Origin of the sequence: Alteromonas lipotrueae (genome assembly GCF_019249215.1) — a bacterium.
Lineage (GTDB): Bacteria > Pseudomonadota > Gammaproteobacteria > Enterobacterales > Alteromonadaceae > Alteromonas > Alteromonas lipotrueae.
Window position 1 is genome coordinate 57,672 of record NZ_JAESDI010000008.1, and the last position, 57,671, is coordinate 115,342.

Sequence of the window (57,671 nt, forward strand, 5' to 3'; positions counted from 1 at the left end):
ACGCTACAGTGGCTTGGCCTTACTTTATATTGTTTAACCCTAGTTGGGGTTATTAAACAAATTTCTGTTATAGGCCTAATGGGCGACAAGCACCAACAGCACCTGTTGTTTGGTAGCGCTGCCGCGTTGTTCGCGTTTTGGATCTTCAAAGTGGGCATTTTTGAAGGGCTAGATGTTCATTTTGTTGGTTTAAGTGTGGTTACACTCATGCTCGGATTTCGTTACGCCATTCTGGCCGGCACCCTTGCTTTATTGGGTGCTACCGCCGCTGGTTTTGCACAGTGGCACACCATAGGAGTAAACGGCGTATTAGGTGTTATGCTCCCTGTCGCGGTAACCTACTTTGTGTATTTAGTGTCGTTTCACCATCTCCCCCGCCAACTGTTCGTTTATATTTTTGTGTGCGCTTTCTTTCCAGGCGCACTCAGCATTGCTCTTAAAACCGGCGCACTTGCAGGTTATTACTTCATTGAAGGCATTTATACGTGGGATGTTATTTACGATAATTTTGTACTACTCATTCCACTTTTAGTGTTTCCAGAAGCCTTGCTGAACGGTATGGCAATTACTCTGCTCGTCATCTATCAACCCACGTGGGTTTACACCTTCCACGATAAGTTTTATTTCGATAACTAAGCAATAACTAAACAAGACACCCAAACTAAATAAGACACCCATGTTTTTTCGTCTCACCATTAACGAGACACCCATCATTAAACTCAACAAAATTACATGGACATCCACGTTTTTCGCCTGAGCGTTATGAAAGAACGTTACGAAGACACCCACCTCAAAACGTTAATGAATTATGTGGACATCCACCCTATTTAATAAACACCTTATAGAGACACCCACGTTTAAAGCGTTAAAAATTACGAAGACACCCACCCTATATTGATAAAATGAACGATGGATGTCCCCCCAAATTGCTTCGAAATAACATGGGTGTCTCGATAAAAGAATATCGAAATAACGTGGGTGTCTTAGTAAGAAGAATGTCGAATTAACGTGGGTGTCTTGATAATTACAGGCACAAAAAAACCGCCTGGTTGGCGGTTTTACAATGGGTGTCTTTGTAATAGCTAGCGCGTTGCGCTTACTTTTTGTCGAACAAAATATCCATAACGTCGGCTAGTTCACCTTTGCCTTCGCGAATTTCTTCTTCGCTTAACCCAGCGATTTCATGCGGGAATACTAACCACTCATCACTTTCGTTTACGTAGTAATCAGGCACAATATCAGTTGTGTTGTTCTGAGGCTTGTACCATGGACATGCAATACGAATGTCTTTTGGCATATTCAAACGCATCAATTTGCGAATTTGCTGAATAAGCGCATCTACACTGCGGCCCGAATCGAAAACATCATCAACAATAAGTAGCTTATGTTCTGCGTCTGCGTTTTCCACCAAGTAGTGTAAACCGTGAACACGAATTTCTTTAGATTGCTTATTAATGCCATAGTAAGAAGAAGTACGCACCGCAATGTGGTCGGTAGAATAGTCTTTAAACTCAAAAAATTCTTGTACCGCTATGCCGATAGGTGCACCACCGCGCCAAATACCAATGATGAAATCGGGGCGAAACCCGTCATCATACACCTTTGCTGCTAAACGAAAGGAATCCTGAAGCAACGCTTGCGAGGTGATAAAATTCTTGTTCATGACGTCTCACTGGCCGAAATTTAAAGACCGCGATTATAGTGAATTCTGCCGCAATTTGCACGGCAAATTCACTAACTTATTCGTTTTGAAGAGCTTGCGAAGGTTGCGTTTTCATGGCACGCCTAGCAGGGTAAATACTCGCAACAATGCAAAGTAGCAATGAAAATAGCGTTACAGAAACTATCTGCAACCAGTGCATATCAATAGGTAACCCTTGCCCGTCTGACGATAGCGCAATAGGTACATTCAAAAAACTCATGACGGGGTTTAGTAGTAAAGTCACCACCACACCAGCCACCAATCCTATACCCGCGCCCTTTACGCCATTGAACAGCCCATTTAATACAAACACCGTCATAATGGTGCTAGGCAACATGCCTTGGGTTTGAAGTACTGCAATGTCGCCTTGCTTTTCCGACACCACCATCACTAACGATGAAACCAAATTAAACGCTGCCACGGCTATAATTAACAGCAGCATTAGGAACATCATGTTCTTTTCCATTTTTACAGCGTCGAACAAAGGTCCTTGGCGCTCTCGCCATGTACGTACAGGCAAATCAGCCTCAACAATAGGCTTCAGCGTGTCTTGATACAAAAACGCATCGTCTAAAAATAATCGAGTGGCCGTGTTCTTACCTGAAACATCTCGCAGTAAACGGTTCACATCATCAAGCTGCATATAAATAACTTTGTCATCCATTTGCGAGCCCATATCGAATACGCCTGAAATAGTCACCAACCGTTGGCTTGGCATGCGGCCAAATGGCGTGTAAACACTGGCTCCAGCTACCATTACCCGAAGTTTGTCGCCAGCACGCACATTTAATTGCATAGACAACGCCCTGCCAATAATGGCGTTGTAGCTACCGGCAGTTAGGCTTGCAAAATTACCCTGCTGCATTTCGTGAGCAACCATAGTGTGCTGCAACATGCTGTCTGCTTGCACACCATGTAACTGTACACCACGTAAATCTGAACGAGACTGCACTACCGCTTCGGCTTCTCGAAACGGCATACTTGCCACCACATTGGGCAAGCCCATTACAACGCTTTCTTCAATAGGCGCATTAATTTCAATATGCGGCACTATACCCAAAATGCGCTGTTTCAATTGGGCTTCAAAGCCATTCATTACAGAAAGCACAATAATAAGCGCCGTTAGGCCAAGGGCAATACCTGCTACCGAAAAGCGATTGATAAAGGAAACAAAGCTATTTTGGCTAGACGACTGCGCCGGGCCAGATTTCGCATACCGATAAGCGATAAAAGCGGGAAGAGGAAAGTACATAATGCGCGCTTAGTCCAAAGGTGTGATGACGGGGCAATCTCAAAATAGTAAAGTGCGTATACTACGTGTAAGCTACTGGCCGTACAAGATAAGTGGCGGGAGATATGATGGAAAACCTAAGCCTAGAAGAAAAAAAAGCCCAGTTCGATGAATATTTCTCTATTCAGCACAGCGTTAACATTAACGTGAAGCCACTTGCTGAAGGTGAAACCGTGCCTTCTGAAGCGGGTTTAGAGCAAGCCATGCCCTACGCATTTCGTGTAGCTAGCGAAATGGCCAGCATTGAAGCCCAAGCACTTCGCCCGTTACGTCATTTAAGCGACCATGCTGAATCCTTAGCTGAATATTTAAATCACCAAGCTCGCAAAATAGATTTAATGATGTCATTTATTTTACACCAGCAAGATGAACCAGATCATCGTTTTAGCACAATAAAGCTCGGTGGCGGTGGCGTTATTATTAAAAGCCCAACTGCCATGGAAATTGGCAGCCAAGCTGAACTCAAATTATTTCTTGATACTGAAGCGGCCGCAATATTTTGCTACGGGGAAGTTATTACTTGCGAGAACGTCGAGGATAGCTACCATATAGCTTTTATTTTCAATAGCATCCGAGAGCAAGATCAAGAATTGCTTGTTCGTGCCAGCTTGCATTTGCAAACTCAGCAATTGAAAAAACGAGCACAAGAAAAGGCTACCGGAGCCTAGCGCTAAAGAAAAAGCCAGCAACACACTTAAACCGAATATGTAGTTTAAAGGACGACATGACAGCAACTCTTTTATCTTTGCCTTTGCCGACCCAGAAAAAATCTGCCTCTGTACAAGACCACAAGCAATGGGGTCAATTACAAGGTAGCAGCGCGGCACTTTGCATTACGCAAGCACAAGCTCAATACAACGGCCCCATTGTGCTGGTAACTGCCGACACACCTTCGGCGCTAAAATTAGAAAAAGAGTTAGCTTTCTTTATGCCCAATGCTGGCGCCAAAACCAGTGCAGAACAAAGCAACGTACCTATTACGGTTTTCCCCGATTGGGAAACCCTACCCTACGATTCGTTTTCACCGCATCAAGATATTGTCTCGCAGCGTTTAGAAACCTTATACCGCTTCACGCAGCAGGTAAATGGCATTTTCATTGTGCCGGTAAACACGTTAATGCAACGTTTGGCGCCTACTGATTATCTCGCCAAATATTTGCTAATGTTGAATAAGGGAGACACCCTTGATAGAGACCAATTCAGGCGAAACCTAGAACAAGCAGGCTATTTGCACGTTAGCCAGGTGATGAGCCATAGCGAATTTTCGGTACGCGGCAGTATTATCGACTTATTCCCCATGGGCAGCGACAAGCCATTTCGTATTGATTTGTTCGATGACGAAGTAGACTCTATCCGCTTTTTCGATACCGAAACCCAGCGTTCTGGTGATGCGGTTGAAAAGATAAAACTGCTGCCGGCAAGAGAATTCCCTACCGATAAAGAATCTATCACCCTTTTTCGTCAGCGCTTTTTAGAAAAGTTTGACGCAAACAACGCCTCAGAATCGGTATTTTCCCAAGTCACTAAAGGCACTATGCCCAGCGGGGTTGAGTACTACTTGCCGTTGTTTTTCGATAAAACGGCTACGCTCTTCGACTACCTACACCCCAAAAGTGTGCTGTTGTTACACGGCGATGTGCAAGATGCCAGCGAATTTTTCTGGGCCGATATTCAAGAACGTTACGAACAGCATAGATACAACCCAGCAAGGCCATTGTTGCCACCTGAAGATTTATTTTTACCGATAAATACCTTATTCGGTGCAATTAAACAGTGGCCGCGGGTAACCCTAACCCAAGACGTGATTGAAGAGAAACCCGGTAGCGTGAATTTAGGCTGCAACAAGCTTGACGACATTGCCATTAACACGCAAAAGAAAGTACCGGCTGAACAATTAATTGCCACGATAAACAACGCCAAAAAGCGCGGTGCCAAGGTACTGTTTTGCGCTGAAACCCAAGGCCGCCGTGAAGGGCTACTTACCGTATTGCAAAAAGCGGGCATTAAGCCCAAAGCGGCGGAATCGTTCAATACTTTTGTTAGTGGTAGCGACAATATCGGCATTACCGTGGGAATGGTTGAAAATAGCTTTAACTGGCGAAGTGACAGTGGTGAACTGCTATTTATCACGGAAACCGAGCTATTAGGTCACAAAGTTAGCCAACGCCGACGCCGCGACAAACGCTCCGCCACTGACGAAAGCGCCATTATTCGCAACTTGGCCGAGCTTACCACCGGCCAGCCTGTTGTGCATTTAGATCATGGTGTGGGCCGTTACATTGGCATGCAAACCCTAGATGCCGGTGGCGTTACCACCGAATACTTATGCATTGAATACGCTAAACAGGCCAAGCTGTATGTGCCTGTAGCTTCGTTACACTTTATTTCTCGTTATACGGGCGGCGATGCCGATCATGCGCCGCTTAATTCACTAGGCTCTGATGCATGGAGCAAAGCGAAACAAAAAGCCGCTGAAAAAGTACGCGACGTGGCCGCAGAACTGCTTGATGTATACGCACGTCGTGCCGCTAAACCAGGCTTTGCGTACAATATTGACTGGGACGAATACCAAAAATTCGCCGACAGCTTCCCGTTCGAAGAAACACCCGATCAGGCACAAGCCATTGCGGCGGTTATTCACGACATGGGCAGCCCGCAAGCCATGGACAGATTGGTGTGCGGCGACGTAGGCTTCGGTAAAACCGAAGTGGCCATGCGCGCGGCGTTTTTAGCTGCGAACCAAGGTAAACAAGTGGCTATTTTGGTGCCCACTACCCTACTTGCCCAACAGCATCACGAAAACTTTAAAGATCGCTTTGCCGCATGGCCGTTTGAAATTGAAGTCATGAGCCGATTTGTTAGCGCCAAAGGCCAGAAAGAAACCATGCAGCGCCTTGTCGAAGGCAAAGTAGACATTGTAGTAGGTACGCACAAGCTGCTGTCGAACGACATTAAATTCAGTGATTTAGGCTTGGTGATCATCGATGAAGAGCACCGTTTCGGGGTACGTCAAAAAGAGAAGCTAAAATCGCTGCGTGCCGACGTAGATATTCTGACCCTTACTGCCACGCCTATACCACGTACGCTGAATATGGCCATGTCTGGCATGCGCGATTTATCGATTATTGCTACCGCGCCAGCAAGGCGTTTATCCATTAAAACCTTCGTGCAACAACGCAACAAAGCTACTATTCGTGAAGCGATAATGCGGGAAATTCTACGTGGTGGACAGGTGTACTTCCTTCATAACGAAGTAGATACTATTGCCAGAACCGCTGAAGAAATTGCCGAAATTGTACCTGAAGCGCGTATTGCAATGGGTCACGGCCAAATGCGCGAACGGGAACTGGAAAGCGTAATGAGCGACTTCTACCACCAGCGCTACAACGTGTTGGTGTGTACCACCATTATTGAAACCGGTATTGATGTGCCCAGTGCCAACACCATTATTATGGACAGAGCCGATCATTTAGGCCTAGCCCAACTGCACCAACTACGTGGCCGTGTGGGTCGCTCGCACCATCAAGCTTACGCGTATTTACTCACACCCCATCCTAAACGCATGACCAAAGATGCGGCGAAGCGATTAGACGCCATATCGAAATTGGAAGATTTAGGTGCAGGGTTCGCGTTAGCCACCCACGACCTTGAAATTCGTGGTGCAGGTGAATTATTGGGCGACGACCAATCTGGCCAAATTGCCAGCATAGGCTTCAGCCTGTATATGGACATGCTAGATAGAGCGGTAACATCACTGAAAGAAGGTAAAGAACCTTCGTTAGACGACGCCATGGCAGGCCACACCGAAGTAGAGCTTCGCATTCCTGCTTTACTGCCAGATGATTATATTGCCGACGTCAATACCAGGCTTTCGCTGTATAAACGTTTAGCCAGCTGTAAAAACCAAGACGATATAGACGAATTCCAAGTAGAATGTATCGATCGTTTTGGTTTACTACCGGAACCCGCTAAAAACTTAGTAGAAGTAGCCGAAATAAAAATAAAAGCAGAAGCCATTGGCGTGCTTAAAGTAGACTTGTCATCACAAGGCGGTACCATAGAATTTAAAGATACCACCAAGGTTGACCCTGGCTATATTATTAAGCTTGTACAAACCAAGCCAAACACTTTCAAATTTGAAGGCAGCCAGAAACTGCGTTTAGTAAAACAGACTGATACTGCAAAAGCGCGTATTGCGTTTATTAGCGATATCATTGCCGACCTTGCAAAGGAGTCGCGATAACATGAGGTTTTTTCGTTGGAGCCCACTACTTGCTGTATTGGCTTCTACCCCGTTGTTGGCAAATGACGACTGGTGGTTCGATGTTGAAGTTATTGTTTTTGAAAGAAAGGTGGCAATGTCTGCCCTTGAAGAACAGTTCGATTTAGCTGATTCATTAGCCGTTCCTGCTACCGATGCCGATGTAATAGGCGCGGTTATTACCCCCGACATTAACATGCTAAAACAAGGCATAGCGGTTTGTGGTGAAACTAACACCCTTGAGTGGCCTGAATTCGATTATTTTGCCAATGCCTCAAGTGAAGCGAATGCACTATCAAGTTCTTCAGACTATGTATCTGGGCAATCGCTTGCGCAAGCAACAAACCAGACATCGAAGGTAATATCTGAAGATACCGATTCAAATCACCCCCAATCTACTCAAACCAACTTTGCCGATGAACTGGGCTCCCAATCATTAATGGGCACACAGGCTTCAACCGACGCGTTATCAAATGACGATTTATCAGGAAATGGCTTATCGGCAGAAGAAATTGCCGGTTATTGGGCAGAATTTCTGGGGTTAGATGAAACAGAAACCGTTACTGTACCTAACCAGCCGTATTGCGTGGTGCACAAACCCTGGTTAAGTTACTACGACAGTAAATGGCATATTCATCGCCCCGACAACCGTTTACCAGCGCCCAAAGAGCTGCCAATCACTCCTGAAGGCAGCGATTGGCCATTAGCTAGCCATGCCCATTTATTAACTAAGAACGCACAAGAAATGACGTCGTTGTCACGTCAAATTAGGCAAAACCGCGACCTAACGCGTTTGTTACATGTAACGTGGCGCCAACCTGTAAAATTTGGTAAAGACGAAGCCTTTAACGTTCGCCTTTTTGCCGGTAACAATTTTTCAGATGAGTTTGACCAAGAAGGCGTACAGCGCCCGCCGCAGCCACCACTTCGCTTTGGCAGCACTGCGTCAATCTCTGGCAGTTCTGGTTCAAATAGCCCTGGTTCAAACGGCTTTGATGAAAGCAGCTATCAAAATTTAGAAGATAAGATCCAAAGTCTAGACGCTAACACCAGTGGCACCAGTGGCACCAGTGGCGTTAGCGGCATTAGTGAAACTAACGGTTTAAATGATTACCAAGGTAACAGCCAGCCACTTGGACTGAAAGCCACCAGCACCGAAACCATAACAAGCGACTTCTTTTACGATTTAAATGCCCGGCTTGCTAGCCCAGCGCCCATATTGTTTAAAGATTTATTGGCGTTAGATAACGCCGATGTTATCGACGATGCTGACGAAAGTAATATAAGCGCCGCATTTCGCGCGCCTATTTGGAAAGTAGATGGCAACATGAAGGTATTTTTAAAATACATTAACCGTGTGCCCTATTTACATATCGATAGCGAGCTTTTCTATCGCCAGCCTATTCCTGTTGAAGGACAAGCGGCAGCCAGCTCATCTAGCTCTATTAGTAGCATAAACAGCAACAATGAAAATGTCAGCGCTAGCCATGTTTCCGCCAACGCTACGCCGGAGTATCAATTAGTGTCGTTACCCTTTAGTGAACAGCGCCGCGTAATAAGCAACCAGCTTCATTATTTTGATCACCCCTTATTTGGCATGGTGGTACAAATTCGCCGTTACAAACGCCCAACCGCGCCTGAAGAGTAAGCTTTTAGAAGCAAAGCTTTTTTATAGACTACGCTCTTGAAGACTAGGCTTTTAAAAGGCAAGAAAAAGGATTAAATACCAGCATGAAAATTTATACCCGTTCGGGCGACAAAGGCAGTACTCAGATTTATGCCGACAAGCCAGTAAGAGTCGAAAAAGATGATGCGGTAGTACAAAGCTACGGTGATATTGATGAACTAAACAGCCACTTGGGGCTATTGGCCGCTATGGTAGCCTTGCATTTAAAAGAAGATATTTACACTATTCAGCGAAACTTGTTTCAAGCTGGCTTTGCTATTTCAGCCAGTTCTACCCTAACGCAAGACGATGTTGTAAAGCTTGAAAGTGATATTGATAAAATGACGGCCACCTTGGGGCCGCAAACCACGTTTGTACTGCCTGGTGGCAGCAAAGCGGCGGCGCAAAGCCATGTATGCCGTGCTGTATGCCGACGTGCTGAACGGGCCGTAATAGTGCTATCTAAGCACTACGATGTACCTGCCGTAGTGCCCGCTTATTTAAACAGGCTGTCTGATTACTTGTTTACCTTCGCCCGCTTTTTAAATGCAGAAGCAGGGTTCGATGAAGTAGCCGTTTAAGTTCGCGTTAACAGCACACCAGCGGTGACCACAAACGCCACAATAATATTCAGTACTACGCCCTCGCGCACCATGGTTTTCACCGTAAGCTCACCACTGCTATACACAATGGCGTTTACGGGGGTTGCCACTGGCATCATAAACGCGCAGCTTGCACTGATGGCTGCTGGCATCATGAGAATAAGCGGATCGACCTCTATAGCCACCGCCGCGCTGGCCAATATTGGCATTAATAAGGTAGCAGTAGCCGTATTTGATGTAATTTCTGTTACAAAGCTTACCGACAAGCACAGCACTAAAACCAATAAGAATAAAGGTAATACGGCTAAGCCCGTTAAGCCCTGCCCCAGTAATTCACTTAAGCCCGACGCGGTAAACGCTTGCGCCAAGCAAATGCCCCCAGCAAACACCAGCAGCATTCCCCAAGGAATTTGCTGCGCGGTATTCCAGTCAAGCAAGTAGCCTTGTTTGCTGCCAGAAGGCGTAACTTCGCGCTCTCCGTTGGGAATAACGCACATTAGTACCACACCCGCTAAGGCTATGGTGCTGTCGCCCACAAAATCCATACCGAACCACGCTGTCCAATATGGCCTAAATACCCACGCCATGGCCACAAAACTAAATACCAATAGCACCCTCGCTTCTGCACTTCGCCAAGGGCCAACATCGGGTAACCCACCGGTTTTCTCGCCTTTTAAATGCCGGGTTAACCACAACGCCATTAAGGGCAATGCTACCAATACAATAGGCACTCCGGTTTTCATCCAGTTAATAAAACTAATTTCTGTGCCCGTGCTTTGCTGATACACACTCATAAAAATAATATTGGGTGGTGTACCAATAGGCGTACCCACACCGCCCACACTGGCAGCGTAAGCAATACCCAGCAACACAGCTACACCCAGTTTGGGCGAATTAGATGCATGAATAATGGCTAGCGCTATGGGCAGTAACATAAGCGTGGTGGCGGTGTTTGAAATCCACATACTTAAAATGGCCGAAGTAAACATAAAGCCAAATACCAGCCTGCGGGCACTGTTAGCCCCAGTTAACCGAATAAGGTAAACCGCTAAACGTTGATGTACGCCCGATTTTTCTAGCGACTTAGACAGCATAAACGCGCCCATCAGCAACAAGATAACGTGATTACCTAACGCCGATGCAGCTTCTTGATAGCTAATAACCCCCGCCATAGGAAAGGCGAAGAAAGGAATGAGTGCGGGCAACGCGATATGCAATGCCTCGGTAACCCACAGCATGGCCACCAGCACAGTAATGGCGGCACTAATGGCCATAATATGTGACAGACCTACAAACAACAGCACTCCATACAGAGCAACTGCGCTAACCAAGGATATTATTATTAGTTTCGGTTTAACCGGTTCCATAGCGCGACAACACCTTTAATGCGTTTTCATAAGCTGCACTGGCATGCACAGCTGGTTTGCGCCCGTAAAGTGAGGTTAAAGCCTCGAAAGTATCATTTGAATGCGGCAGAGCATCTAAAATAGACTCTGCCCCTTTCGGGTTATTACATGCCAACACCATATGGCAACCTGCCGATAATGCTGCCATGGCACGATCGACATAATTTCCGGCAACACTGGCACCGTGCATAGACAGATCGTCAGAGAACACTGCGCCATTAAACCCCAAGTCTTGCTTTAATATTTTTTGTAACCAGTGCTCGGAAAAACCGGCTGGCTTGCTATCAACTTGTGAATAAATAACGTGTGCTGGCATTACGCCATCTAGCAACTGTTTAGAAATTAGTCTTTCAAAAACAACCATATCAGTTTGTTTAATTTCTTCAAGCGGTCTTTCGTCTACCGGTAACGCCACATGAGAATCGGGGGCCACACTGCCATGCCCAGGAAAATGTTTTCCAATAGCTGGCATATTGGCAACCTGTAAGCCTTCTATAAGTGCTGTGGCTAAGGGAATCACCTTTTCTGCGGTTTCAGCGAAGGCTCTGTCGCCAATCACTTTCGATACACCGTTAATATCAAGTACAGGGGCAAAACTAAAATCGATGTCTATCTGCTTTAGCTCATGGGCCATAATTGTGCCGCAGGCTTTAGCTAGTTCTAGCGTGGCTTCGTTGACTATTGTCTCTTCTGCTTCCGGCTCTATTTCCAGTAAATCTGCCCAGTCGATATCTTTACCTGCTGCTTGCGCCTGTACCAACCCCGTTAACTTACCCATAGCAGGTAGCTTTGTAAAACCTTCACGAAAGCGTTGTACCCTGCCCCCTTCGTGATCGACCGCTATTAACAAAGGCCTTTGGGCACTTTCTCGAATTTCTTTTACCAACTGCGTAAGTTGCTGGCAATCGTAATAATTACGGCTAAATAGTATGACGCCGCCCACCACAGGATGTGCTAGTTTCTCTCTCTCTTCAGGCAATAAACGTTCTGCCTGACAGTCAAGCATTAACGGGCCCATCGTGTTTCTCGCAAACGTGTCATAAAACATCACTTCAAATTTGTGGGTAGTGTGGTTAGGATAGAGAAAAAAATGGAGTAATACACGTGTTAAATTGGATTAAGTGGTTGGTTTTTGGTGCAATTGCATTAGTCGTTTTAGCACTGGGTGGCGTTTACATGGCGTTGCACCTAAGTTTACCCACATTAGACGGTAATCACGCCACGTCTCGCATTACCGCGCCCGCAACACTTGCCCGCGACTCTATGGGTCACGCGGTGATTAATGCGCAAGATAAATTCGATGCGGCTTATGCCCTAGGCTTTGCCCACGGCCAAGACCGTTTCTTTCAAATGGATTTACAACGCAGAAGCGCGTCGGGTCGGTTGGCAGAATGGGTAGGTGATGTGGCGCTAGATATTGATAAAAATGCCCGTTTTCACCAGTTCTCAGAACGCGCTGCAGCCGTTTTCGATAGTCTGCCACTTACACAAAAACAATTGCTTGTGAGTTACTCTCATGGGGTAAATGCTGCGCTAGACGAATATACCGTGCCCCCCTTTGAATACATTGCAGCTGGGTTAACACTATCACCCTGGCAGCCTACCGACAGTATCTTGGTGGCCTACAGCATGTATTTAGATTTACAAGGCGGCCAAATTGAAATTGATTTAGCCCGCACGGCCTTAAAAGAAACCTACGGCACGCCGCTATACAATTTCATTACCCAGCCCAGCCGTTATCAAGCCGCATTGGATGGCAGTGAATTGGCGCTTTACCACGCCGACGTACCGCCTTATCCTATAATATCTGAGCCGGTTTTGTCTGAACCTACATTTGAGCCTTCACCTGAGCCTAGCCCATCTAAAAGTAGCCCATCTGAGCAAGCACCTAAACCTAGTGGCAGCAATTATAATTCTGGCCCCCCTACTATTTCAGAAGTATCACTACAGTCTTACAACGCTGAAGAGCTACCAGATATAGGCAGTAACAATTGGGCGGTTACCGGAAACCTTACGGCAACAGGCAGTGGTTTACTGGCTAATGACATGCACCTAGGTTTACGTGTACCTATTATTTGGTATCGCACACAGCTTAATTACAAAGACACACACCGAAGCTCGGTAGGCGACACCTACCCAAGCTCTGATTTATTGGCTAAAAGTACATCCGCTACAAGTGTGTCGGTAACCGGCGTATCACTCCCTGGATTACCCGGCGTGATAGTTGGCACCAACAACAAAGTAGCGTGGGGCTTCACGAATGCCAACTTAGACAACCTAGATTGGATAGCACTTGCCGACGATACCCCGACAAAAATGGTAGATGAGGTAATAGTAAGTAAAGCGGTGTCGCATACCTACACGCTAGAAATAAGCGAATACGGTCCGGTAAAACTCGTTAACGGTAAGCGCTACGCGTTAAATTGGGTGGCACATCATCCTTTTGCGGTAAACCTTGCTATTGTTGAAATGGGCACGGCGAATACCGTAGACGATGCTATTGCCGTAGGTAAAGATATTGCTATTCCTACCCAAAATATGGTGATCGTAGATGATTCTGGCAGCACAGCATGGTTACCCGGCGGCGCAGTAATGCATAGAGAGCAAGCTTCGTTTACCGCCGTTGACGAAAGCACCGTTGCGCCAATAGCGCCCTCACGCACCACCAACCTTCCGGTAGTGAAAAACCCAAGCAGCGACAGAATATGGACAGCCAATGCGCGGGTAATTTCCGCCAATGACGTAGCAAGATTGGGCGATGGTGGTTATGCCCTTGGTGCCAGAGGCCAGCAAATAAGAGATCGCTTATTTGAAAAAGATACCTTTAACGAAAACGACTTCTACGCTATTCAATTAGACAATCACGCACAATTTCTACTTCCATGGCAGCAGTTACTTTCTGGCTTGTTACTGAACGACAACATTGAATTTAAAGCCGACCTTGCTTACCTACGAAAATGGGGTGAATGCGCGTGCGAAGACTCTGTGGGTTACACCCTAGTAAAACATTTTCGCAAAGAAGTGGTAAGCCAACTGTTTGGTAAAATACTGTCTAGCATCGACAACCAAGGCGTACAAAGCCGCTCGCTACTTCGCGGTATAGAACCAGCAACATGGCAATTAATACACACCCAGCCCGATAGCTGGCTGCCTGAAGGTACTGAATCGTTTGATGATTTGCTTGTTGATGCCTATCGCCGCGCCAAGCATGCACTATTAGATGAGCACTCCCCTATTGAAGCCAATATGGAAGACTTACGCTGGGGCCGTGTTAACGCGCTTACGGTAAAGCATCCGTTTGCCGCACAAATTCCTTTCGTAGGGCATAAGCTTAATATGGATACCGTTGAAGGCTTTGGTGATACCTATATGCCCGCGGTTCAATCATCAACGTTCGGCGCGTCAGAACGCTTTTTTGTTAGCCCAGGGCATTTAGATGATGCCATTCTAACCTTGCCTGGGGCGCAGTCTGGTCACCCTCTATCACCCTTTTTTAAAGCAGGCTTTAGCGACTACGCCACACAAGCCGCTACCCCATTGCTTCCTGGCAAGCCAATTCATTTGCGCCAGTGGTATCCGAAGGACGAAGGATAACGTAATGACACCTGCTATTACCTTATTAAGAAAAAAGCACATTGCGCATACTATTTTAAAGTATGAGCACGACAGCAATGCGCCGTCTTATGGCTTGGAAGCAGCCGACAAACTAAGCCTTAACCCAAATACAGTATTTAAAACGCTGGTCGTGTGCGATGAAGCCAACAAATTAGCCGTTGCTTTAGTACCCGTAAACACGAAGTTAAGCGAAAAGAAGCTTGCCAAAGTACTAAGCGTGAAGAAAATCACCATGGCGCCAAACGACACGGTAACCGCCAGCACTGGCTATTTATTAGGTGGAGTGAGCCCTTTAGGGCAGAAAAAGCGCCTAGCAACCGTGTTACATGAGAGTGCATTAGAACACGACATTATTTACGTGAGTGCAGGTAAGCGGGGTTTAGAGCTAGAAATCCCCCCGCAATGCATCATTAACTTAACGCAAGGCAAAACCGCTGATATTGCTGCTGGCTAACAGAGTCAGACGATTACTGGGGCTCATCTATGCTTAGCGATAGCGAATCACCTTCGGCACGTGCCAGCCAGCGCTGTTTTGCTTCGTTTAATGCCGCGTCACTTGGTGGGTTAGTGCCCGATAAGGCTTGTGCCATTTGAACAATAATCGCATCGCGTTTTTCAAGCAAAGCTTCAGTACGTTCGAACAAGTCGTACGCCTCTGGATATTCATCTTTTAAGTTACCCATATCTTCAAGCGCATAATAACGGGCCTCAAAGGCTTCATTAAATAGCTGGCGCTTGGCGTTAAACACCACATAATCGTAGGCTTGCTGCGAATCTAAATATTCTATGTGGGTTTGCGCTAGATGGCCCGCTTCAGCCACTACTTGCGCTTGTTCCATCCACTGATTAATGACGTCTTTATCGCCATTTTTAACCGCTTCTTTTACCCCAGCTTGTAAATCACTGGCGTGCAGAATTTCCATTAAAGTGATAACAGGAACTTGTGCCGACGCTTGATCGCGCTGATTAGTATCTTCTGCCAAATAAACAAACCAACCCGCAACAGCAAAAACAATACACGTGAAAACAGCAACAATAATGAGAAGCGCTTTAACCACACTTTCCTCCAGACAAAATGAAATGAAACGCAGCAACAAGGTTACTGGTTTTGAATAGGCAATACAAAAAAGAGCGAGTTACCCCGCTCTTTTATCAGTATTGTAACGACCGGTAGATTACTGGTCGATAGGCGAAGAGTTTTCTACGCGACTCTTCAATTTCTGACCCGGGCGGAACGTTACCACCCGGCGCGCTTTAATAGGAATGTCTTCACCGGTTTTAGGGTTCCGGCCCGGACGTTCGTTTTTATCACGCAAGTCGAAATTGCCAAAACCTGACAGTTTTACTTGCTCACCAGCTTCTAAAGCGCCTTTTATCTCTTCGAAAAAAAGCTCTACCAGATCTTTAGCATCACGCTTGTTAATGCCCAACTTTTCGAATAGGTGTTCAGCCATCTCGGCTTTGGTCAATGCCATAGTTTACTCTCTTAACGCGGCCTCAAACTCAGATTCCAGACCTTTAACCACAGTATCTACAGCCTGCTGAATTTCAGCTTCTTCCAAGGTTTTTTCCGGATCTTGTAAGTGAAGTGACAAAGCAAGGCTCTTGTAACCAGGTTCAATTCCCTTGCCTTTGTACACGTCAAACAAGTTTAAGCCAACTAGTTGATTTACGCCAATTTCTTCTATGTAAGAAAGAATATTTCCTACACTCACTTCATCTTTCACCGTAATAGCAATATCACGGCGGTTCGATGGGAAGCGCGATACAGGCGCGGCAGACGGTAATTTACGTGCGACAACAGCTTCTACTTCAAGCTCGAACACAAATACCCGACCGTTAACACCCAACAACTTTGTAAACTGCGGGTGTATAGCACCAATATAGCCAACTTCTTCATCATTAAGCAAAATTTTTGCAGTCATACCCGGATGCAACGCACTATGCTGGGCACTTACAAAACTAAACTCACCGGTTTTACCCGTTAATGCCAGTAATGCCTCTACATCTGCTTTTGCATCGAAGAAATCTACTGGGCTGTCGCCTAAATCCCAGTGTTCTTCGTTACGACGCCCTGCTACTACACCACCAATAACCTGCTGTTGCAATACACCATTAGGCGTATCTTGTTGAGGAATAAAGCGTAATCCAGTTTCAAACAAACGTACTCTGCCCTGTTGACGCTTTTGGTTGTAAGCCGTTGCACCTAGTAACCCAGGCCACAAGCTAACACGCATCACAGACATGTCTGATGAAATAGGATGCGGCAATACCATGCTTTTCGCATCAGGAAATAGTGCACTTTGAATTTTAGGGTCAACAAACGAATAGGTAATCGCTTCATTATAGCCACGGCTTAATAATAACGATTTCATGGTGTTAATCGGCAACACCGCTTCTTGTGAAGGCAACATAGACAACGCAGCGGTTGGCGCAACATGTGGAATGTTGTTATAGCCGTACACACGCGCTACTTCTTCTATTAAGTCTTCTTCAATAGCAATGTCGAAACGATAGCTTGGCGCCTTCGCTTCCCAACCTTCGTTCGTTTGGACAACGTTTAAGCCAAGACGTTCAAGTATTTCAAGCACTTGAGCATCATCAATGGTTATACCCAACACGCGGGCTAAACGATCACGTCGTAATAAAACACTGGCCTGTTTAGGCAATTTGTCTTCTTCACAGGCTTCAATAACCGGCCCTGCTTCACCACCACATATCTGTAAGATAAGGGCAGTAGCACGCTCCATAGCGTTACGTTGAAGTTGTGAGTCTACGCCACGCTCATAACGGTGCGACGCATCGGTATGTAAACCATACTGACGTGCACGGCCCATAATGGCATCACGGCTGAAAAACGCACTTTCAAGCAAAATATCTTTGGTGTCTGAATTTACACCTGAATGTAAACCACCAAAAATACCCGCCATGGCTAACGCTTTGTTGTCGTCGGCAATAACCAAGGTGTCGTCGTTAAGCTTAGCTTCGGTTTCATCTAGCAACGTAAGGGTTTCCCCCTTATTCGCCATACGCACGTTTACACTGCCTTCAATAGCAGCAAGGTTGAACGCGTGCATAGGTTGGCCAAGCTCTAACAAGATAAAGTTGGTGACATCTACAATAGGGTCGATACTACGAATACCACAGCGGCGAAGCTTTTCGCTTAACCATAGCGGCGTAGCGGCTGCTACGTTAACGTTACGAAGCACACGGCCTACATAACGTGGGCACGCTTCTGGCGCACTTAATTTAATAGCAATGCTATCGTCAATAGTGGCCGCAACAGGGCTAATAGCCGGCTCGCATACATCTAGGTTGTTCAACACGCCTACTTCGCGGGCAATACCACGAATACCCAAGCAGTCTGCTCGGTTAGGCGTTAAGTCTACTTCAATAGAAGTATCGTCTAGGTCTAGGTATTCACGAATATTGGTGCCTACTGGGGCATCGGCTGGCAATTCAATAATGCCATCGTGATCGTCACTAATGCCTAGCTCAGAAAAACTACACAACATACCCATAGAAGGTTCGCCGCGTAGTTTTGCTTTTTTAATTTTAAAGTTACCAGGCAGTACCGCGCCTACTACAGCAACGGCTACTTTAATGCCTTCACGACAATTCGGGGCACCGCATACAATGTCGCGAAGCTCACCGTCACCAACGTTTACTTTAGTAACACGTAATTTATCGGCATTCGGGTGCTGGCCACATTCAACCACCTCCCCTACTAATACGCCGCTAAACTCGCCTGCAACAGGTTCAACACCATCAACTTCAAGGCCAGCCATGCTTAACTGTTCAGACAGTTCTTTAGCCGACAAAGCAGGGTTAACCCATTCTCTTAACCACTTTTCACTGAATTTCATGCTTACTCTCTGCCTTAGTTGAACTGTTTAAGGAAACGAAGATCGTTTTCAAAAAACGAACGCAAATCATTCACGCCATAGCGCAACATGGTTAAACGCTCTACGCCCATACCAAAGGCAAAGCCAGTGTATTCTTCAGGGTCGATATTTACGGCTTTAAGTACATTTGGGTGCACCATTCCGCAACCTAATACTTCTAACCACTGGCCGTTTTTACCCATTACATCTACTTCTGCTGAAGGCTCGGTAAACGGGAAGTAAGATGGACGAAAACGCACTTCAAGCGACTCTTCAAAGAAGTGATGCAAGAAGTCGTGCAATATACCTTTAAGGTCGGTAAAGCTAACGTTTTTATCTACCATCAAGCCTTCAACCTGATGGAACATAGGCGTATGGGTTTGATCGTAATCGTTACGATAAACACGCCCAGGTGAAATAATACGTAGCGGCGGCTGTTCAGCTTCCATAGTACGAATTTGAACACCCGATGTTTGGGTACGCAGCATCATGTCTGGATTAAAATAGAAAGTGTCGTGATCGGCACGCGCTGGGTGATTAGCCGGAATGTTCAAGGCATCGAAGTTATGGAAACCATCTTCAATTTCAGGGCCGGTTTTAACCGCAAAACCCAGCTCGCCAAAGAACGATTCAATACGCGCAATGGTACGGCTAACCGGATGCAAGTTGCCCGGCGCTTCAGTACGGCCAGGTAACGTAACATCAATGGCTTCTTCAGCAAGCTTCTTGTTTAGCTCTTCACTGCGTAAGGCTTCACCTTTTGCAGAAATAGCTTGCTGAATTTGCTGTTTGGCCACGTTAATTTTTTGACCAGCCGCTGGGCGCTCTTCGTTAGAAAGCTTCCCAAGCCCTTTAAGTAAGTCGGTAAGTTTACCTTTCTTACCCATGAATTCGACCCTAACTTGGTCTAATGTGGCTGCATCTTGTGCAGCGTCAATCAGTTCTTTTGCCTGATTGATAATAGCGTCAAGCTCCATGTTTTCCTCAATTGACATGATGACTGGATAACCACGATGCGCTATGCATTGCCCTGCAATAGGCTAAATATAGTGCGTTAAATTGTGGCTTGCCTGAATAAAGGCGACAGTTTACACGACTGATAGACATAACCGCTACCCTATATGGCTGATATTGGCAGATTTTTGTACCAAGCTAGAATAAAAGTTGCCGAATGCGGTGTTACTTAGGTGGCAAACAAGACTTTAGGTAGTTTTTAGATTGGGTAAATAAACCATAGAACAAATTTCATACAAGGCTTATTATTAAAACGCAGTATCGTTAAGCAGTGCTAATTCCTACCCAAGCCTTAACTCACATCGCGTAAAAAGGAGCTTTTATGCATTTCAAGATATTAGCTGTACTCTTATTATTTATTTCCTACAACGCGCATTCTGCGTTCATGCAATTCAATTTCACAGGCTTTGTTTCTAGTGTAGAGAACAACGCTAATTCTGAGTTTGACGAAGCCAGCTTGCTTGGCCAAACAATAAGTGGTTCGTTCACGTTAGATTTATCAACAGAAGTTTATGGCAGGCTTGAAACTAGCTGGTACTGGTGGGGGCAAGTTGAATCTGGCTTACCCGTACTGACTTCCCAATTAATCCTGGGTAGCAAAACATACAGCCTTGCTAATCAAGGTATTTACAACGCCTTTGAGGATGACTATTTTCCTGAAGAACATATTGAAATGTATAACGGCCCAGATTACGACGGCGGCCCCATTGGTGACGGCGAATATTTTAGCGATTTTGCTAGGTTTACAGAAGCTACCTCTAGCGGAGAAAGTATCTTATCCTATGCGTTAAGCATTTATTTTTTCGATATAATTAATGATTTTCTAGTATTCAGCGAAGAAACTGAACTATTCGACAAGCAGCCCGACTTCTCGCAACCGTTTTTCTGGGAAGATACAAACTTTACCGACAACAATCAGCAAGGCACTGGCTCCCTTCGTGTAAGAGAAAGCTTTTACCCTACGGCAGGCGGCTTTGAGCGCAATATTGATTCCACGCTCGGTTTTACGCTGGCTAGTGTTAGTGCTATTCGCGTGGATTCGCCAAGTACTTGGGTAATTATGATAATCTTTTTGAGTTTACTTATACGAAAGCGAGTAACTGTTAGTTAAACTGCACCAGCAAGTGGTGCATCGAGCATGGACGTTTGCTGTCAAACCAAATAATAAAAAGGAAATTTAGTGAAGAGAATTTTGTTTGTTATAAATTCTATCGGTTATGGTGGTGCAGAAAGGGCACTGGTAAATTTATTGAGTAAGCCGTCTTTATACTCTGAGTTCGATGTACATGTTGCCCTTTTAGATGATGAGCCCATCGTTCGCGCTCTTCCTGATAACATCACGCTACATCAATTAGAAAGTAAAAGAGGTTTAGTTCGTAGCTTTATTAATTTAATGCGCCTTCAGCGCGAGTGTAAACCTGATTTATGCGTTAGCTTTCTGGTTAGGGCTAATGTGGTTAACGCTACACTTAAATTGACTTCTAAAAACAGGAAGGTCGTTTTATGTGAGCGCATGCATTTAAGTAGTCACCTCGACGGGCAGTTTAAAAACATGAAGCGGGTGTTGGCGGGTATACTACCCAAATTGACCTATCGTCTTGCTGACGCTGTGATTGGGGTTTCAACTGGCGTAACAAATGATCTTGTTGAAAACTTTAGCGTTCCAGCTACCAAAGCTACAACTATATTTAACCCCTACAATATTTCACAAATTGAAGAACATTCAAAAATTGAACCTGAATTTGCATTGCCTGACTCTTTTGTTGTTAGTACAGGAAGGCTAACGCCAAGCAAAAACGTAAAAGGTTTGATAGATGCTTACTTGGCATCGAACGAAAGCGCTCCCCTTTGTATTCTTGGGGAAGGTGAGCAAAAAGCAGAAATAGAAGATTACATTGTACTTAAAAATGCGAAGCAGAAAGTGTTACTACTTGGGTATGCTGAAAACCCTTTCGCCATTGTATCAAAAGCCAAATATTATGTTTCCGCATCGTTGAATGAAGGTTTTCCCAATGCGCTTGTAGAGGCCATGGTTTTGGGCTTACCAGTAATAATGACAAATTGCCCTTCTGGACCTGCCGAAATACTAAATGAAAACCCACAATATACGAGTGATAAGCTCACAGAAGCCAAACACGGCTTGTTAGCCCCCCTCAATAACACCTTAGAATTAACTCGGGCCTTTAACCTGTGCAGCGAAGAACCTATTCGCACCAATTACGCTATAAAAGCTAGAAAGCGAGCTGAAGATTTTTCTATAGAGGCTATTGCTAATGAATATTGGCAATTTTTGCGACAAACGTTACTGCAGCATTGAGTTGAATAAATTGAAGTGTTCGTGTGCGTTCGCTTCCCATGTATTATTCGATTGCAGAAATTCAGCCGATTTACTTCTGTAAATTGAATAATCTTCAGCATTAAGTTTTGCGGTAAGCGCGGGCACATCGCCCTTTTTAACATAACTTTTTTCGTTAAGTTTGAACTCACGGTGGGCAGGGATATCACTGGCTACTATAGGTGTGTTGGCCGACAAAGCTTCAGCTACTACTAGGCAATACCCCTCCATATATGAGGGATTCACTAGAAGTGCAGCATTTTGGTAAATAGTAGCCAGATTGGCACCAGTATGAGCACCTGCAAAGATAATATTTTCGCTGCTATACTGAGTAATCTTTTTAACGTAATCATTAGCGATATAATTATCGCCTACAATGACCAACTTTAACTTAGTCGGGTGCATTGCCAAGTAAGCATCTATAAGGTTATCGAAGCCTTTTGTTGCGTCTAACCTTCCAACCGCTAAAAGATACTGTTTTGGTTCTAAACCTAACGCCTTTAAAAACGCGTCTTGCTTTATTTGAGCAGGTACGTTGCTGAGTGAGCCAGCATTACGAATAACTAGCCGTTTTTGTAATAAAAACGGAAAGCGGGCATCTAACTCTTCTTTTACCGAAGCGCTTACGCAAATAATTCGTGAAGCAAACAGAACAGTAAACAACTCCCCTACTTTCAATATTAGCTTGGCGTACCATTTCCATTTAGGACGTTTATAGTCAGGCGAATGATGTGTAACTACGGTTTTAAACCCTAATAGCCGCGAGAACAAACTAAAGAACCCAGGACCTATTCCATGAAGGTGCATAATTTTAGGGTGGATGAAGATACGGGCGTAACACAAAGCGACAAACGTATGAAAAAAAGTTTCAAACCCAGAAATTTTCAGCGCCCTTATTACTTTTACGTCAACGTTTTCGTATTGGTAACTTTCTTGCTGTTTGTAGGGCAACCTAGTAATAAGGGTGATTTTATATGAAGGGTGCTCTTTAAGTATTAAGGGGTATAGCTTTTGACAAATTGTTTCCACACCGCCGACAAAGTTTGGTACCCCTCTTGTGCCGACAACACACACATGTGACATCAATAATTTCCCTACTAGCCTACGTTACCTGAGTTTTCAGTAAGTTTAGTATGAACTGAATTCAGATACACAAAATAATTACGCACAGCACTGAATAAAAATGAAGTTAGTACTTTATTTGTTCCGACTAATCGCTTGTGTAGTTTAAAACGTATTACTAAACTGTAAGTCTCTTCCGTAAAAATACGTTTTTAGCACCTGTACTTCCGTATTTTTTATCTTTTCCGTAACAGCCAAAGGATTTTCTCATGAAATCCCAAACCGTGTCTTATAGACAATTGTTCTCTATTTTTATTGCCACTATGTTAATGACGCTGGCATCTTGCTCTGTGTCGAAACATTCTGATCAGGCTAGCTCAGTAAATAACCAGCTAGGCGCCGCAATTCAATCACATCTTGCTGCGAGCCACGCCAGTAGTGAAAACGAATTATCTACCGCGCTATCAAAAATGAAGGTGTCGAAGGCTTCTAAAGTAGTCGTTTCACAACACAAAGCCAATATTATTAATCTTTATCGCACAGATACGTTATTGCTAGTTATGCAAAACAAATATCGCGACAATAAACTTGCAGAAAACTTGGCTAATAACAAGGATACACCTTCAGCTATTTCTACCCTTGTGAGGTTGTTTCCAATTGATGCCTATAGAATTCTGACATACGTTACCGAAAACAGTTTAATAAACGAAGATACACTCTTAGCAATCGCTGTTGAAAACAATCTAGACCCAACTATCGTTTTAGAAGCCTCTGCAACAGGAATGGAAAATAGCGTTACTCCGCTTATACACTCAGCGGGAATTGTAATTTACGGTCAAGACGAAGATAACTCAAGTGAAGTAAGATATAGAGAAGTGGGCGATAGCACATGGCTTCCAGCCTTAGAGCTTGCATGGGAGCCCATATATGGCGCACTCTCTGGTAGCATTGTTCATTTGAATGCCGATACAGCCTATGAGGTTGAAGTTGAAATAACCGGCTACGAGGGAGATACACAAGAATACTCATTCAATTTTAAAACGCGCCCAAACTCCCCCCCTATTGATCCGAATAAAATATACTACCTTTCAGAAATATACTCCGGCGGTCAGTTAGACCTAGAAGCGTTAAATATTTATGGTAGTGAAGATGGCTACGCAAAAATAATAGGAGATGGGCAGACTGTTCAAGCATCAGATGACGTAGGTTCTGCTATAAACATTGGCTCTCAATCTTATATCGTTTTAGAGAACCTCACTATTGAAGGTGGAAAGCGCTATGGTATTTATGCAAAAAACACTCATCACATTTGGATTCGAGGGTGCAACATTTCTAAATACGGCCAGCTTCCTGGTTACTATAAAGATAATATAGGATATGTTTCTGAAACTAGCTCATCGCCCATTAACTATGACTCAGGTATATATTTAGAACGTTCTGGTGTAGCTGTTATTGAAGACTGTGAAATACATAGCCCTAATCACAAGGCTAATAATTGGGGAGATGGTCACCCCAAAGGCCCAAATGCAGTACAAGTTTGGGCATATCATCCCGAAGAGAAATACAGAGGCCAAACAATAATAAGAAATAATAGGTTCTTCGGAACTGACACTCATCGGTTTAACGATGTGATTGAAGGGCGAAAAAATACAGAATTTACTGGCGGATTCGTAAGAGACTCCGCTATTTACGGCAATTATTTAGCCTTCGCAAATGACGATTTACTTGAGATAGATGGAAGCCAAAGAAATGTTCTCGTATATAACAATGAATTAACGAAAGGCTATGCAGGTATTAGCATTGCACCAAATAGATTAGGCCCAAGTTACCTATTTCACAACTATATTCATGATCTTGGCGACGAAAGGGGCAAAGAATGGACTGCGATTAAAGCAGGAGGCTTACTATCAAAACCAAGTGGTAAAACTTACATAATAGAAAACTTCATAAATACTGATCGTAATGGGATATCAGGCTCTAGTGTTAGTGGCGATAAGACGTTCTGGATAGAAGCTAATAACAATATAATAATTAATCGATTACATAATACAGCTGTCGGTTTGGGGATTTATGATATTGAAAAGTATCACTTATCAAAATTTACGAATAACCTGATTTTTAATACTAAAATAAATCGACCGAATTTAGATGTAGCGGTTGAAAACTTGGTTGAACACCCATTAACCAACGATGCTGCATATGTCTCATCAATTGATAATACCCCTACTTTCACCCTGCCTTTACAGAGTGAGTTTATATTACCGAATTTTTCTAGAAGAGAACTTGTTCCACAAGCACCTACTGCTGATGAAAATAGCACTAGCGTTTTAAACATAGACTCTCAGCAAGTAACTAAATTCGATAACCAAACAAAATATGGTGAACCTATTGTCACCAACAACAATAGAATAAAGCTTTCCGGAAACAGCTGGTACAAAATACCAGTAGATATTAATGTAAATTCCGGTACATCTATGTCCTTGAACTATGAAATAAATGGAAGCGCAGAAATTATTGGCATAGGACTTGAAACAAATAATTCCCTGACAGCATCAAAGGTTCTCAAATTTGCGGGTTCTCAGGAGTTTGGAAACAATCTAACAAACCTCCTAGATGGTGGTACTAGTGGGAAATTGGAAATTGAACTTAGCAAGTATCATTTAGGAGCTCTACGCTATATAGTATTCATACTAGATAACGATAATATAGAGAGAATAAATAATAATAGCTCCGTTACGTTTTCCAATCTGAAAATTACAAATTCAACCGAAAGCGGCACCGTGAATCAAAGCGAAATACTTGTTCCGATCGGGATACAGAACTAAATTAAAAATTTCAATTTTAACGAAGTAATTAGGAGTTACACGTACATGCAAGGTTCTTTGAAAACGAAGGCTGCAAATTTTTTATCCCGTTACCCGAAAGTCTTCTTTTGCCACATTCCTAAATGCGCAGGCGTATCTTTATCAAATGCTATTCATGCTTCTTTATATCCCAGCTTTTTTAAAGCTACACGCATGTCAAGCAACATCGATCTAGCCGGAAGCAAAGTGAGCTCTGAACTACTTAATATTGATATGACAATCGCTAGAGAGGTTCAGCTAGCTTTTAGCTTAAATGACAAATATAAAAAGTTTATCACTGGTCATTGCCGTGCAAGGCCTGAATTGGTCGATAGGTTTGGGGAAAGCTGGAATTTTATTACGATACTTCGAGACCCTAAGAAAAGATTTGTTTCAGAGTTCGTTTACAATAAGTTCAAGGACTCAGATTGGGCAAAACATGACGAAGAAATCGACGTGTATTTAGATTCTGCATTTGCTAGACACTCTGCTACAACATATGCTCGTTATTTTTCAAAATTCACCGATGCAGATGACATTTTTAAGTATGAGGGTGAAGCAATCGAGACCGCGGTCGATAATCTCAAAAATTTCAGCGTCGCTGGAACCTTAGAAAACCTAACAGGTTGGCAGCATAAATTTAACAATCATTTCGATACTAAAATAAAAATTGACAATAAAAATTCTAGCCCAAATAAAAGCTTATCTTCAGAACTTTATAAAGACACCAGCGTCATGGAACGAATAAACCATCTAAGTAGAATAGACAAAGCTATTTATGAAGCCGTTTCCAAGTTCTAAATAAAACAATGTTGTTTCGCTTAAAACGCTAGGTGAATATCACTCAGCGTTTTAAATTTCGTCGCCGACCTAAATGTCACAGCCTTTAATTCATTATTCCGCTTTCATAATGGCAATAATTAACTAAATACCGATGGAATAAAAAATGCCTGATTAAATAATCAGGCATTTAAGAGATCTAAATGGAAAACCGCCGATGTAGCGGAACAAACACTAGATTTTTCTTCGGCTAACTAAAAGAACCAAAGATAGAAGAAGTAGACTCCCCGCTGCCGGAGCACTTACTGCAGTTGGACTAGAAGGAACAGAAGACGTTGACTGACATAAGTCACCGGTAGAACACAACTCTACATCTGTAAAGGTAAGTGAAGTTCCACTCATACTGTCTGCATCCAAAACAAAAACGAACTGGCTGAACGTTCCGGTAATGTAAGAACCAATGTTAATCGCTAAATCAACAGCACCATCACCAAATTGATAAACATCTAGATCTGTTACTCTTGATATAGTTGGACCGCCTAACTGAAGTAACGTACTTGCAGTAACTACGTTGTCATTGTCTAAACCAAATCCATACCATTCCGCTTCTACACCAGTCGCTTCAACAGTAAAATATAAAACGGTATCACTGGTTATCTCGAAAACACCATTGATATAAACCCATAGATTTCCATCTAGACTTAACTCTCTGCCATCAGAACTAACCGTTGGACTACCTGACACTTGTTGATTCGAGAAACCGGATACAACATAATCATTAAAATCAATAAAGGCTGCTTGAGCGTTGAGCGATAACGCAGAAATAGCCGAAATGATAACACCTTTTAAAAACTTCATACCAATTCCTTAAAATTGACTAATACTCAATATGTCAAACCACTCACCTTTCAATGCAAATACCAGACCAAATTCATAAGACACTGTTTTTATTAGCTAAAAATAAAAATACGTAGTATTCATACTCAGCAACAACTTCAATTGTAAAATTTATTGACACCATTTAGTTTGCTATAAATCTGGTAAGAAACTCCAAAGTCATTGTATATTCATTGCCTCAACCAACATTTTTGCACCTAAAACAGAAGGATGGTCGTCGTCGAAGTAAAGAGGTACACCACCTTTAACCGCATAACAAAATTCGTTGTCACAAAAAACATCTTGGCTTTTGACTAAATGAACATTTTTAGGGTAATTAGAATTGTCAAAATGGTTAACAACAAACTGATTACGTTCTAGATACCAATGCTTATCAGTCCCTACTATTGCATCAAAGCCTTTCTTATCTAAAAGAGCTAAACCGGCTAACTGCGAAATACTTCTTGGTAGCTCAGGTATCGGATAAAAAACATAAACATGCTTTTTATGGTACGCAAGGTCTATTATTAATCGATCCAAATTTTTAATTAATTGAGCCGCACCTTCATTTTCATTTGAGCTGAAGGCCTGAGGATAGGCACTAGCATCTCCCCCAAAAAGATAAAATGTATGCCTATGGTTTAAAACTACATTTTCAATATTTTTATCCATTAAAATTTGCTTGACGCTTTCGTTATACCACCTTGCACATTCACTATAATCTTTATTCTGATTATATGAGGGTTCGCAACTTGAAAAACTAAAGTGTCTAAGTCCAACATCACTTAGTTTCAGCTTTTCAGCTAGTGAATATGCAATCTCGACAGCGTGGCTGTCACCAAGAACTGCCCAGTTTATTTCCCTTCCGTAATATTCACAGGAAGTCGATGGTTCTTTATAAGAAGCAATATGACAAGTTTCTCGAAATGGGCTTGGTTTTGCGTTGCTATGTATTGCTTGATATGCGGCAGGCGAAAGACTGTAGAATCCATTTTGAACGTAAATCATAGAACCCACGAATGCTACGAAAAAAAACATGAGCAATGGCTTCAATTTTACCAACGCTAGTAGACTATTATAGTTTCTATCAAATTTGATAGTCTCAATATATCTATAACTCAAGTAACCAAGTGTTATAGATAATATAATCCCAATATATGTATAAATAATACTAAGTGAGAAATAATACACTAAAACTACAAGTGGCCAATGCCATAGATATATGGAGTAAGACCACAACCCTAATTTCTGTGATAAATAATTATTTGTTAATAAGCTATCTTCTCGCTGTGAGAGAATTATTAGTATGGCACCCGCCACTGGCAATAACGCAAAGTATCCTGGCCAAGGGTTTTTTTCAGTGACAAATAGATAAGAATATACGATTAACATTAAACCTATAAATTCAAGTATTTTTTTTCTTTTTTCGCTTATGGTTAAGGGGCATAAGAAGGCAATGCCCCCTGCCATCATTTCCCAAGCTCTAGTATGTAATAAAAAATATGAAGCATCAGGCCATTTATATGTAAAGAAGATATTTGTTATAAAGGTAGTTAGTGTTATGAGAATTATTGCAATCTTTATAATTTCAAATGAAAAAAACCTTTTTAGGGCTATTAGAACCAGTGGATAAACTAAATAAAACTGCCACTCTACTGAGAGAGACCATGTATGCAATAGCCATTTTTCATGTGAGTTTACGTCAAAATAGCCAGATTCCCGCCAATAAATATAGTTAGAAATAAAACCAATACTACTAGCAATGTGTTTCCCAAGAGGCTCGTAGTCTAACGGTGTTAGGTAATACCAGCCAAAAATGGACAGGGCAACACATAGGATGGCTAATGGTGGAATAATTCTGTTTGCTCTTGAGATGTAAAAATTCAAAACTGAAAAATTGTTATTTTCCAGACCTTTGAAAATTATTCCTGTCATTAAATAGCCGGATATCACAAAAAAAACATCTACCCCTGCAAACCCTCCAGGAAGCCACCCAGGAAGAAAATGGAATAAGACTACCGCAACAACAGCGATTGCCCTTAACCCATTGATATCTTTTCTGAAATTCAAAACATTTCTCTCAATATAATTAAATTTAGCTTTTACTTAAAAACCAAAACTGGTCTAACAATTAATAGATAACTATGTATAAATATTTTTCTATTGCTTAAGTTTTGCTATTATCTTCGATGTCCAACGAGACAAGATAGGAACCTTCTCTATACTCAATATTATTTTTGAGATTATAGACTTCATAGTTAATGGTTGATAGGTGGAAAACCGACGGTAAAAATCGTTATTTTTGTTGTTGCCACTATTTTGGCCATTGATAATTTTTGATGCAATCATATTTGAAATATTTTTATTAGGGTACATGAAAAGGCCGCCATGGTGGCCATATAAGTCGATCAAGTCTTTCCCGTAAAGCTTTCGATCTTGGTAACACTGTCTAGCAAATTCCGCCAAATATTTTTGAAGAAATTGTTTAGCTCCATCCGTCGACACTCCATCTTTCATGAACATACGTCTTTCGTACAGGTACTCCTGAATAATTTCGACTTCACAGTGGTCTATCATCAATAACCATAAATCAAGGTCCTGAGAAAATTTGAAATATGGTCTGTACCCACCGACTTGATCATAAAGACTTCGACGAAACATTACCTCACCGTGCCCTAGGGGATTTGACCCAGCCAGAAAGTCATTAGCAGAAATATGACTATTGTTGTAGCCTCTCTTTTTCCTAGCACCATCATTTTTGCCTCCGAAAACGACATTCTCAAAAAGGCAGCTAACAATCCCGACTTGAGGTTTATTATCCAGTACTTCTACCTGTTTCTTTATGCGAGAAGGCAATGAGACATCGCCTGCTCCTTGAATAGCTATATAAGTACCTTGGGAAGCATCTATGGCTGCTCTAATCGCACCAACAAACCCAGTGTTCTTTTGATGAATGACTTTTAAGCGTTCATCATCGAAGTCATCTAAATAAGCACCTGTTAATGGGTCTGAACTACCATCGTTCACTACAATTACTTCAAATGAATCATAGTCTTGATCAAGTAGCGACTGAATGCACTCTTTCACATATTCGCTTCTATTGTAGTAAGCTACACATATTGAAACTTTTATTTCATTCATGGTTTATCACCTTAAACTTATTATAGATTGAAAGCATTATGCTTTACCTTTCCTGCTCTTCGAAGTGACCCTGAAAAAAGCTTCTTTAATATCCTTACTAAAAACACTAAAAAAGAGCATTGTAATGAAAAATGAAATTAAGAAACTAAAGATAGAGAATAACATCGTTAATGAAAGCTTCACCCAAGGTGAATCAAAAAAATCTGAATTTAAAAAACTTCTGAAGACCAGTGAGGTAAACACGAAAATGAGACAGGAAATAACTGAAGGAACAATATACGATTTAAAGTCGTGATAACCCATATATTTATTTTTTATTAAAAAATAAAACTTATAAATTGAAACCATATTTATAACAAAAGTCTGAACGATAATATACTCAGTAAATTGCAACTTATAACTGAACAAACCTGCCAGAAAAAATATCGATGTAAATACAACGTTTAACTTAAATAAAAGTACATTTTTACCTTGAGTAATTAAAACCAGCCCGAAATACCATGACAAGCATTGCGCGACCGCAGTAAAAGAAAGAATTTCAATAATTACAATAGCAGGTTCCCATTGCTCACCAAAAATTGGGGTTACGTAAAACTCCGCATAAACCCCTATGGCAATCAATATGGGAGCAACTACAAAAGTAATATAAGAAATAAATTTGGCAAAAGCTTCACTTTTATCTTCAGACTTTGTTGCATAACTTAGAACTACAGGCCTAAGTGAAGTTAATGATAATTGTTGAACTAATCTTGTAAATTTACGGGAAATATTGAGAACAGCTAAGCTACCAACCCCATGTATGATACTTACAAATAAATCCATCATTCTCGTTGACCAAAAATTCATTACTTCTGACACTAAGAGAGGAATCGAGAACCGGTAGCACTCTTTAAAATATGTATAAGAAAATGAAAGACCTGGTTTATACTTAACTATGACTTGTAGAATTATAGTATCCACAATTACTTTACTGTACTGATTGATTACTAAAGCCCATGCTCCATAACCATCAAAAGCACAATATACACTTATAACCCCAGCAACTAATGTTGAGAAAAGGTTTCTGAGTGATAAGCTTTTAAAGTTAAAATTTCTTTGAAGTAAAGCTGTTTGTACTATGTTGAATGAAGAAATAGCGGGTAATAGGAGGAGTACTTTGAACACATCTTGCATTAGTTCTGACTTGTCGATAAAGAACAAATCCATTACTAAATAAAATAATATTGAAACCAAAATCGATACTGTCACTACGGAGAAAGTACACGTATCAATGAATATTTTATTAACTTCTTTTCTAGTTAGGATAAAGTCTTTTACACCGCTACTTATAATCACAGTGATAAATTCTAGAAAAAGCATTGCAAATGCTACTACACCAAACTCCTCTATGCTCAAAAAGCGAGCAAGCATGATGTATATAATTAATGATACACCACGCTCAATAAATTTGACGCCAAGAGTCCATGAAGACGAATTTAGAACCGAACTTTTTTTTTTCATTAATTTTGTAAGCTCACTTTATTTGTTCTTGGCAATTGAAGGCTTTAAAAGATTTAGGTTCTCGTGTAAAAAATTACACATTTGGTCGTAAGCGTTCTTCTGATTAAATTCGCCTTGCACTTTTGCTAATGCGTGCATCCTAATGTTTGATAAATTGTACTCACCTTCCATAATTCTACTTAGTTGGTTAGATATAGCTATTGGTGAGCTTTCGGGGACAAGAAAGCCTTCAAGTTCGTGCTCTATTAATTCGGGAATTCCGCTATGAAGCGTTGAGAGGGTTACGATCCCACAGGACATTGACTCCATAAGTGAAACCGGAATTCCTTCCATATCACCATCACTCGCAACTTTCGAAGGCAACAAGAATACATCTGCTTCACTTAGAAGTTTTTTAACACCGGAGTGTGTTTGAACTCCGTGAAAATTTATTACATCTGTGAGCCCCAAATTTTTAGCTTGTTGTTTTAATGTTTCTAATAATGGACCTCCACCAACCAAATCATATGTGAATGGAGTGTCAGTATTCTTCTTAAGTAAACTCATTGCTTGAATAGCGTCATCAATCCCCTTCTTCTCGACCATTCTAGCTACAGATACTATTCTGAATTTTCCCCCAGCTCCTACTTTGGAATCTTTGAAGTTGAATTTGGCTACATCAATGCCCATTCTATTGACTAATATTTTATTACTATCAGCACCTAGTTCAATCAGCTTATTTTTCCATAAGTTACTAATTGGGAATAACGCAAAAGACTTTTTAAATAACTCTTTATAATCAGCTTCGTATTTTTCTAAGTTTTTCTTTTTAGATATATCAGCACCGTGAAAAACAGGAATCAACTTCCCTTGTAGAACGTTAGCATCAGTCATTTTCATCGCTGTAACGCCAGCTGTTCCAAAATGAGCAATGATAAAATCATAGTTTTTGCGTTCTTTCTTCTTTTCAACTAGAGGGAGAAGTAAGTTTTTTGAGACACTTCCATACTTGAAAATATTAAATAACCCAATAATTTTTGGATTAAATATTGATGTACCTAAAGAGGAAATTCGGCTGGCTAACTTAGAGTTTGTTTGCTCAGACAAATATACTGTCTTTTTGTCCAATCCGTACTCAACAACTTTCTCATGCATATTTTCGTAATCGCCTTTAATTAGCGAAATAATGCTTATTTCTATTCCTCTATCCATCAAGCCACAAATTTGATCAATTACAAATGTTTCCGAAGGCAGTGGAAAGCGATTAAGAAAATAAAGCACACTAATTTTTTGGTTTTCCATGATATAACAATCCTTTTCGAGGTACATCTCTACAATATATTTGGGATAACAATACACCCGTAAACTACATCATGTTTATTTCAGATATACATGTTAGCTTCATGATTGGAATAAAAACTCAGATTGTTAACTTTATATTACAATTCCAAGCCATCAGTATATGTATGTGCTTGCGTCATCTCTCCGTTTGGGCGGATATATCTGACCTCACAGTCCATACTGAACCCGGTCTTTTCTTTTACAGTATTTCTGGCTAGTGCTATTAGGTAAAGAACATCTTTACTTGACGCGCCCCCAAGATTGACAATGAAATTTGCATGCAAGGGAGATAGCTGAGCATTACCTTTCCTAACACCTTTTAAACCCGCTTTCTCTATAGCAAACCCTGGAGGTCCAACAACGTCGTACATAGCAGGGTTAGACAGGAAGACAGAGCCACAGTTTGGAAGTTTACGGGGAAATTTTTTTCTACGACTCGATAATATTTTTCGCATCTCATTGCGCACTAAAGAACGTTCTTTTGTTTCTAACTTTAGGGTCACCGCAGCAATAATTACTGGTTCGCCCTGAAAAGGAGACTCACGGTAAGAATGTTCAATTTCATCTGCATTGATAGTACGTGACTCCCCTTGGAGTGACATCACAATTACACTTTCAACGTTCTCTAAGATTCCTCTTCGCTGGCTACCACCGTTCATGTAAACCAAGCCACCGATACGCCCAGGTATACCACAGATGTGCTCTATGCCACTCAAACCATGTCGATATGAATGGTAAGCTACTTCGGGAACCCATGCGCCTGCCTCACAGTAAATTCTATTTTCACTAATAGAAATCTTGCTTAGCCCATTGCCAATTTTTATAAGAATCCCATTAAAACCGTCATCGTCAAAAAGAAGATTTGAACAGTCACCAATTACCAACCGTGGAACATCTTCGAATGTACTGGTGATTGCTAATGCCTCTTGTAAACCCTCAAGAGAACGAGGCGTAATGACACATTGAGCTAAACCTCCAATCTTCCAGTAGCTTAGTTTATTCAGTGGGACGAGGTACTCTACCTCGTCCTTGAATTTGGCGTTTAGTTGCTGTTGCAACTCAAACGGCAAATGGAGTTCCATACGATTATCCTACTTTTGTATTTCTATATGAATGCCAAGTTGTGCAAGTTTACCTTCGAGATTGTTGTAGCCACGAAGTGCCATTTCTACGTCGTTAACTACTGACTTTCCTTCTGCACATAAAGCAGCCATAACTAGCGCCATACTTCCACGTAAATCAGTAGACGTTACTTCTCCCGGTATAAAAGCACCAGGCCCACGCGTAGTGATCTTACCTTCTTCAGTTTCAACCACTGGCACGTCAATTAGTTTTTGAAGTTCATCTGCATATGCTATGCGCTTTGGATATCTATAGTCGAATATTCGTGAGTCGCCTTGAGCGACTATTCCTAAAAGGGTATAGAAAGACTGCATATCGGAAATAATGCCAGGATGGGCACCACAAGCTAATTCGAAAGATTCGACTTGACCATTTTTAATACAATCTGGTGAAAAGTAAATGCTATTGGAATTACTTAAAAAATCGATACCCATTTTTTTCAAATGTAGAAGCGGAACTTCCATAGAGTCAAATGGAACGTTATTAATTAAAAGAGTACCTTTTGAAAGAACGCCATATACTAACCAAGTTAATGCCTCGATTCTGTCATACATCACACTTTTTATAGTGCCTTTTAAATAGTCGACACCCTCTACAATAATATTACTACTGCCGTTTACTTCAATCACGCTTCCCATTCTACGAAGGAAATCAATAAGGTCTTCAATTTCTGGCGTGATGTAAGCATTAATGATTTCTGTTTTACCTACAGCCATACTCGCACATATAAGGGCGTTTTCGGTGCCACCTACAGTTGAAATTGGGAACTTTATTTGACCGCCAATAAAACTCTTTCCCTCTATATGTATGAAGTCAGGCTCTTCTGTCACTTTACAGCCCAATGACTCCCAAACCATAATATGAAGGTCGTATCCACGACTACCAATTTTACAACCTCCGGGGTAAGGAATTTTCGCACTTCCAGATCGCTTTATTTGAGCAGCCGCAAGAAGATAAGTCGTACGAATTGGATAATCATAAACGTCGAGCTCTGTAGATGTTATTCCCTTACTGTTAATGCGTAGCGTTTCAGCTTCGTCATCCACAATGATTTCAGCACCAATATTTTGAAGAAATCTGATTTTGTGCTGCGCATCCACTAATTGTGTTGGAAAATTTTGAAGTATTACTTCCCCATCCGAAATACACGCAGCAGCAAGAAGACGAGTAGCTGAATTTTTTGCTCCGCTTACGTTTATCGTTCCTTGTGGAGTTTTTCCACCTTCAATAATTGCTTTCATATACTATCCTATTGTTAACTTTAGATTTTTAAATGAGGTGATTAAAACGTTAGATAGACATCGGTCGTTTTGTTAACTTTCTATTAAACGCTCTAACAAAAAACATTCCCGTTGCGATTAACCCTGCCTTTTTAATCGAATATATTATCCAAGAAGGCTTGTTATTTTTGTGTTTCAAAGAAAAAAGAAATTGCTCCGATACTCTTTTCTTGAACCAATATTCGCCTAAAAATTCTTTATGTTTATACGCAGATCCTAATCGTTTATCGATTTGTTCAGGTTTCATTTTGCGTACTTTTGCACCAATACCATCTTCATTTTGAAATCTATACAAGAAAATGGGGTTAGGCACATTTACAAATGTCACTCCTAGTTGGAACAGTCGAACGTACATGTCCCAATCTTGTCCATTATTCAACGATTCATCAAAGGTGTTTTTTAGAAGCAACTCACGCTTGGCGCTAAAGCCGCTCATTCCGCAATATGTGTTACCTCTCAGTAGTGAGGATTTGGTAACTGAAGTATCTTTGTTAACTACAACGACGTCCTCTTTACCCAGTTGCTTAAAACCAGAAACACAAGCATCTGCGCCAGCTCGAAACTGCTCACTTAAGATAGTTAGGTATTCAGGTAGCCAAATATCATCATCATCAAGGAAGGCAACCACGTCACCACAGGCATACTCAACGCCTAAATTCCTCGCTTTATTCGCGCCACAAGAAACATTTTGTCTACAATATTTAGCATTAAGCGAGTTAATAGCTGGCATAACACTGTCGTACGAACAGCTTGAATTGTCGTCAATAATAATTATTTCATGCGGCGAACAAATCTGGTTTTTAACCCCCTCTAGGGCTTCTAATAAGCAATCAGGGCGATTGTAGGTGGTTATTACTACTGAGATTTTTAAACTCACTGGGTATCACCTTCTTTGCCAATTATTTTTAGTAGTGAAATAGTATTTTCCGCAATCCTGTCCCAATTGAATTCATACAAAAATGCACTTTGATCTAAGTCTAAATTCAGGGAATCTAAATTCGTTATCTTTTCAGATAATGCTGACGTATCACCAACTGGAAAGTAACTGTCTTCGGGGGCTTCAATATCTTTATTCGGTAAAATATCACTTAATAATACTGGCGCACCCGCACTTATGGCTTCTAGTGCCACTATAGGTAGTCCCTCGTGGTATGAAGGCAGAACGAATACTTTCGCATGTTTGTAAAGCGCCTTTAGTTCATCACCCGATCTTCGCCCCGCGAAAATTATATTTTCGCTTGCCTCTTCCACCAAAGAAGAGGCGTACTCATCTTGGTGATCGGCTTTACCCACAATCACCAATTTCAAATGGCTACTTGACGCCTTATAAGCAGCAACAAGATCGTGAAAGCCTTTCTCGGGTACTAATCTACCTACTGTTAAAATATAACCTTGTGAAGATATACAGAGTTCTTTAGGAAGCGCACTTGCCGCTATTGCCCCAGTAAATGACGGAAGCATTCCATTTGGCACATAATTAATTTTTTCGGCTTGCTTCGGAAATTGTGTTTTTAGTTTTTGGGTAAGTGTTTTACCCACTACAAACATTTTGTTGGAAAAAAGCACACCCATTTTTTCGCCAGTTTTGAGTATGAACTTTGCCAGGCCATTCCACTTTTGCCTGTCATAATCGGCACCGTGGTGAGTAACCACTACTTTCATTCCTAATAATCTTGCTAATGGTGTAAACAAAGCAGGGCCAATAGCATGAAGATGAATAACATCTGGATGCACAAATATTCTAGCGTATAAAATAGCGAAGAAAGTATGCATAAACGTTTCTAAAAATTTATGTTGTAACGTCCATACACTTATTACGTTAACGCCTTTATAAGTATACTTTTTTTGATTTACATAAGGCGATCGTGCAATTACTGTTACCGTTACACCACTTTCAACCATACGAGGATACAACTGCTGACAATGGGACTCTATTCCACCCATAACATCAGGTATTCCACGTAATCCTATTGCACATATCTTCATATTACCTCACGAACTTCATGATTTGCTTTTCTGTCATGAACTTTAGAAAAAATTGGTTTTTTAGCCGATGCTGATGAAAACACCACACCTATCAATATGGCGAAGAACACTAGCCCTTCAATATTCCACAATGGCATTGTGGCCATATTCATGATTAGAAAGCCTACAATTGAAAAGGCCACTATTTTAGATAACCCCTTATTGGCAATTTTGAATGCTTGTTGCAAGCAAAATAAACACATGAAAATAAAGGCAGAGAACCCTATAACACCATATTCATACAGGTTTGAAACGTAGGTATTGTGTGCGTATTTAGCAAATACACCTTTCCAAGAATCGGGCCCAAACCCAACCATCTGATTTAGCATATTTGCATTTGCAAATGCATCTATATATTGGCTCCAGATAAACACCCGGGCAGACATAATGTCTTTTTCTGCTTCGCTAAAATAAATTGGTGCTTTAAAAATGATATCTAAATTACTTACTAATAATCCAACGTCCGCAAAGCGCTCTCGCATAGTAAAAGAAAGCAACATAAAAGCGCTAACTAAAAACATGATTACAATAGTTAATACCGGCGCTTTCTGAGATGGCTTTAACCTTTGCTCAACCAAAGTAAAATAAAATACAGCGGCAATTGGCAATATAGTAAGAATAGCGGTTCGGTAGTTAACTAATACAAGAAGAATAATAGACAATGTAAACAAGCTGGTTCTAAAGCGAATCGTGTTTTTTTCTGTAAGCCCTACAACAAATATAAAGCTCACTATTATCATAGAAAAAGCCGCTTCGTGGTTGTATCCACCAATGTAGCTAGTCGAACCATCAGCTTCTGCCGCCTTTGCTTGGCCAAATACTATTGACAAAATTTGAAGCGTAACCGGCATAACAAAAGCAACCAGCAACTTTTTAAACGTTTCATTCTGCCCTTGGCTGCGGATAGATAGGAACAACGCCCCCGCTAACACCAAGAAATAACACCATTTTACCAATACATTAATGGTGCCGGGTATTTGCATATTCACAAAACCGCTTACCGCAATGGCGGTAAATAAAATATAAAAAGGAAACAGTTTCTTTAAGGTAAAAACAGCGGTAGGAATAAGCAGTAAGCCCAAACCCGCTACGCCTATACTTCCCAATGCGTTAATTGAAAAGCCAGCTACTAGTGGCGGGTAGGTAATAGTATGAAATGCAGATAAGAAGTAGCGCAACCATATTGCGCAAATGGCAAACGCTAAATACTTATTGCAATTACCGGTAATGGTTCTATACACCATTATTAGGCTAACCACCCCTACCAGTAGTTTGATTGCTTCAAACATAATTAGTTAGTCTTCTTTTTCTAAAATGGCACTTACGCGCTTGTGAAAAGCGGCATAGGAAAACTGCTGCGCGCACGCTTGGCTTTTTTGAACATATCGCGATCGGTTAGCACTACCTTTGAATAACACCAACGCATCAGCAACACCTTGGGCGTTATTTAACTCGCACAGTATGCCATTCTTTTCTTCGCTGGCACCAGAAACTTGGTACGGGTATTGTTCGGCAATAATTTCAGCTGGGCCCGACTCGCAATTTGTTGCAATTACCGGCTTGTTCAAACACATGGCTTCCACAATGGCATTGGGGAAACCTTCTGCATTACTGGTTGAAACAAAATATTCTGCCTTGGCCACATAGGGGTAAGGGTTTGGCTTAAAACCTAAAAAATGCACTCTATCTGCAATGCCAAGTGTTTTAGCTAGCGCTTTTAGCATGGCCTCTTCATCGCCCACGCCCAAAATAACTAAGTCTTCAACAATATCGGCTTTCGCATAAGCATTTAGTAACAGTGAAAAGTTTTTGTTTTTAACTAACCGCCCTACCCCAATAATGTATGGCGCTTTAGGAATGTCGGTTACCGCTTCACTTGCTAGTTCATGAAGCTGCGCAATATCGTAAGGGTTATATAATAAAGATACTTTAGGCTCTGGCACCGCATAGTTTTCAATTAAATCGGCTTTTACACCTTCAGACACAGCCACCACGTTATTGGCACGCTTGTACAAAAGCTTAACTAAAAAACGGCTAATTCCATCTTTTAAACCACCCGATAAATGGCTAGTAGTATTTACACGTTCGCTAATAATGGCGCAGTAACCTAACGATTTTGCTATCGCTATATTTAAGAAATTACTACGCGTTAAAAAACTAAAACAAACTTGAGGGTTTAAAGAAGCAAGCAAAGGCTTTAATTGTTGATAACCGGCTTTAAGGCTGCCATTACTGGTAAGTACTGTTTTGGTCACATAAGGGGGGCACTGCTGACTTTCTTCAAGCGTGTCTAGTAATACAAGGTGAACAGGTACGCCAGCGTCGGAAAAATACGTTTCCATTATAGCCAGCAACTTTGCCATAACCCGTTCAGCACCACCGCCTTCAAGGGAATTAATGATAAACACCACGGGGCGGTTACTTTTCAGCATGAAACGTCATCTTCCTTGTCTTTAGACTAAATGCTAGTGCCAAGTTTAGCACAGCTCTATTTTGGTTTTGTAGTAAAATTACAACATTACGGCACCAGTACGTTTGCTGAACCACCTGTAATACGTATATTGGTAATAATTTAGCTATGCGTGTTGCAAGCATCTTGCGTGCACGCTTATTTCTTACTATGTGCTTACGTTACTATTATGCACTTAACCGTTAATGCGGTTACTCACTAAAACCATACATGAAACATGCCAAATGTGGGCATTAATGTATTTTCCTGCCTTACCTTGTTGAAATAACTTTTAACTTTTGTATAAGTTTGACACTATCAATTTACTGCCACATGTTTAATATACTATGAAGTGGTTAACGTTTTCTTACAGCTATTTATTCTAATAAATTCGTCTCATTATGGTGCATTAAGGCTCAACTGGCATGACAACCCGCTACGCGCGTAAAACTTACCGACGAACCTGTATTTTTGCCTTAACGGGGCTGTTTTTCGGTGTGGCATCTTTGGTTATCGCGCAGCAGAAAAACATATTCACTGAAGAGGTTTACAGCCGGGTTGAAGCCCTATTTGGTAAACGCGGTGCGTCTGATGTTGCAAAGTGGCGACAACTAGTAAGCAATATTGAGAACGACGATATTGATGAAAAACTTTATCAAGTGAATCGCTTTTTCAATCGATTCGACTTTGTAGATGACCTAAAGCACTGGCGCCAGCCGGATTACTGGGCCACGCCAATCGAGTTTATTGCAACGGGCGCTGGCGACTGTGAAGATTATTCAATCGCCAAATACTTTTCGTTAATAGAACTTGGTATTCCAAAATCGCAGCTTCGGCTTATGTATGTAACCGCGTTAGAGTTAAACCAACCTCATATGGTGTTAGCCTATTACCCAAGCCCTACCTCTGTTCCTTTAGTGCTTGATAATATTAACCGTCGCATACTGCCAGCAAACCAACGGCGCGACCTTGCACCTGTTTATAGCTTTAACGGTGACGGTCTGTGGGCTGCGAAGTCTATGGGAACAGGCAGAAAATTAAGAGGCAGCGGCCCCATGAAAATGTGGGACGACATGATAGATCGTTTAAACAGCGTAATGCTCGGAGATACACAAGAACAATGAAATTATCTACCCAACTAAGCGTTAGCTTGCTTATTTTTTTACTGGCCGTGTTCGCCGGTTCCTTTTTTATTAACGTAAAAATGACCAAAGAATACGTGAATGAACAACTTGCTACCCACGCACAAGACACTGCCACATCGCTAGGCTTAGCCATGGCGCCTTATTTGGCACAAGAAAATGGTCAGGCGGTGGCTGAAACCATGGTGAACGCCATATTCGACAGGGGCTACTACCAAACTATTTCGGTTAAAGACGCCAGCGGGAATACTCTTATTCTTCGGCAAAATCCGAATAAAATAGATACGGTACCTAAATGGTTTACCGAAGCTGTACACGTTACTCCACCGGTAAAAAGCACCGAGCTTAACGATGGTTGGACAATAGCAGGGCAACTTACCGTGCAAAGCCACCCAGGGCTTGCGAATGAAAAGCTATGGGATAGCATTACCCAAAGTGCATTAATGTTTTTTATTGCCTTTATTATTGCCTACTTGGTGCTGCTGGTTATTATTCGCCAAATTACAAAGCCCTTGGAAATTGTTACGCAAAAAATAGGCGATATTCAAAACCAAAAGTTTTCTGAAATTGACTACCAGCCTTTTACTAAAGAATTTTCTTTCATCACGCTAGCCGTTAATAAGTTGTCTAGAGCGGTAGAAAGCATGTTTAAAGAACTTACTGCACGGGCTGAACAATTTAAGGCCATTGCGTATGGCGATAGCCTAACGGGGCTTTCTAATAGAAATGCCTTTAATCGACACATGAATGCACTATTAAGTGGCGCTGCTACGGTAGAACAAGGTTACGTGGTGTTAATAAGGTTAACGCAGCTTGCACGGGTAAATAATTTGCTGGGCGGCGCTGAAGGCGATGAATATGTTAGTGCTGCGTCAAAAGTGTTGAAAGGTGCAATTAAACAATTCCCCGATAAAGTCACCTTGTTTAGGGTGTCGGGTTCCGACTTTGCTTTATTAATGGAAGCGGTATCGCAGCAAGAGTGCGAAAAACGACTAAAAAGTCTAGCCCAAGACATTAACCAAATAGACTTCCTTAAAGATGGCGATAAAACAGCGTGGATTGGCGCGGCTAAGTATTCCAGTGAAAATAGCTTTAGTGAAGTAATGGAAAAAGCAGATAGCGCCCTATTAGCCGCCACTAAGCTAGACAGAGGTTGGCAGTTTGCTTCGGAGCTAACCTACATTCATAGCAATACCGAGTGGCGTGAAAGGCTGAACAACATTCTGTTACAACAGTATGCTGACATTTTAATACAGCCTATTTTTAGTACCGAAAATAATGCCCCCTGTTATTACGAAGGGTTCGCACGCTTTAAAGACGTTTCTACCAATACCGATATACCCATGTCGCAGTTAATTCCTGCTTCAGAGCGGCTGCACCTTATTCCCCAAGTAGATAGGCTGGTAACGTCGCTGGTAGTCAGTAAACTCATGTCCTCACCTCATACGGTAGCGGTGAACGTTGCTACCGCATCAATAGCGAATGCCGACTTCTGTCAATGGCTTAAAGGTTATCTTCTTGAACACAAGTCGTTGTGCGATAGATTGGCGTTTGAAATTGAAGACTCCGCCATTATTTACTACCGGGAAGCTACCCTTAAATTTTGCGACATGGTGAAAAAAGCAGGGTGCACAATAACTATTGAACATTTTGGCGACAATCTTGCATCATTAAGTGGGTTAAGGGCCATTCAGCCCGATTTTGTAAAAATATCCGGCAAATTGACCAAAGATATACACGAAGATAAAGACAATCAGCTATTCGTTAGCAGCTTGGTAAGTATTGCTAATGGGTTAAACATTAAGGTTATTGCGGAATTGGTTGAAAGCGAACTTGAAAGCGGCGCGCTTAACAAGCTGCAGGTTGTTTATCAGCAAGGTTTTCACTTTGCAAAACCTACAGCTTGGCGGTTAGGTAACTAATTTTCCACTTAAAAAGCTAAGACAACGCGCGTTCATTTGGTATACAATGCCTTGTGTATGCAAACCCATTTTTTGATGTAGGAACTATTATGCGTAATAGATTTATTTTTTCTTTAGTAATGAGTGTACTTATTGCTATATCGCCAGTGGCCATTGCGCAAGACAGCGCAGGTAGCGCTCCAGGTTTGCAAATTAGAAACCAACTATTAACTGCCATTGATAACGGCACACCTGCTGAAGAAGCATCAGTTACCGTTAGCAATGATGTGCTCGCGAATGGCAGTGTTGCTATTCCGGCTGAAAGTTTACCTTTTTTACAAACTAACCAAGCTTCGTTCGAAAGCATGGTGGGTTTACTTGTAGATAACGCTACTGGGTTTGAATTAGCCATTGCTGGCTTTGCGGCACTACCTGAACAGGCATCACAAGTGGTTACCATTGCGATGATTATGTTTCCAGAAAATGCCAACGAAATCTATAACGTTGCATTACAAACCGGCGTTGTTAGCGCAGAAGATGCACTATTAGCTGCCATTAATGCAGGCATTGATACCTCAACACTTACCGCTACAGCGGCGGGTGCTGCTGGCAACGACGTATCACCACTAGGCGTGGGTACTGGTGCAGCCGGTGCGGGTGGTGGCGACACCACGGTTTCAGCAAATTAGAACGTTAAATTAACTAAAACTCTGTGTTGGTGATCGTTAGTGGTAGTAAGAAGTGGCGATAGTGAATGCTGAGTAATAATAATAGAAAAACCGAAAAGCTTCTTTTCGGTTTTCTTTTATTTACCCTTTTTTGGCTGCCTATTCCTTTAGGTGCCAACCGTCCTTGGGCGTGGGCACTCATGCAAGTGTCTATATTCTGTATAAGTGCATCTTTAATAGCCTTTCACTTCAGGGCCGTAACTCTGGTAGTGCGTCAATACCGCTTTTTCGTTCTGCTTTGGGTGTTGTTTCTTGCTTGGCAGTTACTTAATTTAATTCCCCTACCCGCATCATTTGTTGCCAGCCTTCGGCCCGAAAAACTTTTACCTGAATACGCTAACGTATCGGCTGGTGCTCGTTGGTTACCCCTTAGTTTTGATGTAGGCCAAAGCCAAATAGTATTTTTAAAATCCCTTTGTTACTGCCTGCTTTTTTTCAGTGTTTTAGCTTTAGTACGATCAACATCTCGGTTGAAGCTAGTGCTAATTAGCATTAGCGCAAGCGGTATATTTCAAGCTATTTATGGGTCGCTTGAGGTGCTATCGGGCATTGAGTACAGCCTAGTGTTCAAACAACCCGTTAGTCACATTGCTACCGGCAGTTTCATATACAAGAACCATTTTGCAAACTACTTGCTGCTTACGTTAAGTGCTGCGTTAGGGTACCTCATTGCCAGTTTAGGTGATGACGATGGGCTAACAAAACGAGAGCGACTTAGAAAATGGCTTAAATTTTGGCTAGGTAATAAAGTGCTGTTTCGTATTGGCATTATTATTATGGTGATTGCACTGGTAATGTCTCGCTCAAGAATGGGTAACACCGCATTTTTTGTCAGTATGACCATAACGGCGGCATTAGGATTATGGTACTTCAAGCCTAGACAAAAAAGCTACATTGCCTTATTTGTTAGCATGCTAGTTATCGACATTATGATTGTAAGTAGCGTATTTGGGCTAAACGAAGTGAAAGAGCGCCTTGAGCAAACCGACTTAACCCATGAAAGCCGAGATGAAGTGGTTACCGATACACTACCTTTGTTAGCAAAATACCCACTAATTGGCACAGGTGGCGGTACCTTTTATACCGTTTACCCCCAGTTTCAAAGTGAGAGCATTCAGCACTTTTACGACCATGCTCATAATGAATACTTACAGTTTAGTATTGAGTTTGGCGTTATTGGCGCACTACTAATGGGCATATTTGTGCTGTTTTGCGGCATTAATGCCTTCAACGCTTTTCGTCAGCGACACCATCCCCTTCCGCGCGGGGCCGCGTTTGCGTGTTTTATGGCCATTATTGGTATGGCAATGCACACAAGCGTAGATTTTCCCTTACAAGCGCCTGCTAACGCTGCTATCTTTATTACTCTACTTGCACTAGGTGCAATGAGTAACCGAATTCGGGTTCGAAAATCAACAACACGTAAGCACAAATCGTAAAATTAAGGTTTTTAATAAAAGCCTAATTAGAGATTTAATTAAGTATTTATTAATGGATTCAGTTATGGAAAATCAGTCGTGGTGTTAAAAGTTAATCACCCCATTCAGGAAGAACCCAACGTAAAGCATATGCTAGAAAGAATGCCCAAGCATGTGGCCAACTCGTTTAGTGAAGAACAGCTTACCCATATTAATACCGCATTGGCAGGCAGGCGTTGGGGCAAGCATAAGTTAGACTTACGCGGCACCCTAGGTATTGGCCGTAGCCGCTTTTATTTTGTGCTGTTAGGCGGTAAAGATAAACGCGATCCTTCCCGTATAGAAAGTAAAATTGGCCAACTTACGTTAGCTTTCGGTTTTACTCTGTTTCTTCTATTTTCATTGCTGGTTGGTATGGTACTGCTGTACATACTAAAATCGTGGCTGGGTATTAACTTATTTGAAAATTTTTCACTAGGCTTGTGGGATTGGCTTAAAGGTAAGGTTTAATAAGTAAAAATCACCTAGCCGACTAAGCTATTTATTGTAAGTAATACAGTTGGGGATCCGTTTTCTTACCGGGTAAGCGGCCAAGCGCATCCATCGGCACGCAGGCTCTTCTGCGTTATAGTTCACAATACTTTGCACTATAGCTTCCCTGCTATGGGGGTTTATTAACCCTAAATTCATATGATGTTTTAAGAGCTGAATAACCTTAATGTATTCAGGCGAACGTGCTGCATAATTGGCTAAGCCAAACTCTACAATAAATTGATGGACTATAGCGTCTTGTGGGCCTACCTCAATGGCTTTATTCATATATTGATAGAAAGTGTCGTCTACTTCGTTACGCTTCCATTTAACCGACGCTAAGCCCACCCAGCTTGCTGGCCAAAGCGGCCGTAGCAATAAGCTTTGATGATAATTGGCCGCCGCAAGATTCAACATGCTTGCTTTATTGCTATCAGCCGTGCCATTTGCAGTAAACGCTTGCCATTCATAAAGCTGGCCACGCATTTGATAATAAAGTGCGTTATTGGGGAACATGGAAATAGCGGAATCTATTTTGGTAATAGCATCGCTTACTTTGCTAGCTGTTACGCGTTCAGGATTACTCTGCCAAGCATTTAATTGATTGTTCACCCGATAATAATAATTACCCGATACAAAAAACTGTGCACTCCACACTACGCCCCACGCAGCAGTAATGAAAAACACGCTACGAACAATGCGTTTTATCGCTAATTGATGATGCTCATACACGCTAGCTAACGCCACTACCTGCCCCTACTATTTCACCCGGTGTAGTAACGAAAACTTGCTGGGCGTAATCTGCGTCTACTGCCGATACCACAGCAAATGCTTCGCCCATATCGTTAGGTCGCCTAACCGTATCGTGGGTATCAGACGCCACTACATGAAAGCTTTTGTTGGCAAGCATGGTTAACGCAAAGTTCTGTACGGGCTCACCGAATCGGCCTGTAAGTGCCCCCGCAGTCACTTGAAACCAGCAGCCTATGCGCTGCAACCAGTCGAACTTGTGTTGCTCGCGCAGTAGCTCTCGGTTGCGTTCAGGGTGTGCAATAAGTGGCTGCACGTTGTTTTTTAATAACCATTTTATTAACGGCTCTAGCCCCGATGGCACATGGCTATGAGGCATCTCTAGCAGCATCACTTTATTGCCGTTAATCTGGCCTAAAAAAGGCACCGCGTTTTGCTTTATCCATATAGGAATATGCTCCGACACACGAAGCTCGGCAGCGTACGATAAGGTAAGGGGAATTTTTTCATCTTGAAGCGCTAACACAAGTTCGTTATACGCTTTTTCAATAATAGCAGGCGTATTATCGAAGAAACCAGGGTGTATATGTGGGGTACAAACCAAATGCCTCACGCCGCATTCAAGTGTTTGTTTGGCCATGTCAATCGACATGGCCATGGTTCTGGCACCATCGTCAATGCCAGGTAATATATGACTGTGAAGGTCTATCAATTAATTATTAGCTGTCCTTATGACTAGTATAATCATACTGATCATAAAACCCGCCGTACCTCTGTGCTACATCAGACTTTCGTAAGTCTACTTGATTTAGCACTACCCCATCAAGACGATGCCCAACTTGTAAGAAACGAGACAGCCCAGTATTAATGATTTTTTCGCTCGTACTGTCGGCACGTACCACGTAAATAATAGAGTCGCACGAGTTAGCAATTACCATTGAATCACTTACCGCTTGGGTAGGTGCTGTATCTACCACAACATATTTATATTGGGTCTTTAATTCTTTAATTAGCGCATCGAAGCCTTTATCGGCCAGCAACTCTTGCGGGTTAGACGGTATAGTACCTGCCGAAAGAATATCGATATTCGCTTGTTCGTCACGCACCAAACATTCATCGAAACTGTGCGTTTTAAGAATAAGGTTAGCTACGCCTGGCTGGTAGTTAGGAATATTAAACTGCTTTCCAATACTTGGGCGGCGTAGGTCGGCATCTATTAATATGGTTTTGTCTAACTGACCTAACGCGAATGCTAGGTTAATAGACACGGTAGTTTTACCTTCCTTCGGCACACTAGAGGTAACCATAATAGCCTGATTGCCTTTATCTAAATTCAATAACGACAAACTAGTACGTAAGGTTCTAACCGATTCTGCGAACTGATGCTTTTTACCATCGAAATAAGTGCGAATAGGTAAGTTCGTTTTCTTTTTATGAGCAAGCCAAGGAATTAAACCCAACATACGCTGGCCTAACTTACGCTCTACATCTTCTACCGAACGAATACCGCTATTTAGCGTTTCCATGGTAATGGCCAAGAACACACCAAAGCCAATGCTAAATACGAAAGCCGCGCCAATTAGCAGCTTTTTATTAGGCTCAGAAGGTACCGACGGCACTACAGCGCTATCTAACACTCTAGCGTTAGCTGATTCAAAACCACCTAATTCATCGGTTTCCTTCAAACGGGTAAAGAAGGAATTGTACAACTGCTGGTTAATATCAACATCGCGCTGAAGGGCTTTGCGCTCATTATCTAAAGCTGAAAGACCTCGAAACTCTGCTTTTGCCACTTCTACTTCTTGTTTCAATTGCGCAACGCGCTGCTCTGAAACTTGGTATTGGGTAGTAATACTAGAAATAAGATCGCGAGTTTGCGTATTTAACGTTTCGCGAATGGAAGATAGCTCGGCATTTGCCGCAATCATCTTAGGGTGCTTAGGGCCATATACTTTGCTAAGTTCAGACACGCGGGTCATGGCTTTAGCTTCGTCGCGGCGTACCCCTTGGATGGTAGGGTGATTCAGTACTTCTGGTAACCGAGCAATGTCGTCAAGCGTTACGTTATTGCGAGTTTGTCTGTATATTACCGCGTTTAACTTTAATGCGGTTTGGGCATCAAGTAACTGCGTGCTTAAACGCTCTAGTTCGTCGGCGGCAAGGCCTACTACACCATCTATGTTTACTACTTGATTGCGTTCATAAAACTGCGATAGGTTCTTTTCAGCAATATCGAGTTTATCTTTTAAGCCTTCTAAGCTTTCGGTAAGAAACGACGTTGCTTTAGCGGTCATATCAAGCTTGGCTTGCAAATAGTTTTCAATGTAAACATCGGCAATAGTATCGGCAATTTCAGCCGACAAGGATGCAGATTCGGTGGTTACAGAAATCTTCATTACCTGGGTGTTATCTACCATGCTTACTTCTACAGCGCGCATTAATCTGAATACTGCCGAACGTTTTTTAGCGGCGATAATTTGCGCTTCTGTGCGCGCTACCACTTCTTCTTGAGGCAGGAACGGCAGCATGTCTTTTGCACTGTCTATAAGCGAGTCAATCGCGCTGGGGCCTTCTTCAGGCGGCATGAACTTATCGTTTAAGTGTAAATTCATCCCCTCTACGGTACGCTCGGCTATTTGGCGCGAACGTAATATTTCGTATTGGGTTTGCATGTAGTCTTTACGCTTAGTATCTAAGCCATACACTTCTTCTATTGAAACCACATTCGCGTTTTCAGAATCGACCAATATAGTGGTAGACGACGTATAAAGTGGCGTCATTCGCATTACCAGCAAAGCCACCAATATGGTGAATGCTATGGCTAACGAAACAATGCGAAAAGCGTAGCGTTTCAGTATGCCAAAATAGTGCGCTATATCGATAGTTTCACTATCTAGCACGCCATGATTCACATCGTCCCTTTGATTTACTGCCATGTTATTTTTGTATCCTGAAATTTTTGCTAATTAGAAAAAGCGTTGGTTAACGGTAATGATATCACCGGGCTGAATCATGTCGCTTACTGTTACGGTAAAGCTACGTGATGTGCCATCTTTTTCTCGAACTATTGTTATTTTATCTCTTGCTGCGCGCTCGGTGTAGCCGCCTGCCAATGCTGCCGCCTTATTTACCGACAAACCGGGCTGGTAAGGGTAGCCACCAGGGCGTTTTACTTCGCCGTCTATAAAGAAGGGGCGGTAGTCAATAATAGTAACCGACACCGACGGGTTTACTAAGTAGTCCCCCTTTAAGCCTTCGTAAATAAGCTGCTCTACTTCGCCTAATGTTAACCCTACTAATTTAACTTCCCCCATAAACGGGTAATTAATAGTGCCAACATCGGGCAATCGTACTTCCATCGACAAATCGTCTTGGCCAAATACATTAATGCTTATTCTGTCACCAGAGCCCAATTGGTAGCGGCTCATACTTAAATTGCCTTCTTGTGCAAGGGCATTGAACGACATCACTACAACAAAAAGGAATGCGAAAATACTGTTTACACTTTGCTTCACAGGCTAACCTCGGCAGATAAACCAATTATGCTTCTATCATAACCTATCGTATCTCGGTTACTGTCTCTATCATTTAATGTGTAATACAAAGAGAAGCTTAAATAACGACGTGCTTGATAGTTTAACGCGGCGGTATAACGCATTAAATCGTCTTCACGGTTGGCAATGCCTTCGTCGTCTAATACATATTCATCAGTAAGTTTGCTGATACTGGCCGACGTACTTAAGCGCTGAAGCCACTCATGCTCCCATGATGCTGTGTAATCGCGACCACGAATGAAATTACCTTCACCATTGGTTTCACGTGTATCGGCACTGGTAGCAAAACGAAACGTTGAATAGGTAACAGGCTGCCATTCAACCCCGGCTTCCCAATCAACACCATAAAACGTACTGCGGGTTGCAGATTCAAAATCTTTTTCCGTGTAACCCACTTTTGCAAAACCAGTTGTTGCGGCGGTACTTTCCCACGTAAGACCACCTAAAACACGTAGCGTGTCACTATCTAGGCTTGAGGCTGCTGACAACTCACGGTCGTAACGGGTATAAGTATTGGTTACATCAATAACTAATGCTGTTGAAGGTGCAATTTTATAGGCAAACTCAGCGCCTATTTTATTCTTAGCACGATCACGAAGCAGGTAAGCTTGTTCTTCTCGGTCATAATCTAGCGTTTCGCGATTTGCCTTAAGCGTAAGCATGCCATTCGAGGTTAATGCACCGTAACTGTATTCGGCACCCGCATACATACTTTTAAACCTATCAGGCGTAGTAATGTCGTTGCCGGCCCCTAGTGAAAAACCAGTACCGCGATCTTCGTGCCCATCTTCATATTGCGCTGTTCCACTAAGGCGATGACGACTATTTAGCTCATACTCACCGGTAGCTTCAACAAAATGATCGGTGTAATCATCGGCACTACTCGAGAAGTACACGCCGCGCTCTAATCGATAACCAAATTGAACAGGGTTACCATCAACTTCTGTGGCGGCAATTATTTCTGGCGATAGCGTTGCCCGCCAGCTGTAAATTTTAGGTTCACCATCACGAGCGTAAGCTACGTTATCAACATAACTCATTGATGTGTTGAAGGTGGGGATAATGTCGAATTGGCCTGCTTCAATACGGCCAGCCTCTTGTGCATTCGATATGGCGCTAATTACCGACAGTGCAACAAGGCCTGTTGTCCTTTTAAACATACTCGCTCCTAAAATTTTTTTGGTTTTATTCGGGTAAATGTTGGGGTAAAACAGTGCAACATTTGCTTCAGTGCTCAAAAAAACAACACCAACCACCTTTATTCAACCGATTTGAGTGTGATATCTATAATCTTTCAGTTATATGCCGCTAAACATGCTAATTCTGTGCCACACAAGGTTTAGCCCCCTATTGTGTTGGCTGAATCAGTCGTACTCACGCAGCCGTCCCACTAAAAGCGCGACATTCAGGCCACCCCATCACCGCTGATAGCATAGCTATTAAATATTGCAGCAATGTGTCTGTTTTTCCGGCTTGCTTGCTATATGCGCAGCCTTGCTACAGAGTTTTGAATGAAGTTTCTAATGTGGAAGCTGAAGAGTAACCGCACGCAGTATAAAGCTTATAGGTTATCTTACAATATCAGTTAGATAATTGCTTTCAATAGTTTTGTAATAAAATTACAACCTGCTTATACTATGGTTAAGCTGAAAGAGTGGTAACATCACTTAATCGGCTTTTTGTTAGCGTAGTGTGGTTAACCCCCTCTTCATGTTTTCAATTTTTTGTTTTCGAAAGCTTTCCGGTACACATTTTGCTTTAGTTTTAACTAAAGCCTTAATAAACGCAGTGGTCTTTTGCTTTATTGACAATTGAAGTCGGCGTGAACTTTTATTTCTTAGAGATACTTACATGGATAATAAAGTAGCACCTAACCAAGTCCTCAAATCTCACGAGGTTGAACCCAATGCTTCGGGCGGGCTAATAGTTAGGAACCAAAGTGGTTTTTCAACCATTTATAGGCTTATTGATTTATGCCTTGTGACCTTACTTTATTACGCTTCAGCATTTTATTACGACAGCCCCGTAACGGCTGGCAGCCTTCTATTCCTATTTGTTTACGTTATAAGTTTCCAGTTTTCGGGTGAATGCGTAGAGCTTTATCGTTCTTGGCGGGGGCACAGAACACCAGAAATGTTACGTGCAGCAGCTATAACGTGGGCGCTTAGCATGCTAGCAACAATGGCGTTCGGTTTCTTTTTCTTTGGTGATATTAGAATTACGCCCCCTGGTGTAATTTTATGGTGTGCATCATCGTTTGTTGCGGTTATCGCGTGGCGCTATGTTATGCGTAAGTTTTTATTTCGCCTTCGCCGTAGCGGTTTAAACTCGAGAAAGTCGATTGTTATTGGTGCAACCCAATTGGGTTACAACATGGCTAATCAAATTATGGGGAACGAACATTTAGGTATTCGTTTCTTAGGCTTGTTCGACGATAGAAGTGAAGATCGCTTACCGCACGAGTTTAAAAACCAAGTATTAGGCAATATTGAGTCGGCTATTGAAATGGCTAAGCGCAATGAAGTGGATTATATCTACATTGCTCTTCCAATGAGTGCAGAGAACCGTATTCGTCACATTCTTGAAAAGTGCAGCGACACTACCGCTAACGTTTATATTATTCCTAACTTCTTTATGTATAACTTGCTTAATGCCCGCTGGCAGTCGATTGGGTCGGTACAAGCGTTAAGTGTATACGACACGCCTTTCCAAGGTGCTAGCGACATTTTAAAACGCTTTGAAGATATTGTATTAAGCATTTTAATATTAATGATGTTGGCCATCCCTATGTTAGGCATAGCCGCGGCAGTTAAGCTTACTTCTAAAGGCCCCGTTATTTTCAAACAAAAGCGTTACGGGTTAGATGGAAAACAAATTACGGTTTATAAGTTCCGATCTATGACCACGCAAGACAACGGAGATGTGGTTAAACAGGCTACTAAGAATGATGCTCGCTTAACCAAGATTGGTGGCTTTTTGCGTCGCTCTTCTATAGACGAACTTCCGCAGTTTATAAACGTTCTGCAGGGAAGAATGTCAATTGTAGGCCCCCGCCCCCATGCGGTAGCGCACAACGAAGAATACCGTAAGCTTATTACCGGTTATATGCTGCGCCACAAGGTGAAGCCAGGCATTACCGGTTGGGCGCAGGTAAACGGCTTACGTGGCGAAACAGAGACAGTGAACAAAATGGTACAACGCGTAGAGTACGATTTAGACTACATTCACCGTTGGTCTGTTTGGTTCGATATTAAAATTGTATTTATGACGGTATTTGGTGGGTTAGCGAATAAGAACGCCTACTAAACTTATTAGTTACAGCTCGTAAAATTTGACAAACGAAAGCCTCAACATTCTATGTTGAGGCTTTTTTGTTTCTACCAATGGGGATATGTTAACTGTAATTGCACACACTAAGTAAAACTTAAAGGCAATTTAAATGGTTATTTTACATTGCAGTTTTTGGTGCCTTACGTGTATAAATAAGCAACAGTCATTACATTTCAAGGCACGTAATGAAGTACCTATTACTGATTAGTACGTCATTCTTACTTACTGCTTGTTACTTATTACCTACACAACACCCTTCGCCTTGGTTAGTGATTGATACTTTTGATACTAAAACGCTAACTGGTTGGCAATTAGCCGACACGCAAAACGATACTACCCCCTTTTTAGAAAATGCCCAAGTTACTGAAATTCGGGTTCAAGATTCAGATTCAGCGTCAAATTCAATTAAAGATACCTCCTCTACTGTGCCCAGTGTCAACAATGGCTTCTTATTTAAAAAACCTGCGCCAGATGGCGTGGTAGGCAATAGAAAAGCCCTTACGTTCAAAGCCCTACCCCAGCCAATTCCTGTTGGTGAAACTTATACGTTTTATACAAGAATTCGCGTTGAGCGCTTTCCTAATAACCATGCTTTTGGCATTAGCAACATGCACCCTGCCGACATAATTAAACATGGTTACAACGCATTTGAACCTACCCTTCGGGTTACCGATAAGGCGGAATCTAACGGTTTTAAAAACAATGGTAGTCTGATGGTTAAAATAGACAGCGAAGACAAGTATCGCCAATATGCCAGTGTAAAAAATACTGACAACAACAAAGATGCTAAGCCTTTAAAAGAAGGTGTATGGTATAGCATTTGGTATGTGGTTAATAACGCCACCGTTAAAAATGGCGGGCAAGTATATCGTGTGTATGTGAAAGGCGGCGAGTTTTCAAGCCAATCGCTAGTTTACGAAAATGCCAACTTCAGAATGAAGCGGGAATTACCCCTGATTTACTTTTTGGCTAACTGCAATACAGGGCCAATTAAACAACCTTATGGCAATGGGGGGTTGGCTTATGATGATATTTATATGAGCGAAGGGATTAATTTAACCGTACCCTTTTAGCTCTAGCCTAGCATTGGATTTACACTTGCTTAGCACTGATCGTTAGCGTCTTGAATAAATTTCGAGCTATTAGGTGTCTGGTGTTTTTACACTTTTCTATTTGCGGTGTTCGACTATTCAGGTTTCACCGATATGCCGCTAACTATTGAAAACGATTTTATATTTCTAAACGCCAGAAACGAAAAAAGGCGAGCATCCTGCTCGCCTTTTTCCGAAAGAACTTAAACTTAATTAGTTAATAATTAAGCTAATGCGCCTTTAGCCGCATCGACTAGTGCGCTGAAAGCCGCTTTGTCATGTACAGCGATGTCGGCAAGGATCTTACGATCGATTTCAACAGACGCTTTTTTCAAACCGTTAATGAAACGGCTGTATGACATACCATTTTGACGTGCCGCAGCATTAATACGTGCAATCCACAATTGACGGAATTGACGCTTGCGCTGACGACGGTCACGGTAAGCATATTGACCAGCTTTAGTTACGGCTTGTACCGCTACGCGATAAACACGTGAACGAGCACCGTAATAACCTTTTGCCTGCTTGAGGACTTTTTTGTGACGTGCACGTGCTACCGTGCCGCGTTTTACTCTAGCCATTAATCAGTCTCCTAAGTCTATACGTACGGCAACATGCGCTGAACCAATTTGGTATCAGAATCATGAACCAGTTTTTTGCCACGAAGGTGACGTTTACGCTTAGAGCTCTTCTTAGTCAAAATGTGACGTAAGTGAGACTGTTTGCTTTTAAAGCGGCCAGAACCCGTTTTCTTAAAACGTTTGGCGGCACCGCTTACAGTTTTCATTTTAGGCATTGCTAAAACTCCGCATTGTTAATATCGACGCTGGGTATGCAGTTACCGTTTGTCGGTTAATGTTTAGCCGCAGGGTGTTTTGAGATTGCAGTACCTCAAAAACTTTTAGACCACTACGACTTCTTAGTTGGGGCTAGCACCATGATCATTTGGCGGCCTTCCACACGACGTGGGAAAGACTCGCACACAGCAATCTCTTCTAAATCCGCTTTAACACGGTTTAGTAGTTCAATACCGATCTCTTGGTGCGCCATTTCACGTCCGCGGAAACGGATCGTAACTTTGGCTTTATCACCACCTTCAAGAAAGCGACGCAGGTTGCGCAGTTTTACCTGGTAATCGCCTTCATCAGTGCCAGGGCGGAACTTAATCTCCTTGACCTGAATTTGCTTCTGTTTTTTCTTCTGCTCTTTTTGAGCTTTACTTTTTTCAAAGAGGAATTTGCCATAGTCCATAACTTTACAGACTGGCGGCTCAGCATTCGGACTGATTTCTACTAGATCAAGACTGGCTTCCTCAGCAAGTTTCGTCGCTTCTGCTAACGTCACAATGCCGGCTTGTTCACCATCTTTGCCAATTAAGCGAACTTCTTTGGCTTTAATTTCATCGTTTATGCGGGCTTTGTCGCCCTGAGCCTTGTTATTAGCGCCTTTAATGTGCATTCCTCCAAACATTTAATTCTTCTGTTTGCTTACCGCCTGTGTAATGTTCAGTACTGGTAAGCAAACACCGTCGTGTAGTATACACGAAAACCCTCAAACTATTTAATGGTCTTTTCTGCCACTTCCTGATTTGCCATGGCAATAAAAGATTCCAGGCTCATTTTGCCTAGGTCGTCGCCACTGCGAGAGCGTACTGCTACTTCGCCAGCTTCCATCTCTTTATCACCTACTACTAGCATATAAGGAACACGCTTGAGAGTGTGCTCGCGGATTTTAAAGCCAATCTTCTCATTTCTCAAGTCCGACTTTGCTCTAAATCCACTTTTTTGCAGTTTTTTTACACATTCCTGTGCATATTCGCCTTGGCTATCGGTAATATTTAGAATTACCACCTGCTGAGGGGCTAACCACAGCGGGAAAAAGCCAGCGAACTCTTCGGTAAGAATACCGATAAATCTTTCTAATGAACCTAAAATAGCTCTGTGGATCATTACAGGCACTTTACGTTCGCCGTCTTCAGCTACATAAGTAGAACCTAAACGACCCGGCATAGAGAAATCTAGCTGAACCGTTCCACACTGCCATGCCCTATTCAGGCAATCGTGCAATGTAAATTCAATTTTAGGGCCGTAAAACGCGCCTTCACCTGGCTGATATTCAAATTCAATATCGTTGGCTTTAAGTGCTTCGGCTAATGCGGCTTCTGATTTATCCCAAATTTCGTCACTGCCAACGCGCTTTTCAGGGCGAGTAGATAGTTTAACCGCTACTTTTTCAAAACCAAATGCTGCATAAGTCTCATACACCATCTTTATACAGCCACTTACTTCTTCTAGGATCTGTTCTTCGGTACAAAAAATATGAGCGTCGTCTTGGGTAAACCCACGAACGCGCATTAAACCGTGTAGCGCACCAGAAGGTTCGTTACGGTGACAGCAACCAAACTCAGCCATACGCAACGGAAGGTCACGGTAAGACTTCAAGCCCTGGTTAAATATTTGAACGTGGCCTGGGCAGTTCATTGGCTTAATAGCATATTCACGCTTTTCAGATTCGGTAGTGAACATGTTTTCGGCGTACTTTTCCCAGTGACCCGATTTTTCCCACAACGAACGGTCCATCATTAATGGGCCTTTTACTTCGTCGTAAGTGTAATCGCGTAACTTTTCACGCACGAACTTTTCAAGCTCGGTGTAAATAGACCAACCATCGTTGTGCCAAAACACCATGCCCGGCGCTTCTTCTTGCCAATGGAACAAGTTCAACGCTTTACCAATTTTACGGTGGTCGCGCTTTTCAGCTTCTTCTAAGCGCTGTAAGTAGGCTTTAAGTTGCTTTTTATCAGCCCATGCGGTTCCGTAAATACGTTGCAACATTTTATTGTCGCTGTCGCCACGCCAGTATGCACCGGCTACTTTCATAAGCTTAAAGTTTTGGCAAAATTTCATGTTAGGCACGTGAGGGCCACGGCACATGTCTACGTATTCTTCATGATGGTATAACCCTGGGCGATCATCATGGCTGATGTTCTCGTCTAGAATTTCCATTTTATAAGTTTCGCCGCGTGCTTCGAATGCATCGCGTGCTTCTTGCC

At 42.2% G+C, this 57,671-nt stretch carries 47 protein-coding genes (2 of these 47 cut by a window edge); 18 read left to right on the top strand and 29 right to left on the bottom strand.

Translation table 11 applies throughout. From position 1 onward, the window contains the following. Positions 1-636 carry the 3' portion of an energy-coupling factor ABC transporter permease gene (locus tag JKP82_RS10800; protein ID WP_159530961.1) on the top strand. It extends 6 nt beyond the left edge of the window, so only the last 636 of its 642 coding nucleotides appear in the window; its start codon lies beyond the left edge, outside the window; it ends in the stop codon at positions 634-636. A gap of 460 nt (positions 637-1,096) precedes the next feature. Here JKP82_RS10800 and JKP82_RS10805 read toward each other — a convergent pair whose 3' ends face one another. Then, complete coding sequence (locus JKP82_RS10805; protein WP_013784537.1) at positions 1,097-1,663, bottom strand: phosphoribosyltransferase; 567 nt, start codon at positions 1,661-1,663, stop codon at positions 1,097-1,099. A gap of 76 nt (positions 1,664-1,739) precedes the next feature. Further along, positions 1,740-2,954: a lipoprotein-releasing ABC transporter permease subunit gene (locus JKP82_RS10810; RefSeq protein WP_159530963.1), complete on the bottom strand. Its 1,215-nt coding sequence runs from the start codon at positions 2,952-2,954 to the stop codon at positions 1,740-1,742. A 107-nt stretch (positions 2,955-3,061) separates the two neighbouring features. On the opposite strand from JKP82_RS10810, the gene JKP82_RS10815 reads away from it, so the two are divergent. The 4 genes from JKP82_RS10815 to JKP82_RS10830 all read left to right on the top strand — a co-directional run bounded on the left by JKP82_RS10815 (position 3,062) and on the right by JKP82_RS10830 (position 9,501). Continuing rightward, complete coding sequence (locus tag JKP82_RS10815; RefSeq protein WP_159534551.1) at positions 3,062-3,661, top strand: PilZ domain-containing protein; 600 nt, start codon at positions 3,062-3,064, stop codon at positions 3,659-3,661. Positions 3,662-3,717: 56 nt separating this feature from the next. After that, on the top strand, positions 3,718-7,236 hold the full coding sequence (gene mfd / locus JKP82_RS10820) for a transcription-repair coupling factor (RefSeq protein ID WP_159530965.1): 3,519 nt from the start codon (positions 3,718-3,720) through the stop codon (positions 7,234-7,236). 1 nt (position 7,237) lies between these two features. Further along, positions 7,238-8,902, top strand: a complete 1,665-nt coding sequence (locus JKP82_RS10825) for a CsiV family protein (RefSeq protein ID WP_218397017.1) — start codon at positions 7,238-7,240, stop codon at positions 8,900-8,902. 83 nt (positions 8,903-8,985) lie between these two features. Next, a complete protein-coding gene (locus JKP82_RS10830) occupies positions 8,986-9,501 on the top strand; it encodes a cob(I)yrinic acid a,c-diamide adenosyltransferase (protein ID WP_218397018.1) in 516 nt (171 codons plus the stop codon). Here the strand turns inward: JKP82_RS10830 and JKP82_RS10835 are convergent. After that, positions 9,498-10,889 carry an SLC13 family permease gene (locus JKP82_RS10835; protein ID WP_159530971.1) on the bottom strand — a complete coding sequence of 464 codons (1,392 nt, stop codon included), beginning with the start codon at positions 10,887-10,889 and terminating at the stop codon, positions 9,498-9,500. The two genes, JKP82_RS10830 and JKP82_RS10835, sit on opposite strands and share 4 nt — an antisense overlap. Beyond that, complete coding sequence (gene nagZ / locus JKP82_RS10840; protein ID WP_232370624.1) at positions 10,876-11,934, bottom strand: beta-N-acetylhexosaminidase; 1,059 nt, start codon at positions 11,932-11,934, stop codon at positions 10,876-10,878. Before nagZ ends, JKP82_RS10835 begins: the two co-directional genes overlap by 14 nt. Before the next feature lie 98 nt (positions 11,935-12,032). On the opposite strand from nagZ, the gene JKP82_RS10845 reads away from it, so the two are divergent. After that, positions 12,033-14,522, top strand: a complete 2,490-nt coding sequence (locus JKP82_RS10845) for a penicillin acylase family protein (protein WP_218397019.1) — start codon at positions 12,033-12,035, stop codon at positions 14,520-14,522. A gap of 4 nt (positions 14,523-14,526) precedes the next feature. Further along, positions 14,527-14,997: a Cys-tRNA(Pro) deacylase gene (gene ybaK, locus JKP82_RS10850; protein WP_159530977.1), complete on the top strand. Its 471-nt coding sequence runs from the start codon at positions 14,527-14,529 to the stop codon at positions 14,995-14,997. A gap of 13 nt (positions 14,998-15,010) precedes the next feature. On the opposite strand, the gene JKP82_RS10855 is transcribed toward ybaK, so the two are convergent. The 4 genes from JKP82_RS10855 to pheS form a co-directional block, all read right to left on the bottom strand. Further along, positions 15,011-15,601: a hypothetical protein gene (locus JKP82_RS10855; protein WP_218397021.1), complete on the bottom strand. Its 591-nt coding sequence runs from the start codon at positions 15,599-15,601 to the stop codon at positions 15,011-15,013. A gap of 117 nt (positions 15,602-15,718) precedes the next feature. Further along, a complete protein-coding gene (ihfA, locus tag JKP82_RS10860) occupies positions 15,719-16,018 on the bottom strand; it encodes an integration host factor subunit alpha (protein ID WP_013784550.1) in 300 nt (99 codons plus the stop codon). A gap of 3 nt (positions 16,019-16,021) precedes the next feature. Then, positions 16,022-18,409 (bottom strand): phenylalanine--tRNA ligase subunit beta, encoded by a 2,388-nt coding sequence (pheT, locus tag JKP82_RS10865; protein WP_218397022.1) that lies wholly within the window; start codon positions 18,407-18,409, stop codon positions 16,022-16,024. A 14-nt stretch (positions 18,410-18,423) separates the two neighbouring features. Beyond that, on the bottom strand, positions 18,424-19,404 hold the full coding sequence (gene pheS, locus JKP82_RS10870) for a phenylalanine--tRNA ligase subunit alpha (RefSeq protein WP_013784552.1): 981 nt from the start codon (positions 19,402-19,404) through the stop codon (positions 18,424-18,426). A gap of 359 nt (positions 19,405-19,763) precedes the next feature. On the opposite strand from pheS, the gene JKP82_RS10875 reads away from it, so the two are divergent. Next, a complete protein-coding gene (locus JKP82_RS10875) occupies positions 19,764-20,552 on the top strand; it encodes a hypothetical protein (RefSeq protein WP_159530983.1) in 789 nt (262 codons plus the stop codon). 69 nt (positions 20,553-20,621) lie between these two features. Then, positions 20,622-21,758, top strand: a complete 1,137-nt coding sequence (locus JKP82_RS10880) for a glycosyltransferase (protein WP_218397023.1) — start codon at positions 20,622-20,624, stop codon at positions 21,756-21,758. On the opposite strand, the gene JKP82_RS10885 is transcribed toward JKP82_RS10880, so the two are convergent. Continuing rightward, positions 21,744-22,859: a glycosyltransferase family 4 protein gene (locus JKP82_RS10885; protein ID WP_159530987.1), complete on the bottom strand. Its 1,116-nt coding sequence runs from the start codon at positions 22,857-22,859 to the stop codon at positions 21,744-21,746. The two genes, JKP82_RS10880 and JKP82_RS10885, sit on opposite strands and share 15 nt — an antisense overlap. Before the next feature lie 248 nt (positions 22,860-23,107). Between JKP82_RS10885 and JKP82_RS10890 the strand changes: the two genes are divergently transcribed. Both JKP82_RS10890 and JKP82_RS10895 read left to right on the top strand, forming a co-directional pair. Further along, positions 23,108-25,663 carry a right-handed parallel beta-helix repeat-containing protein gene (locus JKP82_RS10890; protein ID WP_218397025.1) on the top strand — a complete coding sequence of 852 codons (2,556 nt, stop codon included), beginning with the start codon at positions 23,108-23,110 and terminating at the stop codon, positions 25,661-25,663. Between the two features lie 45 nt (positions 25,664-25,708). Next, positions 25,709-26,482, top strand: a complete 774-nt coding sequence (locus JKP82_RS10895) for a sulfotransferase family 2 domain-containing protein (protein WP_218397026.1) — start codon at positions 25,709-25,711, stop codon at positions 26,480-26,482. Positions 26,483-26,695: 213 nt separating this feature from the next. On the opposite strand, the gene JKP82_RS10900 is transcribed toward JKP82_RS10895, so the two are convergent. The 11 genes from JKP82_RS10900 to JKP82_RS10950 form a co-directional block, all read right to left on the bottom strand. Further along, positions 26,696-27,319 carry a hypothetical protein gene (locus JKP82_RS10900; protein ID WP_218397028.1) on the bottom strand — a complete coding sequence of 208 codons (624 nt, stop codon included), beginning with the start codon at positions 27,317-27,319 and terminating at the stop codon, positions 26,696-26,698. A gap of 198 nt (positions 27,320-27,517) precedes the next feature. Continuing rightward, entirely contained in the window at positions 27,518-29,407 is a 1,890-nt protein-coding gene (locus JKP82_RS10905) for an acyltransferase family protein (protein ID WP_218397029.1), read from the bottom strand. Positions 29,408-29,497: 90 nt separating this feature from the next. Beyond that, positions 29,498-30,478: a glycosyltransferase family 2 protein gene (locus JKP82_RS10910; RefSeq protein ID WP_218397031.1), complete on the bottom strand. Its 981-nt coding sequence runs from the start codon at positions 30,476-30,478 to the stop codon at positions 29,498-29,500. A 36-nt stretch (positions 30,479-30,514) separates the two neighbouring features. Further along, positions 30,515-31,978 carry an oligosaccharide flippase family protein gene (locus JKP82_RS10915; protein ID WP_218397032.1) on the bottom strand — a complete coding sequence of 488 codons (1,464 nt, stop codon included), beginning with the start codon at positions 31,976-31,978 and terminating at the stop codon, positions 30,515-30,517. An 18-nt stretch (positions 31,979-31,996) separates the two neighbouring features. Further along, positions 31,997-33,259 (bottom strand): glycosyltransferase, encoded by a 1,263-nt coding sequence (locus tag JKP82_RS10920; RefSeq protein WP_218397034.1) that lies wholly within the window; start codon positions 33,257-33,259, stop codon positions 31,997-31,999. A gap of 137 nt (positions 33,260-33,396) precedes the next feature. Beyond that, the gene (gene murB, locus JKP82_RS10925; RefSeq protein ID WP_159531001.1) at positions 33,397-34,380 is read right to left on the bottom strand and encodes a UDP-N-acetylmuramate dehydrogenase; all 984 of its coding nucleotides are present in this window, start codon (positions 34,378-34,380) and stop codon (positions 33,397-33,399) included. Between the two features lie 9 nt (positions 34,381-34,389). Next, complete coding sequence (locus tag JKP82_RS10930; RefSeq protein WP_159531002.1) at positions 34,390-35,661, bottom strand: UDP-N-acetylglucosamine 1-carboxyvinyltransferase; 1,272 nt, start codon at positions 35,659-35,661, stop codon at positions 34,390-34,392. A 49-nt stretch (positions 35,662-35,710) separates the two neighbouring features. Next, the gene (locus JKP82_RS10935; protein WP_159531004.1) at positions 35,711-36,577 is read right to left on the bottom strand and encodes a glycosyltransferase family 2 protein; all 867 of its coding nucleotides are present in this window, start codon (positions 36,575-36,577) and stop codon (positions 35,711-35,713) included. Next, positions 36,574-37,686, bottom strand: coding sequence for a glycosyltransferase family 4 protein (locus tag JKP82_RS10940; RefSeq protein ID WP_159531005.1), 1,113 nt, complete (start codon positions 37,684-37,686; stop codon positions 36,574-36,576). Before JKP82_RS10940 ends, JKP82_RS10935 begins: the two co-directional genes overlap by 4 nt. Further along, positions 37,683-39,014: an O-antigen ligase family protein gene (locus JKP82_RS10945; RefSeq protein ID WP_218397035.1), complete on the bottom strand. Its 1,332-nt coding sequence runs from the start codon at positions 39,012-39,014 to the stop codon at positions 37,683-37,685. Before JKP82_RS10945 ends, JKP82_RS10940 begins: the two co-directional genes overlap by 4 nt. Positions 39,015-39,020: 6 nt before the next feature. Then, the gene (locus JKP82_RS10950) at positions 39,021-40,157 is read right to left on the bottom strand and encodes a glycosyltransferase (RefSeq protein ID WP_218397037.1); all 1,137 of its coding nucleotides are present in this window, start codon (positions 40,155-40,157) and stop codon (positions 39,021-39,023) included. A gap of 442 nt (positions 40,158-40,599) precedes the next feature. Between JKP82_RS10950 and JKP82_RS10955 the strand changes: the two genes are divergently transcribed. The 5 genes from JKP82_RS10955 (at position 40,600) to JKP82_RS10975 (ending at position 45,873) form a co-directional block, all read left to right on the top strand. Beyond that, positions 40,600-41,298 carry a transglutaminase-like cysteine peptidase gene (locus JKP82_RS10955; protein WP_159531011.1) on the top strand — a complete coding sequence of 233 codons (699 nt, stop codon included), beginning with the start codon at positions 40,600-40,602 and terminating at the stop codon, positions 41,296-41,298. After that, positions 41,295-43,238, top strand: a complete 1,944-nt coding sequence (locus JKP82_RS10960) for a bifunctional diguanylate cyclase/phosphodiesterase (protein WP_159531013.1) — start codon at positions 41,295-41,297, stop codon at positions 43,236-43,238. Before JKP82_RS10955 ends, JKP82_RS10960 begins: the two co-directional genes overlap by 4 nt. An 89-nt stretch (positions 43,239-43,327) precedes the next feature. Next, entirely contained in the window at positions 43,328-43,906 is a 579-nt protein-coding gene (locus JKP82_RS10965) for a hypothetical protein (RefSeq protein WP_218397039.1), read from the top strand. A gap of 65 nt (positions 43,907-43,971) precedes the next feature. Then, positions 43,972-45,384: an O-antigen ligase family protein gene (locus tag JKP82_RS10970; RefSeq protein WP_218397041.1), complete on the top strand. Its 1,413-nt coding sequence runs from the start codon at positions 43,972-43,974 to the stop codon at positions 45,382-45,384. 78 nt (positions 45,385-45,462) lie between these two features. Then, positions 45,463-45,873 carry a 3-phosphoshikimate 1-carboxyvinyltransferase gene (locus JKP82_RS10975; RefSeq protein WP_218397042.1) on the top strand — a complete coding sequence of 137 codons (411 nt, stop codon included), beginning with the start codon at positions 45,463-45,465 and terminating at the stop codon, positions 45,871-45,873. Between the two features lie 27 nt (positions 45,874-45,900). Here the strand turns inward: JKP82_RS10975 and JKP82_RS10980 are convergent, their stop codons facing one another. The 5 genes from JKP82_RS10980 to JKP82_RS11000 are packed head-to-tail and all read right to left on the bottom strand — an operon-like array spanning position 45,901 to position 51,358. Then, positions 45,901-46,641, bottom strand: coding sequence for a VpsP family polysaccharide biosynthesis protein (locus tag JKP82_RS10980; RefSeq protein WP_218397044.1), 741 nt, complete (start codon positions 46,639-46,641; stop codon positions 45,901-45,903). After that, a complete protein-coding gene (locus JKP82_RS10985; protein WP_218397045.1) occupies positions 46,628-47,356 on the bottom strand; it encodes a tyrosine-protein phosphatase in 729 nt (242 codons plus the stop codon). Before JKP82_RS10985 ends, JKP82_RS10980 begins: the two co-directional genes overlap by 14 nt. 7 nt (positions 47,357-47,363) lie before the next feature. Next, positions 47,364-49,580, bottom strand: a complete 2,217-nt coding sequence (locus tag JKP82_RS10990) for a GumC family protein (protein WP_159531024.1) — start codon at positions 49,578-49,580, stop codon at positions 47,364-47,366. 30 nt (positions 49,581-49,610) lie between these two features. After that, a complete protein-coding gene (locus tag JKP82_RS10995; RefSeq protein ID WP_201299299.1) occupies positions 49,611-50,111 on the bottom strand; it encodes a polysaccharide biosynthesis/export family protein in 501 nt (166 codons plus the stop codon). A 44-nt stretch (positions 50,112-50,155) separates the two neighbouring features. Continuing rightward, positions 50,156-51,358, bottom strand: coding sequence for an outer membrane beta-barrel protein (locus tag JKP82_RS11000; RefSeq protein WP_159531026.1), 1,203 nt, complete (start codon positions 51,356-51,358; stop codon positions 50,156-50,158). A gap of 691 nt (positions 51,359-52,049) precedes the next feature. Here JKP82_RS11000 and JKP82_RS11005 point away from each other — a divergent pair. Then, a complete protein-coding gene (locus tag JKP82_RS11005; RefSeq protein WP_159531028.1) occupies positions 52,050-53,504 on the top strand; it encodes an undecaprenyl-phosphate glucose phosphotransferase in 1,455 nt (484 codons plus the stop codon). A gap of 209 nt (positions 53,505-53,713) precedes the next feature. Then, positions 53,714-54,601: a hypothetical protein gene (locus tag JKP82_RS11010; RefSeq protein WP_218397047.1), complete on the top strand. Its 888-nt coding sequence runs from the start codon at positions 53,714-53,716 to the stop codon at positions 54,599-54,601. 242 nt (positions 54,602-54,843) lie between these two features. On the opposite strand, the gene rplT is transcribed toward JKP82_RS11010, so the two are convergent. From rplT to thrS, 4 genes are all read right to left on the bottom strand, one after another. Beyond that, positions 54,844-55,200, bottom strand: coding sequence for a 50S ribosomal protein L20 (gene rplT, locus JKP82_RS11015; protein ID WP_013784592.1), 357 nt, complete (start codon positions 55,198-55,200; stop codon positions 54,844-54,846). A 17-nt stretch (positions 55,201-55,217) separates the two neighbouring features. Next, positions 55,218-55,415 (bottom strand): 50S ribosomal protein L35, encoded by a 198-nt coding sequence (gene rpmI, locus JKP82_RS11020; RefSeq protein WP_012518091.1) that lies wholly within the window; start codon positions 55,413-55,415, stop codon positions 55,218-55,220. A 113-nt stretch (positions 55,416-55,528) separates the two neighbouring features. Beyond that, the gene (gene infC / locus JKP82_RS11025; protein ID WP_126873690.1) at positions 55,529-56,077 is read right to left on the bottom strand and encodes a translation initiation factor IF-3; all 549 of its coding nucleotides are present in this window, start codon (positions 56,075-56,077) and stop codon (positions 55,529-55,531) included. Between the two features lie 98 nt (positions 56,078-56,175). Beyond that, positions 56,176-57,671, bottom strand: the 3' portion of a protein-coding gene (gene thrS / locus JKP82_RS11030; RefSeq protein WP_159531032.1) for a threonine--tRNA ligase. It continues 421 nt past the right edge of the window; only the last 1,496 of its 1,917 coding nucleotides appear in the window; the start codon falls outside the window, past its right edge — the gene reads right to left on this strand; its stop codon occupies positions 56,176-56,178.

What these genes read in the sequence shown, in the direction of transcription:
- infC (WP_126873690.1), bottom strand. Translation starts at nt 56,077, where the DNA reads ATGCACATTAAAGGCGCTAATAACAAGGCTCAGGGCGACAAAGCCCGC.
- JKP82_RS10830 (WP_218397018.1), top strand. Translation starts at nt 8,986, where the DNA reads ATGAAAATTTATACCCGTTCGGGCGACAAAGGCAGTACTCAGATTTAT.
- ihfA (WP_013784550.1), bottom strand. Translation starts at nt 16,018, where the DNA reads ATGGCATTGACCAAAGCCGAGATGGCTGAACACCTATTCGAAAAGTTG.
- JKP82_RS10945 (WP_218397035.1), bottom strand. Translation starts at nt 39,014, where the DNA reads ATGTTTGAAGCAATCAAACTACTGGTAGGGGTGGTTAGCCTAATAATG.
- JKP82_RS10920 (WP_218397034.1), bottom strand. Translation starts at nt 33,259, where the DNA reads ATGGAAAACCAAAAAATTAGTGTGCTTTATTTTCTTAATCGCTTTCCA.
- JKP82_RS10915 (WP_218397032.1), bottom strand. Translation starts at nt 31,978, where the DNA reads ATGAAAAAAAAAAGTTCGGTTCTAAATTCGTCTTCATGGACTCTTGGC.
- JKP82_RS10875 (WP_159530983.1), top strand. Translation starts at nt 19,764, where the DNA reads ATGCATTTCAAGATATTAGCTGTACTCTTATTATTTATTTCCTACAAC.
- JKP82_RS10890 (WP_218397025.1), top strand. Translation starts at nt 23,108, where the DNA reads ATGAAATCCCAAACCGTGTCTTATAGACAATTGTTCTCTATTTTTATT.
- JKP82_RS11005 (WP_159531028.1), top strand. Translation starts at nt 52,050, where the DNA reads ATGGATAATAAAGTAGCACCTAACCAAGTCCTCAAATCTCACGAGGTT.
- JKP82_RS10990 (WP_159531024.1), bottom strand. Translation starts at nt 49,580, where the DNA reads ATGGCAGTAAATCAAAGGGACGATGTGAATCATGGCGTGCTAGATAGT.
- rpmI (WP_012518091.1), bottom strand. Translation starts at nt 55,415, where the DNA reads ATGCCTAAAATGAAAACTGTAAGCGGTGCCGCCAAACGTTTTAAGAAA.
- JKP82_RS11000 (WP_159531026.1), bottom strand. Translation starts at nt 51,358, where the DNA reads ATGTTTAAAAGGACAACAGGCCTTGTTGCACTGTCGGTAATTAGCGCC.
- JKP82_RS10960 (WP_159531013.1), top strand. Translation starts at nt 41,295, where the DNA reads ATGAAATTATCTACCCAACTAAGCGTTAGCTTGCTTATTTTTTTACTG.
- JKP82_RS10900 (WP_218397028.1), bottom strand. Translation starts at nt 27,319, where the DNA reads ATGAAGTTTTTAAAAGGTGTTATCATTTCGGCTATTTCTGCGTTATCG.
- pheS (WP_013784552.1), bottom strand. Translation starts at nt 19,404, where the DNA reads ATGGAGCTTGACGCTATTATCAATCAGGCAAAAGAACTGATTGACGCT.
- nagZ (WP_232370624.1), bottom strand. Translation starts at nt 11,934, where the DNA reads ATGCTTGACTGTCAGGCAGAACGTTTATTGCCTGAAGAGAGAGAGAAA.
- JKP82_RS10815 (WP_159534551.1), top strand. Translation starts at nt 3,062, where the DNA reads ATGGAAAACCTAAGCCTAGAAGAAAAAAAAGCCCAGTTCGATGAATAT.
- JKP82_RS10885 (WP_159530987.1), bottom strand. Translation starts at nt 22,859, where the DNA reads ATGTCACATGTGTGTGTTGTCGGCACAAGAGGGGTACCAAACTTTGTC.
- JKP82_RS10805 (WP_013784537.1), bottom strand. Translation starts at nt 1,663, where the DNA reads ATGAACAAGAATTTTATCACCTCGCAAGCGTTGCTTCAGGATTCCTTT.
- JKP82_RS10995 (WP_201299299.1), bottom strand. Translation starts at nt 50,111, where the DNA reads ATGTCGTTCAATGCCCTTGCACAAGAAGGCAATTTAAGTATGAGCCGC.
- JKP82_RS10965 (WP_218397039.1), top strand. Translation starts at nt 43,328, where the DNA reads ATGCGTAATAGATTTATTTTTTCTTTAGTAATGAGTGTACTTATTGCT.
- JKP82_RS10810 (WP_159530963.1), bottom strand. Translation starts at nt 2,954, where the DNA reads ATGTACTTTCCTCTTCCCGCTTTTATCGCTTATCGGTATGCGAAATCT.
- JKP82_RS10950 (WP_218397037.1), bottom strand. Translation starts at nt 40,157, where the DNA reads ATGCTGAAAAGTAACCGCCCCGTGGTGTTTATCATTAATTCCCTTGAA.
- mfd (WP_159530965.1), top strand. Translation starts at nt 3,718, where the DNA reads ATGACAGCAACTCTTTTATCTTTGCCTTTGCCGACCCAGAAAAAATCT.
- JKP82_RS10955 (WP_159531011.1), top strand. Translation starts at nt 40,600, where the DNA reads ATGACAACCCGCTACGCGCGTAAAACTTACCGACGAACCTGTATTTTT.
- JKP82_RS10895 (WP_218397026.1), top strand. Translation starts at nt 25,709, where the DNA reads ATGCAAGGTTCTTTGAAAACGAAGGCTGCAAATTTTTTATCCCGTTAC.
- murB (WP_159531001.1), bottom strand. Translation starts at nt 34,380, where the DNA reads ATGGAACTCCATTTGCCGTTTGAGTTGCAACAGCAACTAAACGCCAAA.
- JKP82_RS10930 (WP_159531002.1), bottom strand. Translation starts at nt 35,661, where the DNA reads ATGAAAGCAATTATTGAAGGTGGAAAAACTCCACAAGGAACGATAAAC.
- JKP82_RS11010 (WP_218397047.1), top strand. Translation starts at nt 53,714, where the DNA reads ATGAAGTACCTATTACTGATTAGTACGTCATTCTTACTTACTGCTTGT.
- JKP82_RS10940 (WP_159531005.1), bottom strand. Translation starts at nt 37,686, where the DNA reads ATGAAGATATGTGCAATAGGATTACGTGGAATACCTGATGTTATGGGT.
- ybaK (WP_159530977.1), top strand. Translation starts at nt 14,527, where the DNA reads ATGACACCTGCTATTACCTTATTAAGAAAAAAGCACATTGCGCATACT.
- JKP82_RS10910 (WP_218397031.1), bottom strand. Translation starts at nt 30,478, where the DNA reads ATGAATGAAATAAAAGTTTCAATATGTGTAGCTTACTACAATAGAAGC.
- JKP82_RS10825 (WP_218397017.1), top strand. Translation starts at nt 7,238, where the DNA reads ATGAGGTTTTTTCGTTGGAGCCCACTACTTGCTGTATTGGCTTCTACC.
- JKP82_RS10970 (WP_218397041.1), top strand. Translation starts at nt 43,972, where the DNA reads ATGCTGAGTAATAATAATAGAAAAACCGAAAAGCTTCTTTTCGGTTTT.
- rplT (WP_013784592.1), bottom strand. Translation starts at nt 55,200, where the DNA reads ATGGCTAGAGTAAAACGCGGCACGGTAGCACGTGCACGTCACAAAAAA.
- JKP82_RS10835 (WP_159530971.1), bottom strand. Translation starts at nt 10,889, where the DNA reads ATGGAACCGGTTAAACCGAAACTAATAATAATATCCTTGGTTAGCGCA.
- pheT (WP_218397022.1), bottom strand. Translation starts at nt 18,409, where the DNA reads ATGAAATTCAGTGAAAAGTGGTTAAGAGAATGGGTTAACCCTGCTTTG.